We start from the raw sequence: 57,671 nt of genomic DNA on the forward strand, positions 1-57,671 counted from the left end.
GGATCCAACTGGAAATTCCTCTAGGAAGAGCTCTTATAAGTATTATACGAGGGGGCTTTTCTGAAATAAAGAAGAGTTTTTTTATGTTTATAATGAATTGAATATTTGTTAGGAGGCATGTATGAATAAAGTATATTTATCAATAATCGCCCTTTTATGTATGCTCGTCCTGTTCTTCATTTTTGAACCCAATAGCGAGGAAGTGAACATCGATTCTACGAATGAATTATCCTCCCCCAGTGATCAACCAAAGGACGAAAACCGAAATTCGGAAGATGAGCTAGGGAGTGAAAAATCAACGGAAGAATTGTTTCGAGAATACTTTGAAGATGTTACCCCTATAGATGATTTTTTCAAAGATAGGACCGGGGTTCAATTCATGTAGATGAAATACCTAATGAAGAGAGAAAAACAGTTGCAGCTACTCTTTTATTGAAAGCAAGGGAATCAGTGAATGTTAATGAAGAGGTAAACACTCCAACATTGCAGAACTTTGAGGAATTTTTTACCCCTACCGATCAACAAATAACAAAATTGACAAACAGTAATAACACTAAACTAGAAACAAATATTCTTCAGAAGACATTGTTAATTGATCAAGCCAGTCAGCTAATAGAAAATAAGGATTTAAAGAGTTATCTGAAATCCATATCCATGGACCTAAAGCATATAGAAATATATAAGCAGAGTACTTTGTTTGAGTTTAGTACGGGTTACTACAATTACTCTGAAAAATTAAAGTCAATTCTTAAATTAACCCAGCATTTGTAAAAGAAGCCTCTTAAATCTTTTTAAAGGGGCTGTGAAGAAATTTAGTAATCATCGAATATTGTGCAACTAATTGATGTTTATCTCGAAACTGATTCTTAAAGAAACGGGGGCTTTACTTTAACAGACTTCAAGAACAAAAATTTTGCCATTTCATACATGGATCAAATGCCAAATATAATATACATCAGTAGCCCCCTCTTTTAATTAACTGTCACGTTGGGGGATAAGATGGGGGGCTATTTTTGTCACCTTTGTATCTGCATTTATTCTTAATCGTATATGACATTTTTTCCTTCTTCACGTAGCTTTTTTAAAGATGTCAGCATATGATTGATGTCTTCATCAGAATGCCTTTCCCATTTACTTAATTCAGCTACAATTTTCAAAGGGAATTTAGAGCGATAAGAACGTGTTGGGTTTCCTGGGAATCTTTTGTGAGTTAAGTTCGGATCATTTTCAAAATCACCTAATGGTTCTACAAGGTAAATTCTTTCTTTTGAGTTAGCTGTTGCTAGTTCAGCACCCCATTTTGCAGCATCTAATGACGCTGTGAAATAGATATAGTTTGATTTTTTGTCTTGGTAATTGGATAAGTGTTGCGGCTTTAACAGATCGCCAAGTTTAAGGTCGGCTTTAGTACCATGAAAGAAAGGGCCTTTATCTAAGACATCTTTTTTGTCATTCATACTAATACACCTCTTATATTTAGATTTGTATATAACAGTATATGACAGGGACTACACAAAGAGTAGTCTACAAATAATTTATTATTTGGAGTATAATATAAGTAGAGAGAAGGATGACGACCGACAAAAACTTTGTTTCGAGTTACTCCTTTGGCTGTTATAAGGAATAACTGTCGAACTATTTATATTGACATATCGAAAAAAACCGATTAATTTAAGAGTATGAAACATATCGATATTTTTAAAGCTCTATCAAATGAAACACGCCTCGATATATTGAGATGGTTGAAAGAACCAGAACAACACTTTGACAATCCTCCAGACAAAGATCCGAAAAATATTGATGAGAAAGGCGGTGTTTGTGTAGGAGTTATTCAAAAGAAGGCTCAATTGTCACAATCAACGACATCTCAATATCTAGCTATGATGCAAAAGGCTGGTCTGTTAAAATCCGAACGCCATGGAAAATGGACCTACTACCGAAGAAATGAAAAAACGATTCAAGATGTATCCACATTCATTAAAGAAAAACTATAATCGGTTTTTTTTTAATGAATATATCGACATTTCCCGATATATAAATATATATAAGAGTTATTTCTAAAAATATAAGAAAGAAGGGAATTACTAATGAAGGTGCTGACAGTTGTTACTCATCCAAGAGAGGATTCTTTGACTTTTAAAGTTGCCGATCATTTCGTAAAAGGCCTTAGGGACGCAGGTCACGAAACGGAAGTATTAGATCTTTATCAGAGTGGTTTTAATCCGGTACTTTGGGAAGAGGATGAGCCTGAATGGTCTGCAGAACATCAAACCTATTCTGCTGAGGTCGAAATGGAAATGGAACGCATGAAAAGACACGATGCTTTGGCTTTTGTTTTTCCGCTTTGGTGGTGGAGCATGCCTGCAATGTTAAAAGGGTATATAGACCGCGTTTGGAACTGGGGCTTTGCTTATGGGCCAGGAAAGCTTGATCATGAAAAAGTATTGTGGCTCAGCCTGGCCGGCGCCCCAATTGAGCGTTTTGAGAAGAGGCAGTATGATGAGATGATGTCCCGATATTTCAACGTGGGATTAGCAAATTATTGCGGCATCCAACATTCACAATTCGAACTTTTATATGAAACGATAAGTGTACAACCCGGCTATATGGAAGCTTGGTTGACTAGAGCGTATAATTTAGGACTGCACTATGCTAACTAATAAGTTGAGCGTTTTTCTTAATTTTGTCCTATTGAATAGACAACTCCTTAAAGCGTAAATCTATTAATCGACAGAAAAGTTTAACACTGTAACTTTTATTGATAGTCTCCGTAAATAAAGATAGATGAAAATATTGTGGCAAAGGTTTGCGCCTACTAAGGAGGCTGGCTTGATGAGACTCACCATACAAGTGATTGTAATGATATTTTTATGCCTTATTACAACCATTAATGTATTGGCAGATTCTTCAGAAGAAGTTGAATTATCGAATGGAGAAATAGTGAAGGTATACTTTGAAGAGTATTCTAACGGTTACAGATATGAAGTTGAATTCGAAAACGGTCAAACATATTTTTATGAACAAACAGGAAATACTGGGAGTGGCGGAGGCTCTGAGGAATTAACAAATAAAGAGATGGATTTAGCAGAAGAGGCTATTGATAAATATGAGAAGTTGAATGGGGACGCTACTACATCTAAGAACATTTCAACGGGGGATCCATTTGGTATAGTAATGATCTTATTCGGTTTATTAGGTGCGATATTTCCGCATGCAGCCTGGTATCTAGAAATTGGTTGGAAACTACGTGATGCTGAGCCTAGTGAACTTGCATTAATTGTAAATAGGGTAGGTGGGATCTTAGCTTCGATAGTTGGATTATTTGTTTTACTATGATTAGCATAACTGTTTGAGCAAATGCGTTTAACAGCACCTTTCAGCCAGCCTTTTTAACGAACAAAAATGGTTTCTATTTCAATATCGTTCGGATTTCGGATTGACGCATGGATGGAATATTGATAGACTGACCATGAAAATAAACAAAAGACAAATTACCATGGCGGAGGTGCCTTATGTCTTCAGTAGTTGTTGTCGGAACCCAGTGGGGCGACGAAGGTAAAGGTAAAATAACGGATTTTCTTTCCCAGAACGCTGAAGTTGTAGCGCGTTATCAAGGTGGGAATAATGCGGGACACACGATTAAATTTGATAATATGACGTATAAATTGCATTTGATTCCATCGGGGATCTTTTTTGATGATAAGCTTTGTGTGCTTGGGAACGGGATGGTCATCGATCCGAAGGCCTTAATGGAAGAGCTGGAATACTTACATGATAAAGGGGTTTCCACGGATAACCTGCGCATCAGCAACCGTGCGCATGTTATTCTCCCTTATCACCTGAAGCTGGATATTTTGCAGGAAGAACAAAAAGGGCTGAACAAGATCGGCACGACGAAAAAAGGCATCGGACCGGCTTATATGGATAAAGCGGCGCGTGTCGGCATTCGTATTGCTGATTTGTTAGACAAAGAGAGCTTCCGGGAAAAAGTGGAACAGAATCTGAAGGAAAAGAACCGATTGTTTGAAAAAGTGTATGAAATCGGTCCGATGTCGGTCGAGGAGATTGTGGAGGAGTATTACGAATACGGTCAGCAGTTTAAAAAGTACGTGTGCGATACATCGGTCGTGCTCAATGAAAATCTTGATGAAGGACGCCGTATTTTGTTTGAAGGGGCGCAGGGCGTCATGCTTGATATAGATCAAGGGACGTATCCTTTCGTAACGTCCTCCAACCCGATTGCTGGCGGGGTCACGATCGGTTCGGGCGTCGGTCCTTCAAAAATCAAGCACGTGGTCGGCGTCTCTAAAGCCTATACTACACGCGTCGGCGACGGGCCGTTTCCGACAGAATTGGACGATGCCACCGGCGAACAAATCCGTGAAGTGGGCCGCGAATATGGCACGACGACAGGGAGGCCACGCCGCGTCGGCTGGTTTGACAGCGTGGTGGTAAGGCATGCCAGACGAGTCAGCGGCATCACCGATCTTTCCTTGAATTCTATCGATGTGCTGACCGGCATTGAAACGTTGAAAATCTGCACCGCTTATCGGTACCGCGGTGAACTGATGCATGAATTTCCGGCCAGCTTGAACGTGCTGGCAGAATGTGAGCCTGTCTATGAAGAAATGCCGGGATGGACGGAAGATATCACGGGCGTCAAAAGTCTGCACGAACTGCCTGAGAATGCGCGTCATTATGTGGAACGGATTTCGCAGTTGACGAAGATTCCCCTGTCCGTTTTCTCGGTAGGACCTGACCGGACGCAAACGAATATCGTCCGCAGTGTCTATAGTGAATAACGTAAAGAGGTCTGGCTGGTCAACGGCCAGGCTTTTTTGTACGATATACGATAATGGCACAGCATTTTTGAATGGAGGCAGAGCATGAAAAAAATTTGTGTATTTGCAGGTTCCAATTCTGGAACAAACCCGCTTTACCAGGAACAAGCAGCTGAGCTTGGGAAAGCATTTGCCCGAGAAGGCATTGAATTAGTATACGGCGGTGCCACGAGCGGATTGATGGGCGTGATCGCCGACACGATTCTAGAGCACGGCGGACACGTAACAGGCATCATGCCAAGTGTGCTTGCGCATCAAGAGGCGAGCCATCAAGGCCTCACAGAATTGATTGAGGTCGACACCATGCATGAACGAAAAGCCAAGATGAGCGAACTTTCGGACGGATACATCGCCCTTCCCGGCGGGTTCGGCACATTGGAAGAGTTATTTGAAGCCTTAAGCTGGGCACAGATCGGTCTGCACACCAAGCCAATCGGATTGTTCAACGTGGCCGGTTACTACACGCCTTTTATTAATATGGTGGAGCATGCCGTAGAAGCTGGGTTTGTGCAGCAAGCGAATCTATCACTCTTTCTTCCGGTGGAGGACCCTGATCAACTTCTGCGGGAAATGAATGCCTATCATCGTGAATAATAAGGGAGGGGAGGTCGCAACTCGCTATTGCGCAAACAACTGTGGTGTGATAGTATGAATCTCGTTGCAGCATGTTCAAGGAAAGAACTGAGGTGCAATTCTCGTTTGAATAGCCAGCTTCATTTTATGCAAAATTACAGTGGCGCACATGATTATTTTAATGTTCAGGAGCTGGATTTGCATGACGTACATACATTAACGTGAAACGAGACGTCCCTGAAGACACATCGAAACAAGATGATGAGCGAGCGACTCATCCCGAAATATCCTTAAACTACGGCTCGGTAGCTCAGTCGGTAGAGAAGCCGAAGAACCTCCCTGAAAGAGCATCAGCGCGAGGCTTTGCGAGGAGCGTAGGCATCACCGAATTCCCTTGCAACGAGACGAGCACAGAACATCCCTGAATTTGCTTCGAAACAAGATAATGAGCGAGGAACTTATATCGTTTAACTCTATATTAACGGCTCGGTAGCTCAGTCGGTAGAGCAACGGACTGAAAATCCGTGTGTCGGCGGTTCGATTCCGTCCCGAGCCACTAAGAAAGAGAACTGGAAACCTTCCAGTTCTCTTTTTATCGTTATCTAAGAAATAATAAAATTTGTGCCCTGTGGATACCACATATCTAATAAGCCACGTCCGGCTCCAGCGCCCAGCTCCTCGCGACATAAGCAACCCACCTTGCGGAAGGAGAGACCACCTTCCTCCTGGTGTTTTGCTTATGCGTGTCGGAGCTCCCGGGGCGCTTGCGCCTTTGCTCTTATGTAACAGAACTGTAAAGATATACGTTCGACTCAGATAAAACCTTTACATTTTACACTATTTATTACATAAGAAACTCTATTTCAACCATAATTTGGCTGGTATTTTATATCTATTTTACATTCTTCCATACCTGTTTCGTAAGTCTCATAAACTATGATAGATTGTTGAGGTGTAAGAAATATAAGCGATTACAATCGTAATAGAGGAATATATTAGGGTTCAAGGAAATAGGAGGAAAGATGTCGTGTGGAAGTCTAAGCAATCAACCAAGCCGTCCTGGGCAAGCAGCTTCTTGAAAATCGTAGCAGCTATCCTCGTCATTGGTACGAGTTTAACCGTTGGTTCCGCGTATGCGGAGGATACGGTATCCACGGTTTACCACGTGTATGTGGGCGATAAACATATCGGTTCTGTCGATGATAAAGAACAAGTTGAGACATACATCGATGACCAGATGGCTGAAGCAGAGAAAAAATATAGGGATTACGAGCTTAACATAGAAGAAAAGGTTTCCTTTGTTGAAGAAAAAATGTTTGCGCCGTCTTTTGATAATAAGCAGACCCTGAAAAATTTGGATGACACATTAGCTATAGAAGCGAACGCCGCTGAACTTATGGTGGGCGACGAGACGCTCGGCTATTTTAAAGATCGGAAGCAAGCAAAAAAAGCGTTGTTTAAGTACAAGGCGACATTTGCCGATGCTGATAAGCTGCGCGCGTATGAACAAGCTGAGAACGAAGCGCGCACACCGAAAACAGGCAGCACAATTGTGGCGGATGTCAGCTTATCTGAAGAGGTGACCATTTCCGGCACCACGGTGCATCCGGGTAAGATCATCTCCGTTAAAGATGGCGTCAATCGGCTCGATGACGATAAGGAAGTTAAAACGACGCATAAAGTGAAAAAAGACGACACGATGGATAAGGTGCTGGAGCAATATGATTTATCCCAGACAAAGCTTGAGGACTTGAATGAGTCGCTTGATGGCGAGAAGAAGCTGAAAGCGGGTCAGAGTTTGACAGTGACGACCGAGGAGCCGGTGTTAGAGGTAACGGTAAAAGAAGTAACCTCGGAAACCAAGACGGTCGAGCATGATAAGAAGGTCGTTGAATCGGATTCGCTGTATAAAGGGGAACAAGAAGTCAAGCAAGCAGGAAAAGATGGCAAGAAGGAAATCCATTCTTACGTGCGTACCGTTAATGGGAAGCAGGATGGTCAGGGCACCATGAAGAAGATGACAATTGACGAACCGGTCAAAGAGATTATCCGTAAAGGGACGAAGGAAAAGCCCTCGCGCGGATCCGGCGATTTGGGCTGGCCGGCAGAAGGTGGCTCAGTGACTAGTAAGCAAGGTGAACGCTGGGGAGCACTTCACAAAGGAATCGATATCGCCGGTGTGTCGGACCGCACCATTAAAGCAGCCGATAACGGGGTCGTCAAGTCCGTGGAAAGCGGAGGCGGTTATGGCAACAAGATTGTGATCAACCATAATAACGGCTACAAAACCGTTTATGCTCACCTTGCTTCGACGGATGTCAGCACTGGCGAGACCGTCAGCCGGGGCAGCTCAATTGGTACGATGGGGTCGACAGGCGATTCTACCGGGATCCATCTTCATTTTGAAGTGTATAAGAATGGATCGTTAGTCAACCCGATGACATTTTACTGAATACGATCTACGCCGCGCTCACCCTAGTTGCAGCGCGGCTTTTTTTTATGTACATTAGACGATATAAGACATTTAGCTGGAAATGCGTTAAAATAGGGAGTAGCTATGAAGATGCAGAAAAGGATGTGGATGTAATGGCTCAAAAGATTTTAGTAGTCGAAGATGAGAAGCCTATTTCCGATATATTGAAGTTCAATTTAGAAAAGGAAGGCTATGAAGTCGTTTGTGCATTTGATGGAGACGAAGCGGTTGAGAAATCGGACCAGGAAAATCCTGAGCTGATCCTGCTTGACATCATGTTGCCGAACAAGGACGGCAATGAAGTGTGCCGTGAAATTCGCAAAAACCATAACATGCCGATCATCATGCTGACGGCAAAAGATTCCGAAATTGATAAGGTGCTCGGGCTCGAGATGGGGGCCGATGATTACGTGACCAAGCCGTTCAGCAATCGGGAACTGATTGCAAGGGTCAAAGCGAATCTGCGCCGTCATCAGACAGAGCCGGACGATGGGGTTACGCCTGCGAAAGACATCAAAATCGGCCGTTTAGCGATCCATCCGGATGCTTACACGGTAACCCGTGACGGCGATTACATTGAACTGACCCACCGTGAGTTCGAGCTGCTTCATTACTTAGCCCGTCATATCGGACAAGTCATGACGCGTGAACATTTGCTCGAAACCGTCTGGGGTTATGATTACTATGGCGATGTGCGTACCGTTGACGTTACGGTACGACGTTTGCGTGAAAAAATCGAGGAAAACCCAAGTAACCCAACGTGGATCGTGACGCGTCGCGGCGTCGGTTATTATTTACGAAACCCTGAACAGGAGTAGTTTGTATGAAGAAAGTCGGTTTTTTTCAGTCTGTCCGACTGAAAATCATCCTCGTCTATATCATGCTTCTGTTATTGGGCATCCAGGTGATTGGCGCTTATTTTGCGGATAAACTGGAAGAAAACATGCACGAGAATTTCGAGTCGTCCATTAATACGAATCTTGATGTCATCAAATACAGCTTGAGACAAGCGTTTGAAAATGATGATCGCTCAGAAGACGAGCCTTCTTTGCAAGCGGAAGTCTCAAGCATCATCGACGATTTCAATCCGAACGATATCGTGAAACTTCAAGTCGTTGATAGCAATAGCCGCGTGCTTGCTTCCTTGGGGGACCCTTCGAGTGTCGGCAAAAAGGTGACCGCTCCTAAAGTATCCGAGGCGTTGTTATTCGGTCAGAATAATCCTGAGGAATATACCGATCCGCAGCAGAATCGGCTGTGGATCGGAGCCGAGCCGATCCGGGTCGGACCCGAAGAAGAAGTCGTCGGGGCGATTTATTATCAAGCTGATATGAAGGATATCTATTCGCAGCTCCGGCAAATCAACCGGATTTTTGCCAATGGAACCTTGATTTCGTTAACGATCACCGTGTTGCTCGGTATTTTAGTGGCCCGGACCATTACGAAACCATTGACGGAAATGCGTAAGCAGGCTCAAGTCATGGCCACCGGCGACTTTTCGCAAAAAGTCAACATCCATGGTAATGACGAGATTGGCCAGCTGGGTGAAACGTTCAATGACTTGAATGATAAGCTCAAGCTTTCCCAGGCCACGACGGAAGGGGAACGGCGCAAACTGAGCTCTGTTCTCTCGAATATGTCGGATGGTGTTATTGCGACGGATCGTCTCGGTGCGATCATTCTCATGAATGCGCCGGCATCCTATTTAGTCGGTCAATCATTCGAAGAAGTCCAGGGTCAGTTTCTTATTGATGTACTTAACCTGAATGATGAAATTGCAAACATATCCGAAGTGGAAGATGCCGGCTCGATTATTATTGATATGAGCACAGATGAGCAGCCGTTATTGCTGAAAGCCAATTTTTCTGTCGTGCAGGATGAGTATGAAGAGAAAGATGGTTTTATTACGGTGATCAGTGACGTCACCGAACAAGAACGGATCGAGCAAGAGCGCCGCGAATTTGTCTCGAATGTGTCGCACGAGCTTCGGACGCCTTTGACCACGATGCGCAGCTACCTTGAAGCGCTGACAGATGGCGCCTGGCAGGATCAGGAGATCGCGCCGCGGTTTCTTGATGTTACCCAAAATGAAACGGACCGGATGATCCGGCTCGTCAATGATTTGCTTCAGCTATCGCGCATGGACAATAAAGAAGCCAATCTGCAAAAAGAGCGCGTCGAGTATATCGACTTTTTCCATAACGTCATCGATCGGTTTGAAATGAATAAGCAAGAGGTGATTACGTTCAAGCGGAATCTTCCGGATGAAGCGTTTATCGTATGGATCGATAAAGATAAAGTCACCCAGGTGCTCGATAACGTCATTTCCAATGCGATTAAGTACTCCCCTGAAGGCGGCGAGATCGAATTCCAGGTCAAGAAGGCGAAGAACCGTCTCCAAGTCAGCATTTCCGACCAGGGGATGGGCGTTCCGGCCGATACCGTTGATAAAATTTTCGACCGCTTCTATCGTGTGGATAAAGCCCGGTCCCGCCAGGTCGGTGGCACAGGTCTCGGCTTAGCCATCGCGCGGGAGATCATTGAAGCCCACCACGGTGAAATATGGGCTGAGAGTCAAGAAGGTAAAGGCACGACCGTGTTCTTTACGCTTCCGCTCATCAGTAAGAAGCGGAGGGGTAATCGATGAATTTTGAAACATTGAAATCGGTCATCCTCGTCATTTTAATCATGTTCAGTTTGCTTCTGACCGTCGCGCTTTGGAATTATCAGCCGGAATCGGAACGGATCGAAGATGATAACTATGTAGAGGACTCCGAACTAGCAGGAGCGGAGGCTCAACTCTCTGATATCATTGAGCCGAGCCAAATCATTTTTCACGACAGCAGCAGTTATACGGCTTATGAGGAAAATAATGAGGATGCCGGTGTCTATGAACTGATGCGGGATTGGACGATCTATGATCTTCAGACGCCGCAATCACAGCAAAATACCGAGGAAGAGGACGACGATGCCCCGGCATACCCCGAGGCGAATGAAATGGTCGAACTTGCCTTTTCCACCCCTTTGCCCGCCCAGGTGATCTCTGATATTTTCAGCCTGGAAGGGGAAGGCAGCTACACCACCTCCGCCCGGTTCGATCGGTTGTTTTTCATCATAGATGATGCAAACTCAGAAATAGAAGTCCGATTCATCTCCACGAGCGGCGATCGTGTTATGAGCGGGTTTTTACGTAATGAAAGTGATATAGAAAAATTGACGGATGAATTCGATAATCAAGCAAATAAACAACCCATGTACTTATTCCAGCAGGATTGGGAACGTCGCATTTTCCTGCCGTTTGATAATGTGGAGGTTCCAATCGAAGTCGTGTCACTCAATCGTTTTCCGTTTCTTCCGTTAAAAAACGTTCTCTTTCCCGACCCGTTTGTAGTGCGTGAAAGCCAAACCTCAAGCGGTTCTCAGCGTTTGTCCGATTCATTTCGCTCGGTCAACATTTCCAAAGACGGCAAACTGATGGAATTTGTCAATCCGATCGACGGATACAGTACGATGAACACCTACGAGGTCCTGACAGACAGCATTAATTTCGTGAACGATCACAGGGGCTGGACGGACACTTACAATATTATGGACCTGTCTGGGTCCGAGAACACGATCACCTATCAAATGTACTATAATCAGCTGCCGATTTATAACGGAGCTGGACTTGCATCCATCGACATTCGCTACGCAGAGGAACAGGTGGCCGGCTACAATCGCCCGCTTGTGGAATTGGAATCGCAATTCCCTGCGGATGAGCGAGAGATGGACACACTCGCTTCCGGTGAAGATCTGGAATTCTTCATACAGCAATCGCGCCGGTTCAGTACGGATAATATTGAAGATATCAACGTCGGCTACACGCTTACGCCCCGGGAAGAAGGTTTGGACGTGGTATATGAATTGTCCCCTTCCTGGTTCGTCAAAGTGAATGGCAGCTGGCAGCAAGTCGATACAGATGAGAAAAGTTAAAGGAGGAACGGGCCATGCAATGGGGACAGATTAAAACGTTATTTATCATCAGCTTCCTGGTGCTTGACCTGTTCCTTCTGCAACAGTTTATGGACAAGCAAAGTCAGCAGGGCGGCACGCTGGAAGAGGATACCGTGGAAGACCGCTTGAATGAGCAGAATATCGGAATCTCGGAAGTACCAGAGGAATACAGCAGTCCCTCCTTTATCAGTGCCAGCCGCTCGACGTATAGCGAAGAGGACCAAGAGCAATTGGAGGAGCTGGAGAACCAGAATTATACGCTGGTCGATGAGGACTTGCTCGTCTCGGAATTCCAGGAGCCGGTGGATGTGGATACGAGTGATTCGGATACCATCATAGACGCGGTGCAGGAGAATGTCCCGTTCAGCAGCCAGTATTCGTATTGGGGGATGAACGAAGAGCAGGACACCGTTTTGTTCTTTCAAAAAGCGAACAATCAGACCGTCTATTACAATGAAGGAGGCCTGATTGTCCTGTTTGTGGAAGATGGCCAGATTACACGCTATGCGCAGACACGGCTCGGTGACGTCGAGACGTTGGACGAAGATAAGTCGTTGATTGCACCGTTGAACACTGTGGAGTTATTATTGAATGAAGGCAACATAAGTTCGGGGGATGAAATCACGAATATATCCATTGGGTATCATTCCAAAGCCAACCTTGACCCCGATGACAACAATACGCTGCAGGTGCTGGCGCCAACATGGAAGGTGACCGTCAACGACGAAGACGACTATTTCGTCAATGCAGCGGACGGGGTTATTTTAGAAATTACCGAAAGTGACTTCATTACGAGCACGCTTGATAATATGAGCAGTTTGATTAGTGGGGAAAATGATGTCATCATCAATCCCGACGAAGAAAATCCGGATGAAGACACGAGCGGTCAAAGCAATAACGACGGGGAGAACGATGCCTCAGGCGGCGAAGCGGAAAATACGTCTGAGGCCGACGATGAGTCGACTAACTAAATGGAGTGTAGATAGATGACGTTACGCTTTAGTGTACTCGCTTCAGGCAGTACGGGGAACGCTTTTTATATTGAGTCAGGAGAGGAAAAGATTCTAGTGGATGCCGGTCTCAGTGGAAAAAAGATCGAAGGATTGCTCGGCCAGATCGATGTGACGCCGCACGAGCTCACCAAAATTCTGGTGACGCATGAGCATAGTGACCACATTAAAGGACTCGGCATTATGGCAAGACGCTACAACTTACCGATTTACGCCAACGAGAAAACGTGGCACGCGATGGAACGGCACATCGGGAAGATCTCGCTGGACCAGAAATTCCCTTTCAACATGGAGGAAACCCGCACGTTCGGGAATCTGGACATTGAATCCTTCGCCGTCTCACATGACGCGGCAGACCCGATGTTCTACACCTTCCGCAGTCACGGCAAGAAGGTATCACTGGTCACCGATTTAGGCTACGTGTCAGAACGCATTAAAAAAACCGTGGAAGATGCGGATGCCTTAATCTTCGAAGCGAATCATGACGTCGATATGCTCCGGATGGGCCGCTATCCGTGGAATACGAAGCGGCGTATTCTCGGGGATTCGGGCCATGTGTCCAATGAAGATTGCGGACTTGCATTAAATGATATAATTTCTGATCGCACAAAACGGATTTATTTGGCCCATTTGAGCCAAGATAATAACATGAAGGATTTGGCTCGCATGTCAGTTGAAAACATTTTGAAGGAGCGCGGATTTGAAATCGGCTCCCGCATCCAGCTTCATCATACCGACCCAGCGCAGGCAACGCCGCTTTACGAAGTCGTCTAAAGCGCGTTTAAGGCGTGCAGCCACAAGGAAATAAATAGAGGTATGGCTTAAACAGAATCAGAAAGGAAAGGTGAAAGCTTTGGGATACTATGACGACCATTCCCCCGCTACCCAGCGGAAGCATAATCGCCGTCGGTGGGTCATGCCGACCATTGTCGGCATCATCCTGGGTGCTGTGCTCATCTTGCTTGCGCTCCCAGCATTGGTTCAGACCAACTTGATCCCCTATGATATGACCATCCCCGATGATGAAAGCGGATTGGTGGAAGATGATCAAGGATTGACCGGCACAACGGAAAACATAGAAGTGGACATCACGACGCAAGTGACAGACGTGGTTGAGAACGTCTCCCCCGCTGTCGTCGGTGTTGTCAATATCCAGGAGCGGGCCGAGTTCTGGCAGGACGAAGGCGATAACACAGCCGGTGAAGGCTCCGGTGTCATTTATAAAAAAGCCGACGGCACCGCATATGTCGTCACCAATTATCATGTCGTCCAGGGCGCCGATGAACTCGAAGTTGTGCTATCCGATGAAACGCGCGTCAGCGCCAAGATGATCGGAAATGATGAATTCACGGATCTCGCCGTATTGGAAATGTCAGCCGAAGAAGTGGGCGAACCCATCAAACTGGGAAATTCCGATGACATCAACGTCGGCGAGCCGGCGATCGCGATCGGGAACCCCCTCGGCCTCCGGTTCTCCGGATCGGTCACCAAAGGCATTATCAGCGGCAAACAACGCGCCATCCCGCAGGACTTGAACGGAGACGGGCAGCCAGAGTGGCAGGCGGAAGTGATCCAGACCGATGCCGCCATCAACCCCGGTAACAGCGGCGGCGCCCTGATCAACATGAACGGGCAGCTGATCGGCATCAACTCCATGAAAGTAGCCCGGGCCGCTGTCGAAGGCATCGGGTTTGCGATTCCGATCAACACAGCCAAGCCGATCATTGATGAACTCGAACAAACCGGCCAGGTCGATCGTCCTTACATCGGCATCGAAGCGTACTCCTTAAGCGATGTGCCGAGCTCAGAATGGGATGAAACCTTGAATCTTCCTGATGATGTCGAAGGCGGCTTGTACATTCGCAGCTTAGAGCAGATGTCACCCGCAGCGAAAGCAGGTTTAAAACCGTTAGATGTCATCGTACAGCTTGATGATCAAAAGGTGAATAACATTCTCGAGTTGCGCAAATATCTGTACAACGAAAAAAATCCAGGCGACGAACTGGAGATCACGTACTACCGTGATGGTGAACAAAACACGACGACCGTCACATTAGGCACACAAAATTTCTAAACAGGTAAATGAAATGCCGCAGTTAATCGCTGCGGCATTTTTTAATGGGGATAACACTTATGTTTATCCACAGCCTGTGCATAGACATGAGGATAAATCAGCATATTTAGTAGCGAACACCAATTCTAATACTAAATAGCTGAAATCCCATGTGTGAATGTGGATGAAATGTGTGGAAAACCTGTGTAAAGACGTGCATAACCTGTGCATAGCGGGCTGTAAACAGAGCCTGTGCATAACTTTGTGGATAATGTGGGTAACTAAATCCGTTACTTGTAAAACTTACCTGTGGATTGTTTTTTTAGTGACGTTATCCACACCCATGAGGCCTGTGTGGGCATTAATTTTTCATTTTAATTGCATTTCCCTTACAATGGGGATAACCATATAAAAGACGGAGGCGAATGACGTGATTGATCTACGAAGCGATACCGTAACCAAACCGACAGAAGCAATGAGACAAGCAGCCTACGACGCCGAAGTCGGAGATGATGTGTACGAAGAAGACCCTACGATCCACCAGCTCGAACATAAAGCTGCCGAACTGCTCGGCAAAGAAGATGCCCTGTTTGTGACAAGCGGCACCCAAGGCAACCAGATTGCCGTGCTCACCCATTGTAATCGCGGCGATGAAGCCATCATGGAGGCGAACTCCCATATCTTTATGTACGAAGCGGCTTCCGTATCAGCATTAGCCGGTGTGCAGCCCCGCACTTTGAACGGCACACGCGGCGCCATGGATCCATCCGATGTGGCCGCAGCCATCCGACCTCACGACATCCACTTCCCGGAAACCGGTTTGATTTGTCTGGAGAACACCCATAATCGCGCAGGCGGCGCACTCCTCCCAATCGAAAATATGAAAACCATCTATCAAATCGCAAGCGAGCACCATATCCCCATCCATTTAGACGGCGCCCGGCTGTTCAACGCCTCGATCTCATCCGGCTTCCCCGTGCAAAAATACGCGGAGCTGACCGACACCGTCCAGGTCTGTCTGTCCAAAGGATTAGGCGCTCCCGTCGGTTCAGTGATTGCCGGATCGGAAGCCTTCATCGCCCGCGCCCGCAAATGGCGCAAGCGCCTCGGCGGCGGGCTTCGTCAGGCTGGTGTCCTTGCTGCGCCCGGGCTGGTCGCACTAACGGATATGGTTAATCGCCTGGCTGAAGACCAGAAGCACGCGGAAATCCTGGCCCGCGAATTAGGAAAAATCGACGGTGTGGAAATCGAAAACGAAGTCGAAACCAACATCGTCCTCGTCAACGTCAAAAACCTCGGGTATACATCCGAGCAATTCCTCACCATGCTGAAGGAAAACGACATCCTGGCCGCCCCGTTCGGCCCGCACACCGTGCGATTCGTCACCCATTACGGCATCAGCCGCATGAACATCAACAGCGTCATCGAACACGTCGCAGCCGTACCTCAGACCCAATAAAGACCATCCAGCCGGCAATCGCACTGGCTGGATGTTTTTATACCCGCTCATCGTGTAAAATAGAAACAAATTCAACGAACGGAGGGACCGTTTATGAACATCACCATCCTGAGTGTCGGCAAACTGAAGGAAAAATATCTCATCCAGGGCATCGACGAATACGTCAAGCGGCTCAACCCCTACGCCAAAGTCACCATCACCGAAGTCCCCGACGAAAAAGCACCCGAAAACCTGAGCGAAGCCGACAAACTCGAAGTCAAACAAAAAGAAGGCCAACGCCTCCTCAACAAAATCAATAAAGACAGCTACGTCATCACCCTAGAAATCGAAGGCAAACAACTCACCTCCGACAAACTCGCCAAAAAATTCGACGACCTCGCCACCTACGGCAACAGCCACATCACCTTCATCATAGGCGGCTCCCTCGGCCTAAGCGAAGCCGTCCTCAGCCGCAGCGACTTCGCCCTGTCCTTCTCAAAGCTGACGTTCCCGCACCAGCTGATGCGTTTGATGCTTGTGGAGCAGGTTTATCGGTCGTTTAAGATTTTGAGGGGGGAACCGTACCATAAGTAAATGAGGTTTTTATAAAAACTTTGTTTTTTTTTTGAAAGCATAAAATGAATACTCAGAAAAAGTAATATATGGTAAAATTGTGCTACATTTAATAATCTTTTGGGGGATAATTATGGGTATAATGCAAGTCAACCAAATAAGAAATCGCTTATTTGAAGAGTACACAGGACTTATAGATTTAGAAGATGCACATGATAGAAACAAAGAAAACTTTTTTTTAACAAGGGCACTCGCTTCTTATGCCATACAGTGTCTTTGCGAAGGAGAAAAAGAGGAATTTGCAAAATCTATCACTGATGGGTCAAGAGATAACGGAATAGACGCCATTTATTTTGATAAGGATTATGAAGAGTTATTCATTGTACAATCTAAGTGGAATCATAAAGGTGATTCTGAACCAGATTTAGGGGAAATAAAAAAATTTGTAGATGGTGTAGAAGACTTAATAAGCTTAAAGTTCCATAAGTTCAATGAAAAGGTAAATGAAAGAAAAGAAGAAATCAAAGGCTATCTGTTAAATCCTAAAACAAAATTAAAAGTGGTTTTAGCATATACCGCAAACAATTTATCAGATGATTCAAAAAATTGTTTTGATGAATTATTACAAAGACAAAATGATTCAAGTGAAGGAACCTTTCTAGAAATAATGAATCAGTCACGGTTACATGCATCACTTATTGATTCATCTAGTAGTGAACCTATAAATATTCAAGAGCTGTATTTAACTGAATGGGGAAAAAGAACAGAACCGAAGCTTGCATACTATGGACAAGTAGATGCTAAGCAAATTTCTGATTGGTGGAAAATGTATGGGAATAGACTTTTCACAAAGAATATAAGGAAGCTACTCGGAGATTCTACCATCAATGAAGAAATAAGGAACACAATAGATGTGGACCCCGAAAACTTCTGGTACTACAATAACGGAATTACAATTATATGTGATGATATATCCAAACGAAGAGTTAATGGTGACAATAGAGACTTTGGAGTATTTGATTGTGAAGACGCATTTATTGTCAATGGTGCTCAGACGGTGGGGACTATAGGTAAATATTCGGTATTAGAAGATGAAATGGACACCCTGGACAATGTGAAAGTATTTGTAAGAATAATCTCACTAAAAGACACAGGTGAAGACAGTACAGGTGTTGATAAAAAGTTTGCTGAGAATGTAACAAAAAACAATAATAGACAAAATAAAATACAAAATAGAGATTTTGTATCGTTAGATGAACAACAAAAACGCATTGCGAGTGAACTAGCTGTAGAAGGTATATACTATCACGTTATGAGGTCTGATGAAGTCACAACCGATGATATCAATTTTGATTTAGAAGAGAGTACAGTTGCTTTGTCTTGTGCGAGTGATATAGATGCTGCAACATTAGCACATAGAGAAACAGGGAAAATATGGAGCGACTTGAACCACAGTCGTTATAAGAAGTTGTTTAACCCTAGTGTTACGAGTTTCTATGTATGGAATACGGTTAAAATATATAGGGAGATTTCTGCCTCTATTCACAATCTTAAAGAAGAAGTAGAAAATGAACAGGAAGCAATACTCACTTATGGTGAAGAACTAATAGCGTGTTCAATTTTTAATCACATCGGGACAAGTAAAATAGGGAAATACAACATAGATACATCTGAATTCTTTTCCTCTGTAAACTTAGACAAACTTGTTCAGTCTAAATTAGCAGCAATAATTGATATTATAGATGAATATGGGAACAATATTTCCAATATATTCAAGAACTTTGCTCATTCTAAAGATATTTTTGAGAGAGTACAACACAGTTCCTCAGACGTAGATGTTTCACCTGCCGTTGCAGATGTAAGTATAGACAGCGTTATTGAAACAAAATTTCAAGGTAAAAATAGGGTGAAAGCCAGGTTATATAATTTCGATAATAAAGTTAGTGGTGACGAACTGGCTGTTAGGGGATTTAGTTATTGGTTGGAGAATATCTATGACCCTAATTCTCATGAAATAGGAATTGTGTCAAATATACATTTCTATCTTAAAGGTGAATCTGACAGAAATCAGAGATTTTTGTTTAGGATAAAGTACGGAAAAGAATTAACTATTGAGTTTACCCATAATAGCTATGGTATCAACTATACTAGTCTTCTATTTGAAAAGGAAAATTTCCAGGAATGGTTGACTAGAAAAACAGATGATAACCTCTTATCTATTAAATCAGAAGAAGATTTGAAGTTCTTTCAGGAAATAAAGGAATTCATATAAAAAAAAGATAGAATAAAAGTTTCATCACAATGCATAAAACCCCGAACTATCATTCGAATTTCCCTCATGGGTTTCGAGATAGTTCGGGGTTTTTTAAGAAATCAGGATATAGAAAAGATATCGACCTGTGTACTACTATTTTTTTCTTCTTTATCTTTGTCATCCACTTCTTCATCAACAGGTAGCCAGTGTTCGTTTTTTTCTCTTATTTGTCTCATTTCATCAGTGAACAAGGTATTTTTTTTACTTTGTATTTTATAAATTTGTTCCCTATGGAAATCAATATCTTTAAAGCGCTCTTTAATAGAATCAATAGGGCCAATTTCACCCCCAATCCAATTTCTATTTAGGATTTCACTGACAATATAGGAGGTTCCACTACCACCGAATGGGTCAAATACGGTATCTCCTTCTTTAGAAGACATGCTTATTACCCTTTCAAGCAAGTTAACAGGTAACTGGTTACTATCTCTAGTTTTATATTTCTTGTGCCTTACAGGAGAGACATCTTTCCAAACGTCAGGCAATGAGAGTCCCTTTGGATTTAATTTATTTTTGTAGCCTCCGTAGTCTTTAATATCCGCGCCGCATTTTTTGCAAATCTCTAAGGGGATTCGCTCTTGCTTAAATGTATTGGGTTTTTCTCCTTTAACATAATATAACAACGAGTAATGTGCGGGATAAAGTCTATTCGCAATAGGTAAGCTATACTTTATATCTACAGCAATCCAGTGTCTAAAGTTGAGGTATTTACTTAGTACTTCTGCACTATAGGTATTCCAAGATGGGAGGTTCCATAAGAAGAATGCTCCTCCCTCTTTTAATAAATCAATGCAACCAAGTATCCATTCCTCAGTCCATTTTTTATATTCTTCCTTCGACAATTTATCATTCATTTTGGATTCATAATTTTTATCGAGGTTAAATGGTGGGTCTGCAAATATCAAGTCTACAGATTGTTTCGGTAAAGACTTAATAAGTTCTAAACTGTCCTCTTGATACAATTTTCCAAGTTTAGTCTCGAATTTAGGCTGGAAGGCAGAATGACTCTGTTCCTTTTCATTATTAAAGTCTTTCTGTATTATTTCACTTATTTGTTTTGAGTTATTACTAATTAAGTCAAGTATGTTGGAGTCAATAACTCCCATCTTGATTCTGAATTCGATTTCACTCAAGTCAGCTTCCTCTAGAATTTTTTCTAAATCTTCACTGTGTGGAAATATGGAATTTTCATTGTAATATCGTAATTTTGGTACTCTGATATTTGTTCTCTTTGCAAATTCTTTGAGGGTCTTATTATCAGTAATATTAAGTACAGAAAAAAGCTTTTGATTATTCATAGGTGCACCTCCAAGTGCTTTAACAATAGTAATTTTATCATTTAATCACAGTTAAGTTAAGGTAAACAAATATTCGAATTTTTTCCATCCAATATGAGGTTGGGGATTAAGTTTGACAACTTCTGCCCACTCAGGTACACTTTTTGTAATCCTGATGGAAATTAAATCCAAAGGGATTACAAAAGAGGGAGTGGGAAAAATGAAAATTAAAGATATCGAAATCTTAATGGATAAGGGAAATCACAAACAATTTAGTGAGAGTATCATTCAAGAAATAAAGGATTCAATTTTATTAATGGAAAACCCAAGTGGAACTGGAGTATTCAAGCTTTATAATGGTAAAAAGGCGAACGGTGTAAAACCAATAAAAGATTCATTCATGACTAGACTAAAGGACAATGGTTGGATTCTGGAACATAGATTAGATGTTGGCGTAACAACAAAGAGACCTGGTCCAATTGATGCCGTGTTCCCCGTTGAAAATCAATACTTTGCAGTCGAATGGGAGACGGGGAATATTAGCTCATCTCACAGGGCACTGAATAAAATTTTCACTGGTATATTGAATAGAAAATTAATTGGTGGAGTACTAATACTTCCTTCCAGGGAGATGTACAATTATTTAACAGACAGAGTTGGGAATTTTAGAGAGCTTAGTCCTTATTTTGATGTTTGGTCTAAGGCAGATTATCCGGTAGATAAGGGTTTTGTTGCTGTAATCGAGATAGAACATGGAGAGCTTACTAATGACGAGAATTTGCAAATTAAGAAAGGTACTGACGGTAGAGCTTTAATTTAGTGTGCAACGTTTGGTGGTTTACAAGGTTTTGATGCCCCTCCTTTATAATCAATTCTAGTTAATAATATATATTTGTCTTTCTAGGTAACTACTATTGGACCAAATAAATATTAAATATATATTATTTAAGAGAATGTATTACTGACCCTCTTAATGTGTGAGGGATAAGGAGGAGAACAATGAGTTATTTTGGTTCGGAAAACTTTTCTATTTTTATGTGGAAGCAATATGAAATCGATATTGATGAAGAGCAAGTTGGAGAAGAAAGTATTTTGTTGTATAAAGAAGAGTTAGATGAAGGCCTTGTTTCTAAGGAGATGTTGGAATTCACCCCAGACCTAGTATTGGTACAAACGTGTTCCTATGAAACAAAAGTAAATGAGTGGATAGTTAGTGTGGCTGCAGATGCCGATACTAACTATCCACTCTTTTTAATTTGCTTGAAAGACGGTAAAAAGATTTATGAAGAACTGCTGTCTAGGGGTGAGGAGGAATAGAGAAATGACTAACCATGAAGTTATTATGGATGCAAAATGGTACAGGACAATTAGTGAATTAGAAGAACGTTCTTATCAAGAGGTTATGTTTGATATGGAGGACATTTCATTTGCGTACTTTTTAGCCAGAGACGGAATTAATGAAATAGAAATAAAAGTATGTCTTGAAAGTAGTAGCTTCTACCAAAGAGATATTGGTTGCGAGGATTGGTGGTATGTTGATTTTATAGAACCAACCATTTATCAGTGAGGGGTAATAATGAAGGGGAATAACCATCTATTTCCCTTCTTTTCTTATTAAATCTCCCATCGACTAGCTTAATATAGTAGGTTGAGACATCAATTAATATTATTAGAATGGAAGATGTAGTAAAATAATTGACTAGACTAGGATTGTATTTTTTTTGCTTCTCCCTACTAACCTAAGACAGGAGATAAGATATGAATTTAAAAGAGACGGTTACAATGTACCAAATTTCGAAAGAACTTGCATTTGAAAGTAATAAAGACTTTGTGATGAAAGAAGAGGGACTTGTGAAAATAATAGAAGAAAGGAGAAATTCGTTTGACAACTTCAAAAATGACCAGGTGAGAAAATTAACAGTACTTCTCCAGGTTAAAGGGATAGATAAAAACGCAATAAAGAGTGGCAGAGAGTTTGCCATACCACTTGATTCAAAGAAATACATAAAATATTTACTTTTAAACTTTACTTCGCCAGCAGTAAAAGCAATTAGAGATTACGGATTAGAAAGTTTACCTCATTCCCAATGGAGGGAGTTAATAAATGGGCTGGTTGAATATAGCACGAAAGATATTACGGATAAAAATCAAAAAGAGAAAATCAGAAACAGGATTTTTGCAGAGCATCAATATTTTTCAGCTGAAAATCATAACCGTTTAATTGATAAATTTAGTTGGTTGTTAAAGAAGGCAGAATTGAGGTATGGAGCCTTTGAAAATTTAGGTCATAGTACAGGGCCCGATGGTTTAACTGATGAAAGCGCAGTTTCAAGATTACTTAATGAAAATGATGTAATGGAACTGTATGACTACTTGGAGAAAAAGATATATCAGTGCTTTATTGAATTCGATGAAGTGGTAGATACCTTTAGTGAAATTCGACATGAGGAAGTTGAAGATAAAGTAATCCAAGCTATTGATGAGGATGAAAATCCCAATAGTATAACCTATGAAGATAGTAAAATTGTGTTGGAAAACGCTCTAAGAGAGCTTCATAAATAATGTATAAAATTAGCCGCCATATTCTATGGCGGTTTTTTGTTTGTTTTTAATTAGTAGGGGGGGAGAAAAAATTTTTCCTCCCCTACTAATTGTTTTTTTATTCCCTTGATATGATTTATTACAGGAAGTGATTAACAAAGAAAAAATTAATTAATGGAGGTAAAGCAAATGCATGTCACAAGAGAAAGAAATAACCACCAAGTCGCAGTATCATCTTTAACCAAGTCAAGGAACGACCATTATGACGGTGTCAACGCAATCTATCGTCTAGCAGCTCAGGTTCCGATTCCTAAGGGGACTTCTTCTGATGGAATGCAGAGACTAATTAAACGATTAGTAAGGGACCTTTCAGTTCAGAGAGTGCTTGCGAATCGAATCAACATTCATGAAGGAGTATTAGAGATTGACTTCTATCCTAAAGGTTTTCAAATGGTAATGACTAGAGGTCAATACGCTGGTTTGCAACTAGAGTTCGCAGAGTTCCTTAATCAGTCAAATATCTCTGGAATAAGTATACAAGATGGGTGTTACATGGATGACCCTGAATGCTCGGTAAGAACAGTAAGTAATGAAAGTATTAATTTTTTCCCGGAGTTTAATTACAAGTGCTTTGGAGCACCTGAAAACGAACCTATCGAGATAATTAATTGCTGTTTATTTAAGGCATATGGGGAGGTGGCGTAGTGGCCCTAAGAAAAGTAAAGAGACCTGAACTAAAAGGTGAAAAAGCATTCAATGAGCGGAGAAGAAAAGAAAGAAGCTTGGAAAATAAGCAAGAGAAGTCTATGGATGTTGTAACTAAAGACGACTCCAAGGGACCAAATGAACCTAATTCCAAGAAAGATTTTTTAAGTAAATACTCATTGAGCAACATCAGATTGCTTAAATCATCAGATTACCTTAAAAACTTGCTACAGGAATTAGAAGATAAAAATAAGCTCAGCTTGTTAATAACGGCTGTAAATATGGTTGCGAGGGAGGGAGAAAGAAAAGCTCTCTTTTCAGCTTTAATGGAATATGCCCGTGAACTGCCTAGAAGTACGTCAATTGAGATTTTTGACTCAACTGAACCTATATGCGAGTCGTTAGTCCCAGGAGATTTACTACTAGAACTGGAACAAACCTTAAACGTTGGGAAGGCAGAAGAAAGAGGTTTTCTCTATGACGAGAAAAAGAACCGCTATTTCTTCAATGCCAATGTTTTTGCAAGACATTTTTTAAAGAGAAGTCATGTTCGTTCAACAAAAGGTGGAAGGCTTTTTCTATACAACCAAAAGGGAGTATATGAAGAGCTTTCTGAAGTGAATCTTGGGAACATAATACGGCAAGTAATGCATGAAGGTATAAGTAACAGTTGGAAGAGCACGTATGAAACAGAAATATTTAAAGTTCTGCAACGTGAAGCACAGATGGTTGATGAAATGGACTCGAAACGTAATTTCATCAATGTCAAAAATGGCATGGTTGACCTTTCTACTTACAAATTAGTGGAACATTCTCCTGACTTCAATTCTACAGTTCAAATCCCAATCTACTACGATATAGAAGCAATAGCACCTAAGTTTGAGAGATTCATGAGTGATATTACGCTCAATGACGAAGAACTAGTTGCTGTTCATCAAGAATTGATTGGATACTGGCTTACTGGAGAAACGAAAGCGGAAAAAGCGGTCTATTATTACGGAAGTGGAGCCAATGGAAAAAGCGTGTTGGCTTCCGTTGTAACCCAATTAGTTGGTTCACAGAATGTTAGCAATGTGCCACTATCCGACTTTAATGTACCCTTTGGTTTGGAGAACATAATTGGAAAGTCTCTTAACATTTCCGCTGAGAACGAGATGGGTGGTAAAGCACTCAAAACAGAGAATTTCAAAGCAATAGTAAGCGGAGATAAAATGAATATAAATATCAAATATCGTTCTCCTATCAGTTATCGTCCATACTGTCGTCTAGTCTTTTTAGTCAATAATCTACCTGACTCCTCAGATGTAACAGCAGGCTACTTTCGAAAGGTTATGATTGTTCCATTCTCTAGGACCTTTAAAAATAAAGAACAAAACGTTTACTTAAAAGAAGAACTGCTGAAAGAACTTCCCGGAATATTTACATGGGCACTTATTGGCCTAAAGCGGTTGAGAAACAACAACTATAGATTTAGCCCATGTAAAGCGATTGAAGAAACCGAACGTACTTACATGGACGAGCAAAATCCGGTGAGAGATTTTTTTCACTCACATGTATCTTTGGAGGAAGGAGCACGCACTAAACAGTCGGATTTTTACAACATTTACACTAAATGGTTACAAGTGCAAGGGATTGACGATAAGGGAACCAAATCACGTCAGGTATTTTGGCGTTATTTCAAAGTAATTTTAGACAATGAAGATATTCCCATTGTAAAGAAGAAAGTTAAAGGAACCATTTACTTTGATGGTATGAAGGTAAGGGATATAGAGGTTTATAAGCCCAATTCTCTAAATGGAATCTTCACTTAGTTATAAGGGGGAGTAGGGGGCGTGGGAAAATAAAAAAACATGGTAAGATAACCGAACATAAAAAACACCTAAAGAAGTTTTGTTTAAGCTAACCACCCTTCCCCCCTGTATCTTACACGGAAATAAAATATATATTATTACATTGAATAGGAGAGCTCTATCATGGAAAAAAAAGAAGCAGTATGTGAATACGAAAGCCTAGTAGATATGCTGGCAGAAATGGTTACAACCTACCTAACTAAGCAACCAAAAGGAGAGGGTATGAATGAATAATCCAAATGAAATTGCACAGCAGAATCTGCCAAACATCGTGATTTACTCTAGAGATTCTTCCAAGTCACACCCATTAAAACAGAAACGTCAAAAACAAAGTGTCCAAGAATTGAAAGCAATGTATGAACAAGCAGGATATAGTATCAGTAATATCTACTTAGAACCTTTTTTAACATCATATGAGAAAGAGCGGCCAGTTCTACAGCAAATGATTAAGGATGCAGCTAGTGGCTTGTTCCATGTTGTCCTTGTTTGGGATGTTTTCACACTTGCTTCTAATGGAGAACAGCTCCAACAAATAGAAAGAGAACTTACTAGTTATGGAGTTGAGATTTGTTCATCAACCGAAGAGTTCGATACATCTACTCATAAAGGAAAAAAAGTGTTTGAGTGCATGTGTAAACTACTAAATACTGACCATCTATATTTTTCAGCGTTGCAAAGTATCCCTTTGTCACAAGTAGCACGTTGGTTTTTAGAAGATGATAGCAAGAAAAATGTGGGGGGGAGAAGAACATGAAGAATGTATTGAGCAATACGTTGAATAATTCATCACATGTAACAACAAAGGTAGCCGCTATATATGTCAGAGTTTCTACAAAGGAACAGGCAGAGGAAGGTTATAGTATTGATGAACAGGTTCGGACGTTGAAAGAGCTTTGTGAACGTGAGGGATACAAGGTTTTCAAAGTCTATAGTGACAGAGGGATAAGTGGCAAGGCTATGAAAAACAGACCTGGTTTACAAGAATTACTCAGGGATGCTAGTCAAAAAGCATTTAATACAGTTTTGGTTTGGAAGCTAAATCGTCTATCCAGAAAGAGTTTGGACCTTTTAAGCGTTATTGATTTATTGAAAAAGAATAACATAGCATTCCGCTCCGCTACCGAAAACTATGAAACTGAAACTCCAGGAGGAGTCTTGCAGTTTCAAATGATGGCAGCTGTTGCAGAATTTGAAAGAGCTAATATAGCTGAAAATGTAAAGATGGGGATGAAGGCGAGAGCCAGAGAAGGGTCTTGGAATGGGGGCCAAGTGTTGGGCTACGATGTAGTAAGCACTCCTAGTGAAAATAATTATAAGAGGAAGTTTTCTAAACTTGTTCTTAACGAATTAGAAGCTCAAACAATCCGTAGGATTTTCAGTCTCTATACAAGTGGAATTGGATATAAATCAATCGCTAATAAGCTAAACAAAGAAGGGCATCGGACTAAAAAAGATAAAGATTTTTCTATAAACGCAGTTAGAACCATCTTAACCAATCCCCTTTATGCAGGCTATATTAGGTACAACGTTCGTAGGGATTGGAATGAAATGAGAAGAAATAATATTAACCCTAACCCCATCATTGAGAGAGGACGGCATGAGCCAATTATCTCTGAAGAAACATGGGAGAAAACAAAAAGTATAATGAAAAGTCGAGGCGGCCGCCCAAACCGTATTCATAGTGGTGAGTTCCCCTTGACGGGTATTTTAAAGTGTCCTGTCTGTGGAGCAGGGATGGTCATAGGAAGGACAACAAATACGAATAAAGATGGAACGAAGAGGATACTTGAGTATTACGTGTGTGGAGCTTGGAAAAATAAAGGTACAGCTGTATGTCGTTCCAATAGTATTAGAACAGATTATGCGGATAAGTATGTACTTGAAAAGCTATCGAACATTGCTAAGAAAGACAAGCTGATAAAAGACATTGTTGATAAAATGAATAATGGAAATCTAGAAAGGCTGGCTCCTCAAAAACATGAATATGAAACACTCAAGAAAAAATTAGAAGCTATAGAAGCTCGTAAGGATAAAGTATTGGGGTTATATGAGGAGGATATAATTACGAGACCAGAACTTTCAAGTCGATTAACTAAGATTAACGAAGAAAAGGAATCCCTAGAGGTAAGGTTATCACCACTCGCACAGCAATTGAGTCAGGATAGTCAACCGGAAATTTCATTTGATATGGTAAGGGAAGTGATGAAGAACTTTGTGCAGGCATATAAAGAATCTATGTCCCGAGAACAAAGGAAGCACTTACTGCACCTACTCATTGATACGATAACGGTTGATGAAGATAGAAAGATTGAAACAATAAGGATTCAACTTAATAAGCAAGTAGCAAGTCACTTCACCATTAAAGGGGGAGCAGATTCATCCATTAGCGATGAGTTTGCTCCCCCTTTTTCTGTGTTTTTAGATATTTAATACCTAAATGGAGGGGTTTTAATGAGCGTTATAGATGTATTTTGGGAATTTATTTATGAGCATCATCCTCAATTAGCTTTTAATGATTGGTTGGTGGATAGTCAACTTATGAACGTCGAGGAAATAGTAAACGCAGAAGTCAGAGAACTAATTCCACACCGTCTAAAAGAGGTGAATTGTATAGTCTATTTCTATGAAGGGGGGACAAAGAACGTAGTTTACTTATTGCAGGACAAGCAAGGCAAGCAGAATATTGCTATCGGATTACTAAAGAATGATGAATTGGTGGATGCAGTCAATTTGTCATAATGCCATAATCAAAACCTTATAAGATGTTCCGTTGAGAATTCACCCTAGGCGTATTCTCTTTTTTAATGGAAAAAACCAATTTTAGGAGGTGATTTTATGAAAGCTGTGGAGTTATTTAAAGCAGGAGTAATGTTTGGTATTTCAATCTATGTGTATGTAAAAGAGCAATTATAAATTGAAGAGAAGGGATGGAAACCTATGCAATATTTCGTGATAGGAACTGCTGTTGGTATTGCTGTATGTGTGATAGTTATTCATAGCAGAGGGTAGGGGGAGAAGTGTGATAAAAATTCATAGTTATAGCGAACTGTTAAAGGTAACTTCAGTACTTCCGGGTGAGTTTGCTAAGTATATTGAAAAAGAGTTTATTCATTTATATGAGTATTTAGGTTATGAAGAGAAATTGGGGGAGTTTATACTCCCTACCTATCAAGCTATGATAATATTGGATTATAAAGCAGAAATAAACCAATTATTAACAGAAAAAAAGGATATAGAATTTGAAGAAGAAGTTATATTCTCAAATTTTACTGTATTAAGGTTCGGTGTCTTTCAAGTTGAAGATGTGCAACTTTGCTACTGCATAGTAAATTAATTTCAAATAAGGAAGGGTGTTAGCAATAGATAATGTAGACTCATCTATTCTAAATCGTTTACGTGAAGAACCTCCAGAAGGCTGTTCTGTTGTACCGGGAAGCACACCAGTAATAGCTTTCGGAAGATTTAAGCATGCAGAAGTAGCAACTATAAGCTTGAATCCTAGTCATCGTGAATTTGAACTTGTCAGAGGTCAAAGAAGGTTTCATACATTAGAAAGCTTAGGGGTTAGAGAGCATAACGAAATTACAGAATCACATGCTTTACAAATACAAGACTATTGCGAAAGATATTTCGAACGACCAGGAATTGTCTACAAAGATTGGTTTGACAGAGTATCTGACTTCTTAAAAGCGTCAAGTGGTTATGATTATTATGATGGAACAGCATGTCACCTTGATTTAAGTCAGTGGGCCACCAGTGAAGTGTGGGGGAGATTAACCTCGAAACAGAAAAAATCCTTAGTTAGTACAAAGGATTTGTTGGCAAGTATATTAAGTAATGGGAACATACACACGTTATATTTAAATGGAAAAACTACGTCTAAAGAAATATTTAAATACTTGAAAGTAAGTCCGAAAAAAGTAATCCTCCGTAACACTATTCAAGGGGGAAAATCTATGCTTAAATTGGAGGGTTATACTGCTGATATTGAAAAGATATCAGGTACACTGCTAAACTCTCCAATTAGATTAATAGGTTGGAATTTATACTTGAAATATACTGATACAGAAGGTATTGAAATGCTCTCAAATTGGGTGAAAAACCAAACCCAACAATGAAAATTTTACTGAGGAGATTTTTATGAAAACAAGATTTGAAAAATGGATAGATGAGAACAATGTTAAAGGAGACGCTAAAGACCTTTTCAACGAATCGGTTCTATGCTATAAAATATCTGCATATAGGGCATCTTTCATTATGGGGTATTTAGGGCTTCAGACCATCCTAAGGGAAAGGTTACTTAACGCTCAAAACAAACCCGATAATATCCCTCAAAAGATGTGGACTGATAGATTAAATGATTTAAAGGATGAAAAAATTTGGGACAGTACAGTTTTTGATTTTGTAAATAGGCAAAGCCCGGATAATCCGTTCTTAATTAATGATGATATTAGAACTCAATATTCCTACTGGAAAACAATTAGAAATGATTGTGCTCATGCTAAGAATAATATTATTAGTTATCCACATGTTGAATCATTTTGGTTGTTTATTGAATCTAATTTAAGCAAATTCGTAGTAAATGGAGGAAAGAGTGGACTTTTAGAAAAGATTAAAAAACACTACGATTCAAAATATACACCTCCAAATACAGATGTTTCACCACTAGTAAGGGAAATTCCTCATGCAATGACAAATGGGGATATATCTTTGTTTCTGAAAGAAGTGGATGATTATTTTGAAGAAGAAACCATTAGTTTCGAGGTATTTGATGGTGATAGTATTACTTATCAATTTTGGAATTATATTGCATACTCACCTTCTCAAGTATTGAGAGAAGGTTTCCTGGAATTCATTAAGAGTGATTGGGATATCTTTAGAAAATACATTGTGGTTTTTGAAGATAAATTAAATGAAATCTCAAGCGATGATAGTTTTATTAGAGAGTTCTGGAAAGATGAAATATGGAAACTATTCATTTGGCAAGACACTGACGGATGGAAGATGGTAAAACGGTTGGTAGATAATCAAATTATCCCAACTAATGAAGTAGATGATTTTATTAAAACATTGTTCAAGAAAACAAAAACAAAAAGTATTCCTGAAGATTTCATCATAGAATTCCTTAAAGATACGGAGTATTTTAACCTATTAAGAAAATTCTTGTTTGGTGAAAGAAAAATGTCAACACCACCTAATGGAATAGACTTTGCTAATAGAAGGTGGAAGTTAATTAGATTTTATTTGTTCCATATGCCCCTTGATGCTCTTATTGTTTCTGAGCTAAATAGCGCCTTTCTTGCTTCATCCTATGGAACATTTAATAGACAAATGACCGAACTATTTAAACAAGATGAGGATTTTAGTAGGCAGTATAAAGAGATACTTGAGGAGAAACAACTTACTGTTCCTTCCATATTGGAAGAGTCCGAAATAATGGAAGAGGATACTGATTAGATAAAGGGACCTTTTTAGGTCCTTTGTTATTTAAACCTCATTTAGATATATTACGGAGAACCGTATCATAAATAAGCGCAGTAAGAGATTATTGATACGTGATGTTTTCTCGCTAAAAAAATATAGTGTATTAATTGTATTACAACGGAATCAAGAGTAATAATAGCCGACCACCCATATGACCAATTTCATTTTAGTGAAATATACCTTTCACTATGGCTGTAAAAGTTAAATAAGGAAGTTTAATTGTATTGGCAGTAAATTGTTCAAACGTATAATTATTAAAAAAGTAGGTGGGGTTGTTGAAAATCTTGAAGATTTTTCTAATTATCGTATCGAGTAGCATTGTAATATATTTAGGAGTGGCATATGGATTAACACTATTTAACTCTGTATAAGAACCATCCGGTGATTTGCAAAACCTTAAGTTTAAGGATTTGGAAACGAATGGACAACAATCTAAAGAATTGGAGGAATATCAAACAAGAGATGGTTCCAGCTTGACTTACCGCTACTATGATTCAACTGCTGAGAACATTTTGATTCTTATTCATGGTTCGGGTTATCATAGTGAATATTTAGAACCGCTGGCAACGAATCTATCTCAAGAGGGCGTAGCTTCAGTTTATACTCCAAACTTGCGAGGACACGGACCAAATCCTGAAAAACGTGGCGATGTTGATTATTTAGGTCAAATTGAACAGGATTTGAATGACTTAATTGATTACATAAGGAAACGTCATCCAGAACAACCTATTATATTAGGAGGTCATTCAAGTGGAGGAGGCACTGTCATCCGTTTTGCAGGTGGCGAGTTTAGTCATAATGCAGTTAATCGGTATTTGCTGATTGCTCCATATATACATCATAATGCCCCAACAAATAAGAGTAATAATGAATGGGCTAATGTAAACACTCCACGTATAATTGGGTTAAGCATGCTCAATCAAATTGGAATCACCCACTTAAATGATAGGAATGTTATTTCTTTTAACATGCCGAATAACTATCGAGACAATACTGAAACATTAAGGTATAGTTATCGATTACAAACCTCTATGCATCCACGCCCAGACTACGAAAAAGATATTTCATCAATGGATGGAGAAGTGCTTGTTCTGGCAGGCAGTGGAGATAAATCTTTTAAAGCAGATCAATACGAAAAAGTATTTAATACGCATCCAAATACAGAAGTCATGATTATGGAAGGTTTATCGCATTTTGCTCCAATTAATGACAATGATGCACAAAATGAAATAGCCACATGGTTAGAGAACTAATAGTTAGTAATAATAAAGTAAGATATAAAGGGCAGCGGAGTTGGGGGAGCACGTCCCACATGCTCGAAGCTGTCAAGAAGCAGAAATCATAAAAGTGTAAGAGGTTTATGAGCGTTACTGCCGCCTCAAGTCATTCAAAAATTGAGTGACTGTGGCGGCTTTTTTTCATGGCATCAGGCTTATCGTCTAGTAAGCAGCGATGGCTTTTGATAAACTTTGATTAACACTGTAAACGCTATCAATCAATCGGATGGTCAGGAGTGTGAGCCGATGCTTACGTTATTAGAAGACTATCGTAACAATGTATTGGAAACATTGTTCGGAAATGTTGAGCACTGTATCGTCGTCGTCGATGCAGAGGGAAAGGTCTCGTATATGAATGAAAGCTACTGCCGCTTTCTGGCTGTAGATCAAGACGTCATTACGGGGCAGCATGTAACGGATGTGATTGAAAACACGCGGATGCATATCGTCGTCGAGACGGGAAAAGAAGAAATGGCCGACTTGCAGCAGATCCGGGGCGATTATATGGTCGCTCACCGCATCCCCTTATGGGAAGAGGGCGAAGTGATCGGCGCCCTTGGCATGGTGCTGTTCCGCGATACTGATGAATGGAAAATCATGAATTCCCATATTAAAGACCTTCTGCTGGAGCTGGAAACGTACCGCAGTCAAATGCAGCAGCAAAACGGGGCCAAGTATGCGCTGCACGACATCATTACCAGCTCTCCTGAGGTGCTGCAATTGAAGGAAACGATCCGTAAAACCGCCCATAGTGATGTGTCCGTCTTATTGCGCGGGGAAAGTGGGACGGGTAAGGAGCTGTTCGCTCATAGCATCCACCATTTGAGTGAACGCAGCACGAAGCCCTTCGTAAAAGTGAACTGTGCTGCCATCCCGGAGCACTTGATCGAAGCGGAGCTGTTCGGGTATCAAGAAGGTGCATTTACGGGGGCGAAAAAGGGTGGGAAGCCAGGGAAGTTCCAGCTCGCTCATGGCGGGACGCTTTTCCTTGATGAGATCGGGGATATGCCGCTGCATGCGCAAGTGAAAATATTGCGTGCCCTGCAGGAAGGCGAGGTGGAAGCGGTCGGAGCCGTCCATCCGCAAGACGTGGATGTCCGGATCGTTGCTGCGTCCAATCAGTCCCTTGAAACGATGATCAAAGAGCAGCGCTTTCGTGAGGATCTCTTTTACCGCATCAATGTCGTTCAAATTGACATCCCGCCGCTCAGAGAACGGACAGGGGACATCAAGATTCTCTCCAAATACTTGCTGCAAAAAGTGGGGGAGCGCACAGGCAAACGCGTCCAGGGTTTTTCTCAGACCGTGGAGGAGCTTTTTCAACAGCACCGTTGGCCGGGGAACGTGAGGGAGCTTGAGAATGTCATCGAATCCGCTGTCCACATGACCGATCATGAAACGATCGATTATGAGGACCTCCCGCACCACCTTCATCCGGACGGGCCGGTGACGGTAGAGGGCGAGTCATTGAAAGAAATCGTAGAGCACACGGAAAAACGGGCCATCCTGAAAGCATTAGAAGAAGCCGATGGCGACAAAAGCGTTGCTGCCAAGCAGCTCGGTATCGGCAAATCGAGCCTTTATGAAAAAGTGAAAAAATACAATCTGTGACCATTCCAGAATTCAAGAAACCATTCCGACATTCCGGAATGGTTTTTTAATGCGCTTATGTAAGGGTTTTCATTTTATTCAATCACACGATTCCGACATTACGGAAAATATGTTCATAAAATGTTCACAAACCTTGTGATAGCAATACCGCAAACTTGGCATGAAAATTGCATGTATAAGGGGGAAGGGAGTGTGACGCCTCATGAAACACATGTATACATCATGTCATGAAGCTGTGAAAGAGATTCATGACCATTCCACGATTATGGTGGGAGGGTTCGGCCTTGTCGGGATTCCCGAGAACCTGATTCTCGCGCTCGTCGAATCGAACGTCAAGCATTTGACGGTCATCTCCAACAACTGTGGAGTCGACGACTGGGGCCTCGGCCTGTTGTTGAAACATAAACAAATCGATAAAATGATCGGCTCCTATGTAGGGGAAAACAAAGAATTCGAACGCCAGGTGCTTGCAGGGGAGCTCGAGGTCGAACTGACACCGCAAGGGACACTCGCTGAGAAAATCCGGGCAGGCGGGGCGGGCATTCCAGCCTTCTATACACCTGCAGGCGTTGGAACACCGATTGCGGATGGGAAAGAAGTGCGCAACTTTGACGGAACAGACTACCTTTTACAAGAAGGATTGACGGCAGATGTCAGCCTCGTCCGTGCCCTAAAAGGCGACCGTCACGGCAACCTCATCTATAACAAAACCGCACGAAACTTCAATCCGATGATGGCAGCAGCTGGAGCAGTGACCATTGCGGAAGTTGAAGAACTTGCCGAGCCGGGTGAGTTACCTGCAGACGGCATCCATACGCCGGGCATTTACGTGCAGGGATTGATCGAAGGCAAGCAAGAAAAACGCATCGAGCGCTATACGGTAAGTACACACGCATAACGAGGAGGTAGATGAACAATGGCGGTAAAGATGGACAAAGCGGCCACCCGCGAACTGATTACGAGACGAGCCGAGCAGGAAATTGAAAGCGGTTTCTACGTCAACCTGGGCATTGGCATGCCGACAATGGTCGCAAATTACATCCAGCCGGAGAAAGACGTCGTCCTGCAATCGGAAAACGGTCTCTTAGGCATCGGGCGTTCGCCTTATGAGGACGAAGTCGATCCGGACTTAATCAATGCAGGGAAAGAAACCGTGACCGCAGCCCCCGGGGCAGCTTACTGTGACAGTGCCGAGTCCTTCGCGATGATTCGCGGCGAGCATCTCGACCTTGCGATTTTGGGCGGCATGGAAGTGGCGGAAAACGGAGACCTTGCCAACTGGATGATTCCAGGAAAAATGATCAAAGGCATGGGCGGGGCGATGGATATCGTTCACGGATCGAAAAAGGTGGTCATCATCATGGATCACGTCAACAAACATGGCGACCCGAAGATTTTGAAGGCGTGTAAACTGCCGCTGACCGGAAAGGGTGTCGTCGATCGCATCATCACCGATCGAGCAGTCATGGATGTGACTGAAGCGGGTCTGGTGCTGGTCGAAATCGTTGAAGGCTGGTCCGTTGAGGAAATCAAAGCATCGACAGAAGCAGAATTGATCATCAGTGATGAGCTTTTGGAAATTAGTCAATGAGGGGGAAGACAAATGGTAGACAATAAGGTCGTATTCATTACAGGGGCAGCGAGTGGCATCGGCTATGAAATCGGGATAGCGTTCGCTCGCCAAGGCGCCAAGGTTGTGCTCAGTGATATTCAAGAAGATAACGTGAAACAAGCAGCAGCGCGCCTGAATGACGAAGGACTGAAAGCAGTCGGACTCGTGTGTGATGTGACAAAGGAAGAGCAGATCCAACGCGCGATCGACGAAACGGTGGAGACGTTCGGGCGTCTCGACGTCCTCGTCAACAATGCCGGTTTGCAGCACGTTGCGTCGATTGAGGAATTTCCGACTGAAAAGTTCGAACTGATCACGAAAGTCATGCTTGTCGCACCATTCATGGCGACGAAGCATGTGTTTCCGATTATGAAAAAGCAGGGATTCGGCCGCATCATCAACATGGCATCCATCAACGGGCTGATCGGTTTTTCCGGTAAAGCGGCCTACAACAGTGCCAAACACGGTTTGATCGGCCTCACGAAGGTGACCGCACTGGAGGGCGCGGAAGCGGGCATTACCGTCAACGCCATGTGCCCGGGCTATGTCGATACACCACTCGTCCGCAACCAGCTGGAAGACCTCGCTGAAAACCGCGGCGTTTCTTTAGAAAAAGTATTGGAAGAAGTCATTTATCCGTTAGTGCCGCAGAAACGGCTCCTGGCCGTCCAGGAAGTCGCGGACTATACGATGTTCCTCGCAAGCAACCAGGCAAAAGGTGTCACAGGCCAGGCGGTCGTCATCGACGGTGGCTACACGACGCAATAAACGAAAGGAGATGTTTCACGTGAAACACGTTTATATCTTAGCAGGAGCACGCACCCCGTTCGGAACGTTCGGCGGTGCCTTGAAAGACGTAGACCCGACCGATTTAGGGGTGACAGCAAGTCAAGCCGCATTGGAACGAAGCGGTATTTCCGCCGACCACATTGATCTGACGGTGATGGGGAATGTCATCCATGCTTCGCAAAATGCACCCTACCTCGCGCGCCATATTTCGCTGAAAGCAGGCGTGCCGAACTCAAGCCCGGCCCTTGCCGTCAATCGCCTGTGCGGGTCTGGCATGCAATCGGTCATATCGGCCGCTCAGTCGATCCAGCTCGGTGAAGGGGAAACCGCGCTCGCGGGTGGTGTCGACAACATGAGCCTCGCCCCGTATGCGTTACGCGGCAGCCGTTTCGGTACCAAGCTTGGCGCGCCAAAAGTGGATGACATGCTCTGGGCAGCACTCACGGATGAGTATATCGGTGCCGGCATGGGAGTCACAGGAGAAAACCTTGCCGATAAGTACGAGATTACGAGAGAACAACAAGATGCGTACGCAACACGCAGTCATAAGCTCGCGGCCGAAGCGCGTAACTCTGGTAGATTCGCAGACGAAATCGCTCCAGTCGAAATTAAAACAAGCAAAGGAACCAACGTCGTCGATCAGGATGAGCACATTCGTGAAGACACCAATCTTGAGGGGCTGGCCAAGCTGAAACCAGCCTTCAAGAAAGGTGGCACAGTGACCGGCGGAAATGCGAGTGGCATCAATGATGGCGCAGGTGCCGTCGTGTTAGCCAGTGAACATGTTGTAAGCGAGCACAATGTAAAGCCGGCAGCGAAAATCATCGCCTGGTCTGTCACAGGTGTCGATCCGGCGTACATGGGCATCGGCCCTGCACCAGCGATCCGCCAGGCGTTGGAAAAAGCCGGACTCACCCTTGATGACATGGATCTCGTCGAAGTGAACGAAGCGTTTGCCTCGCAGTATTTAGCAGTCGAAAAAGAACTCGGCCTCGACCGTGACAAAGTGAACGTCAACGGCGGCGCGATTGCGCTTGGTCATCCCGTCGGCGCCAGCGGTACGCGGGTACTGTACACGATGATCAAAGAATTGCAACGTCGCGAAGGCCAATATGGTGTCGCATCACTCTGTATCGGCGGCGGTCAAGGCATCGCCATGGTCGTCGAAGCGCAATAAAAAACAAGGAGGATAAATTATGTTCGGAATTTTTCTCGGACTTGCCGTATTGATGTTTCTCGCCTACCTGGGCTGGTCCATTATCTGGGTGGCGCCCATCGCAGCTGGAGTCGTCGCCGTAACCGGCGGTCTCGACCTGCTCGAAGCCTATAAAGATACATACATGGGCGGTTTCGTCGCATTCGCGAAGGACTGGTTCCCCGTCTTCATGCTCGGGGCCATCTTCGGAAAACTGATGGAAAACACAGGCATGGCCCGCTCGGTCGCTGTTGCCCTGACGAAATTGATCGGGACGCAGCGCGCGATTTTGGGCGTACTCGCCTCAGCGGCCGTATTAACGTATGGCGGCGTCAGCCTATTTGTCGTTGTTTTCGCTGTCTATCCCCTGGCCTTGTCGTTGTTCCGTGAAGCGAACATCAGCCGTAAACTGATTCCGGCTACCGTCGCTTTAGGGGCCTTCACCTTCACCATGACAGCTCTGCCAGGCTCTCCGCAAATTCAGAACTTGATCCCGATGGAATACTTCCAGACCACTGCGACCGCAGCGCCTGTGATGGGCATCATCGCGGCCATCATTATGGCCGGCGGCGGTTACTTTTACCTGAGGTGGCGCGAGAAGAAGCTCGTCTCCCAGGGAGAAGTCTTTACAGAACCGCAAGAGAAAAAAGGGGTGGAGCAACCAGATGAAACGCCGAACTTTTTCCTGTCGCTTCTGCCCTTATTGACTGTTCTCCTAACTTTGAATCTCTTAAACTGGGATATCGTCACAGCCCTGATCTCAGGCATTGCGCTGATCATGCTGCTTAACGTCACGATGTTCAAGAAATTCATCCCATCCATGAACAGCGGCGCAAGCGGGTCCGTCATTGCCATCATCAACACGAGTGCCGCGGTCGGATTCGGTACCGTTGTCCGCGAAGTCCCGGGTTTCGCCAATTTGACCCAACTGTTGATGGGCGTCAAGGGGAATCCGCTCATCTCAGAAGCGATCGCCGTCAACGCGCTCGCAGGTGCCACCGGCTCTGCATCGGGCGGGATGGGCATCGCACTCGAAGCGCTCGGATCCAAATACTATGAAATCGCCCAAAGCTCAGGCATCAGCCCGGAAGCCTTCCACAGAATCGCCTCGCTCTCCTCCGGCGGCCTTGATGCTCTGCCGCACAACGGAGCGGTTCTGACCCTATTTGCGATTACAGGTATGACGCACAAAGACAGCTACAAAGACATTTTCGTCGTAGCCGTCCTGATCCCCGTCATCTCTGTCGCTTTTGTCATTTTGTTGAACACGATTGGCATTCTGTAAGAGGGGTAACATTCATCATTCAAGTCATCCGAATTATGGGTGGCTTGTTTTTTATGGAGACAGGACGCTTAACAAACAGACTCGGGCTTCCGTACAGGGAGGCCTTGGTCTGTTTGTTTTTAGCTCTATTCTTTATGTTACTTATCTTGTATGGTCAACGGGAAATCTTGGCGAGGAAGCCAGGGGGAATCACTGTCATCTTAGAATCAAACAAATGCCTTCTAAATCTGAAGAATGTTCTTATGCGGCATGTGTACCTGATTATTTAGGATAGCACAACTATTTTTTGTAAAATATTCCAACATGCCATATATTAAACATAAGAATTTATTTTAGGAGGGACTGCATGAACGATCTGGATGGAGCGCTTACTATACTTCTTTTCATTTTTTTAATCCTGGTCAACGTTTACACCATTAAGTGGTATAGAAATGGACGTTTACATTTATGGGTCTCCGGTCTTCTACTGGCAATTACGGGTGTTATACTTGGTTTTTTAACAGGTGCCATTCTGGTACCGTCGAGTGGCGCAGGAGGAGCGATGTATGGAGCATTCGTAGGTCTTGTTATCGTAGGCAATGGATTACTTCTTTTCCTCGCAGGGCTTATCGTAACCATCGGAAAACGATTGACTAAAAACAATACTCAAGCATAAGAAAACCCCAAAACTGACCGTCTCTTAATGAAATCGTCGGTTTTTTGGCTACCCATAAAAATGCCTTCCAGTTTTTGAGGCTTTGAATGCCTATATTTTTTGCATTATACTCTAATTAATTTTTCAGCGGTAACTAATTATTTTGTCGTTTGTTAACTTCAATCGTAATGAATTCCGGCAAATAGCTGGGTGTACATCCTTTTGCTACTTTTTCTTCTTTGTAAAGACCCGTTTTCTCACCAAGTTTTATACAACGTGCACGATTCTTTTCATCATAAACGCCTATCCAGCCTGCTGTGAAATTCATGGCCCATTGAACTTCCGGTTCTTCCTGCTTAATATTAGCTTCTAATGCAGATAGCAAATCTGCGGTGTTATCAGGCGGTGTTTGTCCAGTCCATCTCAATCGCCCTTGATAATACCAGAAAGCTCGCCTTTGAAGAGCAAAAGGACTGTTTTGCCATGACTCCATCAATGCAATTTTCTTCTTGTCTTTGGTGAGCTGATTAGCCATTAACCAATCCATTAAGTTAGTTCGCTCATCAAAAGTGTGAGTCTGCATATCCTCATCAAGCTTATTTAGCACATCTTGTGTAAGAAGTGTTTTGTCCATAATTAAAATTGCTAATAGTCTGGGTAAAAACTCTTCGGTTGACCAAAGTTCCATAGCTAGTTCGTGATCTTTTTTTATGTTCTTCGCGATTTTCCGTAAGTCGCCTAGCTTAGTTTTGCTATTGATCTGAGATAGAATGTTTTCTGCTGTTGAAGAGCGTTTTATTTCTGTATCTCTTTTTTTATCCATTTTATACAACTCCTTAACTATGCGAGAAAGTCGAGAACCCGTTTGATCACAAGTTTCGTCGCGTCTGCATCGTAAGACGGTAAACTACTGTCGGTGAAGAGATGTTCCTTGCCTTCGTACAGAAAAAGTTCAGCGTGATTGGTCGACACCACAAGCTCTCGGGCTGCGTTGATGTCGCCGTCTTCAACGAAAAAAGGATCTGCATTCATAGCGTGAATTTGCACGGGCAAGTCGACCGGCCACTGAGATTCAAAGGCCGAGGTGGGGAGGCAGGCATGAAAAAATAGCGCACCTCTGGCGCCTTCACGGGTTTGAGCGAGCTGCTGTGCTACTGGGACACCGAGTGAAAAACCCGCATAGACGACATCGCGCGAAAGCTCGTTGGCTGCTCGAACGCCGCGCGCCGTCACTTCTTCAAATCCGATTTCCTTAACTAATGCCAAGCCTTCCTCCAGCGAGAAAAACATGCGTCCGTCAAATAAATCTGGCACATGCACAGTATGACCTGCATCTCTCAGTTGATCGGCGATTGCTTCAATCCCCTTCGTTCGGCCTAAAACGTGGTGTAACAACAAAACTTCTGCCATCGTTCATCCTCCTATTTAATAAATTTTATATGTCTAAATTTCGACAAGAAAGCCTGTTTGACCTGCCAAAACTACACGATTAAGAAATAACCGCCTAATAAAAGCCACCCATTACTTATTCAATAGAACGCAGACTCAGTTTCGATATAGCTGCCACATATAGAATCAAATACATATGAACGCATTAAATCATCGTAATTAAAAACGGGGAGCATCCCTAATCTGGAATGCTCCCCTTTCTGGTCATCTTATTTAAGAAACAGAAAAACCTTCTTCTTCTTTCACGCCATCTTTCTCTGTAAACGCATCAAGCAGAGCACGCACTTCATCGGTGGATTCTGTACTCATCAGCCGATTTCGCAAGTCACTCGCTCCCCGGAATCCGCGGACGTAAATCTTGAAAAAGCGGCGGAGCGGTCTGAAGAGACGGGGCTCCAGTTCTTCTGAGTACTTATCATGAAGATCGAGCTGCAGGCGCAGGAGATCGAGGAGCTCTTCGCTGGTGTGTTCCTTCTTCTCTGTTTCGAAAGCGAACGGGTTATGGAAGATCCCTCGTCCGATCATCACGCCGTCCACGCCATATTTTTCTACGAGTTCAAGTCCCGTCTGACGGTCGGGAATATCACCGTTGATCGTCAGAAGCGTATCAGGGGCGACCTCGTCACGGAGTTTTTTGATCTCCGGAATCAGTTCCCAGTGCGCATCGACATTGCTCATTTCCTTTTTCGTACGGAGATGGATGGACAGATTGACGATATCCTGTTCCAGAAGGTGCTTCAGCCAGTCGTGCCATTCCTCGACTTCCGTATAACCGAGCCGGGTCTTCACGCTGACGGGCAGTCCTCCCGCTTTGGCTTCCTGGATGATCTTTGCTGCAACATCGGGGTGACGAATCAGGCCGCAGCCTTTCCCTTTAGTGGCAACATTTTGCGCAGGACAGCCCATGTTGATGTCCACACCGCGATAGCCCATTTCGGCCATGCCGATACTCATCTCCCGGAAGAGTTCGGGTTTGTCTCCCCAGATGTGGGCGACAATCGGCTGTTCATCTTCCGTGAACGTCAGACGCCCCCGTACGCTATCTATACCTTGCGGATGGCAGTAGCTTTCCGTATTCGTAAACTCTGTAAAAAACACGTCTGGCCGCGCTGCTTCACTCACGACATGACGGAAAACGACATCCGTCACGGCTTCCATCGGCGCCAGCACAAAAAACGGCCGCGGCAGCTCATGCCAAAAATTATCTTTCATATCTATCTGAACCCTTTCCTTAAGGGAAACGTGTTCCCAAAATTAAAAAGTGAAAATGCTTCTCTTTTATCCCTTACCAATTCGGATGGATTTCAACCATTATATACTGTAATACCATTAAGCGGAAAGTGCAAGGGAATGACTTGCTTTGTTTTGACAGTGGTCACACTCTCGCTTAAAAATATTAGATAATATTCGATATATATAATATTAAATCTTTTTAAGGGGGGGCAGCGTTGACGAATACTATAAAACCATTTATGATAAATCATTTAATTTAACCAACCCTTCAAAGTTTCTTTCCAATGAGAACAGGATTAAAAATGCAGACTCAATTAAATTGGATCAATTAACACTCTCGGATGCATTTGAACATCTTCAAAAGACACAATCTTCGCCAGAAATAACCGTGTCCATTGTTCAAGAAAAGGAAGATGTCAACACTGATTATGAAGACTACTACAAGTCCTTAATTGAAAATAGCGGTGATCTTTCTAAACAAGAAAAGTATGAACTGTCAGAAATGGTTAAGAATGTTGTTTCTATAAATCAAGAGTACAAGAGCGGCAACTGGACGAGCGACAAAGAAAGTATGTATCATTTGCAAACGCAAATGAAACTTGATGTAATAGCTGAAAAGCTCATGCCGTCCTCACTGAAAGAAAAGTTTAATAAGGCAACAGGGGAATACACGGAACGTAAATTACAAGAAACGGTGAATGTATCCCTTGAAACGTATCAAATCATCTATAACAGAGATAAAAATAAAAGTGGCCCCTTCGATAGGATAGCAGACCGCATGAAAGATGCGATACAGGAGATTAAAGAGGGCAGTCATATTACTCAAAGAGAACAAGAACAATATAAAGCTCTTTATTCACAAATAGACGTTAAGAACGGTCCTTCCTTTCAACAGGGCTACGAAAAAGTAATGGAAGGTTATGAGAACATCCAGAAACAGCAGCTTTCTGGCCATTGGAACAGCTCAAGCCAATCCCGTACAGATGAAATTGTTGAACTTTTAAGGGAGGATTGGAATGCGTTTGTAAATTCAACATCTTCATTTCATGAGTACCCAGTCTTCTCTAAGAAAAGCTTTATATTAGACAGCCGGATATAAGATGTTATCAAAAAAAGTGCCTGTTCTTCATAAATAGAACAGGCACTTTTCTTTATTGATAATTCACAATTGCCGGACTTGGATCAAGCTTCACAACTTGCTCCGGAGTCATGACAGGCTTATCTTTGTTATAGAAAACTTTAAATCCGCCATACTGGGACGGCTTATCACGCACGTATTTTTTATACAGCGCCATTTTGTCTGCAGAGTTGCCCCAGCCATCAAAGTTAAGGGCCACTTCAACGTTGTCGGTCGGCTGGATGGCTTTTTTATTGGTCAGTACATGCTCTGTAAACTGGTGGACGAGCACGAACTTGTCGGGCAGATTATTTTCTTCGGTCAGCTGGGATACATATTCGACCGCTTTTTGAACTTCTTTTCCATTGACCTTGCCGAGGTCTTCACCTGGTACTTGGCCTTCTTCAATTCGGAATTCGGTGTCGATGGCCAGGTGGACGTTCGGGTGCTTCAGCCATTTCTTGATGCTCTTCACTTGATTCATGACGGTATCGGCGCCGAGCTGGAGATCGAGAAGAACGAGCGCATCATGTTTTTCTGCGAGTTCGACATACTTCTTGGTCTTTTCATCTGAAAGTTTGCTGACGTATGTGTTATCAGGGCCAGGCGCGCGTTGGGCCATCGTTGTAATCAACTCGATTGTGGGAATGGCTGGGCGCTCAGGATCAGCATTCGAGTAGGCTTGAGCCTGCTCCTTGAGCTCTTTCATAAACTTCTCCGGCTTCATCGTGCCGAGAATGCCCATATTTTCCGATAGCGGGGTGCCGTAATATGCTACAAGCCTATGATTCTTCAGCGGGCCGTCTGTGTTATCTTCCATATCCTTGGCGAGTGTTTCACCAGCGGGGACGGCACGGGAAGGATCACTGCTGAAGGCACCCTCTTGCTCTGGCATATTTTTCAGCTCTTCCTCCGACAGCTTTTCTTTCAGGGGGACAGCATCTTCAGAAGGCTCTATTGCTTGATAAGGAGGCGCCGGCTCCTTTTGTTCCGGTTCACTTGCGTTTGTAGGAGCGTCTTCTGCTTCTTTGGATGCCTGTTCGGAACAAGCCCCAAGCACACCTACAAGTAAGACGGCTATCAGCAACGTTGAGAGTTTATTAATCATGTCTAACACTTCCTTTATGTAGAGAGGTTGGGTTAAAAGGTATAATTTAGAAAAAATGCTAACATATTTTTCTAGGGTTGAGGCTTTTTGTCACGAGATTGAAAAATAATTATTATATGTGAGTTGCTAGTTTACTCATTACATTGCGTACATAGCCCTCTATTAAAACCCACACCGTTTCCTAACACAAGAATACGATAGTAGGAAAACTACACGTATTGATAGAGGTGAAGGAAATGGAGGCCGACTCGTATTTTTTTGAAGGACAGGTGAAATCGTGACTCCGATAGATCCGTTTTATGACGAAGCACGGGAGGAGTGGAATCGTGCTATACACAAATTTCCGTTGGTGATCGTGTATCGTGAACGAAAGCAGGATGTGGTGAATGCGATTAGTTGGGCACGAAAGCATCGCGTTGGTATCCGCATCAGGTCTGGGGGTCACCATTATGAAGGATATTCGATTGGAAATAGTGTATTGGTCATTGATATCAGTCGCTTGAACGCGGTGGAACTGGACAAGAAACGTAACATATTACAAATGGAGGCAGGCGCTAAGAATTCGGAAGTGTATGATTTCGTTGGTTCCAGGGGCTACGCTTTCCCAGGGGGGACCTGCCCGACTGTTGGGGTCTCCGGTTTTACACTTGGGGGTGGCTGGGGATTCTCCAGCAGACTGTACGGGTTAGGCTGTGACAGCTTGATTGAACTGGAAATGGTGAATGACAAGGGAAGGCTGATCACGGCGAATAAATATCGCAACCCCGATCTTTTCTGGGCATGCCGTGGTGCGGGTGGCGGGAACTTCGGTGTCGTTGTCAGCATGTCCTTTCAGCTGCCAAACCCTACAAACCCAGATGTCACGCTCGTCAGACTTTATTATGTAGATACAACGAAGGCGAAGCAGGCACACGTGATGAACATATGGCAAAACTGGCTGCCCTGCTTGGATAAGCGTATGACGCTGGTCGCCAGTTTTTACAATGCAGCAGGGGAAGGGTTGGGCATCTTTGCAACGGGATTCTTTTATGGTTCACCAGAAGAAGCACGGGAGATTTTACAACCTTTTGCGGAGGTGGAAGGGTTTCGTCTGGAGCTTGAGGAATCCTCCTTCCTTGCAGCGGTGAAAAAGGTGGAAGCTACCTATCCGCCGCATGAAAAATTCAAATCGACGGGAAGGTTTGTTGACAGGAGCTATTCCCTTGGCGAGCTGGATGATATAGCTGGATTGGTACAGAACCCAGCCGACGGTTCTGTTTATGCGGCCGTCTCCTTTTATGCCATGGGAGGAGAAATCCGCAATGTCGGCAAAAGGGAAACTTCTTTCTTCTATAGGGATGCCACGTACATTATGGGCATCCAGTCTGTATGGACCGACGATACGTATGCAAATGAAAACGAGGATTGGGTCCGCGAGCGTTTTGAGTTTATCAAAAGCATGACGGAAGGTTCGTATGTGAATTTTCCCATTGATAAACTTAAAAACTATGAGTGTGAGTATTTCGGGGGCAATGTGAAGAGGTTGGAGCGGGTGAATGAGAAGTATGATCCGAATCAAGTATTTAAGTTTCCTCAGGCGTTAAGGTGAATGGGCATGGAGTGAGAGCTCTATGTCCTTTTTTCATTTAACGCTTATTCCCTTTTCGTCGACGAACTTTTTTTCAATTACGAGAATGCCAGTTATGATTGCGGAAACGCCGATGATATCGATCACAGTCATGTGGTAGTCTCCTTTTTTGGGTTCATTTGATTTAAGTTTCTTTTCCTTTTTATGCTGGCGTAATTTTAACATTTAGAGCGAAGGTGCCGCTACGGGGCTAGAGATTACTCCGGGCAAAGCATGCAAAACGAAGTGAATATGGGTGAGTATACTACCTAAGTGTTACCTCATTTTCGTCCAACATGCAGGAAAGACTCATGGCCTATGAATATCTGCTCAACTTAGTTTGTCCACTATACAAACTAAGTTACAGTTGGTAAAATTTATGTATGAAAGCGATTACGAAAATGAGAGGAGGAAGGAGTAGTTTTAGCTGCTGCTCTGCCAGAAATGAACAAGCATAAGGGCGTGTACATTGTTCTCATCACATTGGTGGCGACGCTTGGGGGATTGCTCTTCGGGTATGATACGGCTGTGATTTCAGGCGCGGAAGGTTCGCTGCAAACGTACTTCGCTGATGGGCAATTAAGTTCGCTCGTTCACGGGTTAACGGTTTCAAGTGCATTGATCGGTTGTATTATAGGTGGTTTGTTGTCCGGGTTCTTTGCTTCCAAGGTGGGCCGTAAACGCACCCTGATTTTGTCCGCCGTTCTATTCTTGGCCTCTGCTTTAGGTTCTGCTTATCCTGAAGTGTTGTTTTTTACTGCAGGGGAACCTACATATGGGCTTCTCTTCACATTTAATCTCTACCGCATCATAGGGGGAATTGGCGTAGGGCTTGCGTCCGCTGTTGCTCCTATGTATATCGGCGAAGTGGCGCCGTCCGAAATTCGCGGCAGAATGGTATCACTGAACCAATTCGCTATCATCTTTGGCATGCTGGTCGTTTATTTTGTGAACTGGGGCATTGCCAGGGGCCAGACGGAAGCATGGGTGAACGAAACAGGCTGGCGGTTGATGTTTGCCTCAGAGGCGATTCCGGCTTTATTATTCCTGCTGCTTTTGTTCACCGTTCCAGAAACACCGCGTTTTTTAGCTTCCCAGCAGAAGCAGAATGAAGCGCTGAAGGTTTTGAAGCGGATCTATGATGAGACGATGGCCAAGGCGACGTTATATGAAATCAACCAATCCTTCGATACGAAACGAGGTAAACTCCTCTCCTTCGGTGTATCAATCGTTGTGGTCGGCATTTTGCTGTCTGTTTTCCAACAATTTGTAGGCATTAACGTGGCCTTATATTACGCCCCGCGTATCTTTGAAAGCATGGGAGCGGCCCGGGACGCGTCGATGTTCCAAACGATCATCATGGGGCTTGTGAACGTCATTTTCACGGTTATTGCTATTCTCACGGTCGACAAGTTTGGAAGGAAACCTTTGCTGATCATCGGCTCAATCGGCATGACCATTGGAATGTTCGGGGTCGCAAGCCTTGCCTTTGCCGGCAGCATCGGGATAGCGACGCTGGTCTTCATCATCATCTACACGGCTTCATTCATGATGTCCTGGGGGCCGATTGTATGGGTGCTGATTTCTGAGATTTTTCCCAACAAAATCCGAGGAAAAGCGGTGGCGATCGCTGTAGCCGCTCAGTGGGCTGCAAACTATTTCATTTCTTCCACGTATCCAATGATGATGGAATTCAGCGGTGGTTTGACGTACAGCTTTTACGGTGTGATGAGCATTTTATCCGGTTTGTTTGTCTGGAAATTTGTTCCGGAAACGAAAGGGAAATCGCTGGAGCAGCTTGAAATGAGATTGAGGAAGAAACAGTCATCCGAGGACACTAACACCTCATATACGCAATCGAATTAATTAAAAACTCCCCTTCCTGTCCACGTGGCAGGAAGGGGCTTTATGAGCTCTTAACTACGAGGCAGCTTGTCCGGATTCAACGTAATATACAATTCCTCGATTTGGCCTTTCGTAATATAAAAACTGAGCGTGCCGTACAGCGCGCCATTCATATAGTACAGAATAGCGGGCTGGCCATTGATAGTGGTCATGTCACTAAAAGTGGCTTCCGGGACTTTTTTTGCAATACCGTATAGAAAAGCCAGTACGTTGGATGCGGATTCAATCGGCCGAACAGCTGATTTAACTTTGCCTCCGCCATCCGAATAGAGGGTGACCTGATCCGAGATCAGATCTAACAGGATTTCGGTATTTTGTGTTTCGAATGCCTGGATAAAGTGGTTGATTAGGGATTGATTGTGCTCATAGTGTAAGCTTTCGTTCTCGACACCCGAGATTTTGTGCTTGGCCCGGCTGAAAACTTTTCTGCAGTTATCTTGGCTTTTTTCAATGATGTCGGCAATTTCTGTATAAGAAAAATCGAACACGTCTCTCAGGAGCAGTACGGCGCGTTCATCGGGGTTCAAATGCTCCATCATCCGTAAATAGGCGATGCTTAAGCCTTCTTTCTGCAGGAGAGCCTGGGAGGGATCGCCCTCAAATTCGTTCTCGAGTAGAAGCGGTTCGGGGTTCCATGGCCCCATGTAATGTTCTCGGCGGTACCGGGCTGATTTTAAGACATCGAGGCACCGGTTCGTCATCATTTTACAGAGGTAGGCTTTTTTATTTTCCAGCTTTTCTTCCGGAATTTGATAGGCTTTTAAAAATGTTTCGTGCATTGCATCTTCGGTTTCAGTTATCGAACCTAGCATCCGGTAACCTAATGAAAACAGTAACGGTTTAAAGTGCAGGTACTCATCGTTACTAATTTGCAAGGGATCGCCTCGTTTCTTTTTGAATGATAGCTTCAGCGGCTTGTTTTCCGCTGCTGACGGCTCCTTCTGATAGTATAGAACGGGGATGAGCCCAGTCTCCCGCTATATATAAGTTAGAAAGGCCTGTTTCCGAACGCTGAAACATGTTTTCCTCTCCTGGTTGCGGTAAGCGTTGATTGACGGTCAATTGGGGGAGGCAGCGGCTTGTTATCCTGTACGCTTGCCAGCCGGGCTGGATCATCTCTAAGTAGTCTTCCAGTTCTTTTTTGACTTGCTTGCCATCTATCTTATCGTCCGGATGGTGATATTTAAACACGTGAAGCACGACATTGTCTCCATTATCTGAAAGTCGGGCAGATTGGGAATGGACGGCGAAATAGAAAGGTGCTCTCAGACTTAGGGCAAACAATCGTTCAGGACGGGGAAGCTGGGTCAAAGCGACGTCTAAAGTTGCCCCTTTTATGGGCGTGGTCTCGGCAAAACCATCCCGATTAGGAAACGTAATCGCCTCACTTAACAGGTCGTTCAGTTCATGAGGGCCTGCGGTGCTGAGTACATAGTTCGCGAGAATGCTTTCACCCCTGAGGACATCCACCTTGAATGTTTCACCCTCATCCAGGTCAATGCGTTTGACGGCTGAACGTGTTTGCACGTGAACACCTGAGATGACAGCCTGGTTATGAAGTTGATCCATCAGCGATTGCCACCCACCGTCGACATAGAGGACACCAGCCATCCCCGTCTTCATATGGTACAGCATGACCTTTGCGCTCACCTTTTCAGGCGTATGGCAATACATTACCAGCCTCCCGAGCGTATAGAGTAAGGCCTGAACGTTGTGTGATGAGGCTATCCGCCTTACCCATTCCTCGTAAGTCTGCTCGGCTAAATGATGGGGATCAACCTGATTGATTTTCATCAACACCTTGCCCCATTCTATACGTTCTTTCCAACTCAATAGCTTAGATGACAGTATACCTGAAGGGTTGAACGGTGCGGCATATTCTTTGTTGTTCTCAATTAATACGCCGTCTACTTTGGGCACGTTTTCATTAAGTTTAACACCTAACTCGTCGAAGATAGGTGCAGCATAACCTTTTTTATAAAGGGCGTGGGGACCCAAATTGAAATAGTTGTGATCGATCTGATCGGTTCGGGCCCTGCCGCCTATGGTGGTGCCGCTTTCTAATAGTAAGACAGATAGATGCGTTTTAGCGAGATAATTGGCTGCGACATAACCTGCTAAACCGCCGCCTATGATGACAACATCCCATGTTTGTGTCATACGTGAACCTCCTTTTTTGTGCTGTTCATCCCTCATAACGAGGAGTGGTGAGGATGTGTGACACTTTTATAAAAAAATTGTTTTGGAAATCGCTTACTTTCGATCAGCTACGTTTTGTTTTGCCTCAAAGTGGAATCAGACAACTGTGAGTTTTTTTAATACAAGGAGGCGAATCTGATGAAATCTTTAGAACAAGCCTTAAGACATAAAGTCGGTCTTGGGACAGCGCCATTAGGCAATATGTTCCGGGACGTACCAGAAGAAGAAGCACAGGAAACGATTCAAAGCGCCTGGGATCAAGGTATCCGTTATTTTGATACTGCCCCGTTTTATGGAGCAGGCTTAGCGGAGCAGCGCCTGGGTAACGTATTATCGAAGTATGATCGTGATGATTATTTTATCGGCACGAAAGTCGGTCGTTATGTCACGAATGAAAAAGAAGAGAAGGAAGGCTTATTTGCGGACGCCCGTGGCAATAAAGTGATCACGGACTATTCGGAGGATGCGACGCTGAAGTCGATTGAACAGAGCCTGGAGCGGTTGAAGACCGACCATTTGGATATGGTGTTTGTTCATGACGTGTCGCGTGACTTCCACGGCGATGAGTGGATAACAAAATTTGATGAAGCCCGAAACGGCGCTTTCCGGGTGTTGTCACGTCTGCTTGAAGAAGGTGTGATCAATTCCTGGGGGCTTGGCGTCAATACGACCGAACCGATTGAACTCGTCATGGAGCTCGAGGAAGCGCAGCCTGACGTGTGCTTGTCCGCAACACAATACACGCTGTTACAACATGAGCGTGCGTTGCAGCGGATGATGCCGACTGCTGCGGAGAAGGATGTGGGCATCATTGTCGGCAGTCCTTATAATTCCGGTGTGCTATTGGGCGGCGATCATTTCAACTATGCAAAAGCTGGTTCGGACATTTTGACGCACGTCAATCAGCTCGAAGACATTGCGGATCGTCATAATGTTCATTTAAAAGCGGCGGCCTTGCAATTTTCCACGTCTCACCCAGCTTCCAAAGCCGTGATTCCTGGTTCGACACGCCCGGATCGGATTGTGGAAGACGTAGAGATGATCAACGCAGATATCCCTGATGCGTTCTGGCGTGAATTAGTGGACAAAGGGTTTGTATCACCGCAAGCGCCATTACCAACGAAGGCATACTAGCAGGTCTTTGCAAAAGGGACGGCTCACGGGTTCAAACACGTGGGCTGTCCCTTTATTTAAGTGGCCAAAACAAGGAATCATATTTTAATCTCAGGGCAATAGTGATACACTATGATTGGATATAAAATATAGGAAAAAGCAGGTCGAATCGTGTCTTGTTGGTGCAGCGCATCGGCAGGCGTGCCTGCATCTTTTCTGCAAAATTTAGGGAGTTTGAACGATAATTATGAGTACACAATATACCAAATCAGACGTTATCTTAATTGGTTCTGGCATTATGAGTGCAACACTGGGGTCCCTGCTGAAAGAACTAGCCCCAGATTGGAATGTGCGCGTGTTTGAAAAGCTCGATCGTCCCGGAGAGGAGAGCTCGAACGCATGGAACAACGCGGGAACGGGCCATGCAGCTCTGTGCGAATTGAATTATACGCACGAACAGTCCGATGGCTCCATCGACATCTCCAAAGCCATCAAAGTGAATGAGCAATTCCAGGTGTCGAAACAATACTGGTCTTACCTCGTGAACAGCAACTTGATCCGCAACCCGCAGGAATTTATCATGTCATTGCCTCATATGAGTTTCGTCCAGGGGGCGCAAAACGTAGAATTTTTACGGAAGCGCTGTGAAACGATGGCCGCGAATCCCTTGTTCCAAACGATGGAATTTTCCGATGATATGGAACAGTTGAAGGATTGGATTCCGCTGGTCGTCAACGGCCGGACCTCGGATGAACCGATCGCGGCAACCAAAATCGACGGCGGCACAGACGTCAATTTTGGCGATTTGACGCGCAAACTGTTCGGCTATTTAGAAGATACCAACCTCGAGGTCAACTACGAGCACGAGGTTGAGGATATCAAACGGGCTAGCGACGGATCGTGGGAAGTGAAGGTGCACGATAATCAAAACGGCAAAATCGAATACCACACCGCCAATTTTGTGTTCATCGGTGGTGGAGGTGGCAGTCTCCACTTGCTTCAAAAAACCGGTATCCCCGAATCCAAGCACTTCGGCGGCTTCCCGGTAAGCGGGCAGTTCATGGTCTGCAATAACCCGGAAGTCGTGGACCAGCATCACGCCAAAGTGTACGGCAAAGCGAAGGTCGGCGCTCCGCCGATGTCCGTGCCTCATCTGGATACCCGGTTCATCGACAACAAAAAGACGCTGTTGTTCGGGCCATTTGCCGGCTTTTCCCCCAAGTTTTTGAAAACCGGATCCCTGCTTGATTTGATCACATCTGTGAAACGCGATAATCTCGTCACGATGGCAGCAGCCGGTGTCAAAAACATGTCCTTGACGAAATACCTGATTGAACAGGTTATCCAATCGAAGGAAAAACGTATGGAAGAGCTGCGGGCGTTCATCCCGAATGCTAAAAACGAAGAATGGGATTTAGTCGTAGCCGGCCAACGCGTCCAGGTCATCAAAGACACGGACGCGGGCGGCAAAGGCACCCTTCAATTCGGCACCGAAGTCGTCAGTTCAGAAGATGGGTCAATCGCGGCCTTGCTCGGTGCTTCGCCGGGTGCATCAACCGCTGTGTCTATCATGCTCGAAATCATTGAAAAATGCTTCCCGCAACATGTGAAAGAATGGGAGCCGAAAATAAAAGAAATGATTCCATCTTACGGCAAATCACTTGCAGAAAGACCAGAGCTGCTGCAAGAGCTGACCGATTCAACCGATCGGACACTCGGTCTCACACCAGACCAGAAAATGTCCCACTCGGGCTAATTCAATAACAGCGAGAGTAAAGGAAGTATAATGATTACTTCCTTTATTTTTTTATTCAATTCTGTGTACGCGCATTGAATTGTGATTGTAAGGCATGTCAGAGGCAGAATAAATTATGAAACGTGCAAAATCATGGATAAGTGTTTCACAGGAATGCATACACTGGGAGAGGGGATGATACGCTTGAATTTTGATAAAAAAATTGAGAAGAGAGTCAAACTCTTTGTGGACCGGGTGGCAGGCCGAGAACCAATCCCGATGTCCAAACCATTGAAAGGGCGCAGGCTCGACACCAATGAAGAATTTGAAACGCCGATCACCAAAGCGCAAAAAGCCTATGTGAAAGAAAAGCAATCAAAAAAAGATGAAACATAATAATATGACGCCGTTAAAGTGATCGTGATAGGAAAAGCAGGGCTTCCAATGTCATGGAAGTCCTCTGTTGTATTAGTCTTCATATACCTTCACAAATACCGAACCGTGTAGCTGCTCATCAACGAAAGCATCCAATTTCCACATACCACTTTTAGGCAGTGACATCATTGAAGGAACATGGGCATCTGCACCATTATTGGCACTTGCTAATGGCAGACTTTCAATCACGGTAACCTCGTTGTTAGATTTATGATGAGTAGCCGTAACCTTCAAATCCCCGTTTAACTCCTCTGGATCGCCCCATAGATGCCACATATACTTTTGTCTTTCATCAGGATAGAAGCGGGTCAGTTCAGAATCATCATAAATGAATCCGAGTTTGTCTTCGACTCCAATCATTTTGTAGTTTCCTGATTCAAAGATATTGCTTACCTCCCATTTCTCTCCAGCACAACCAGCCAGGAAAATAAAAGCCGGAACCAAAAGCAACAATCGAACAAAAAACGTATTCATCTTTATCCCCCTTTTAATCTCGCGATGACCATTTGGAATTAGACAAAGCCCATGTTAAGTAAGCTTCTATTTTTTATCTGTAATAATTTGTTTCGATACGTGGAATTAAATTCCTTTAACACAAGACCAGATAACTCAATATCAACGAAAGTCACGGAAGTATAATGATTACTTCCTTTATTTTTTTGGTGCAATTCGGTATATTAGAAGTGGCAGATTTTTTGCAATATTTTTAAATTCTATAAAATTATAGGAGGACTTTATGAAACTAGGTGCATTTTCTATCAGTTTAAGTGTAAAAGATCTTGAGCGTTCTAAAGCATTTTACGAAGACCTGGGGTTCGAAGTGTTGGGCGGGGACATGGCCCACAATTACCTGATCATGAAGAACGAAAACAGTATTATCGGGTTGTTCCAGGGGATGTTTGACAAGAACATTTTAACGTTTAATCCAGGGTGGAACGAAAATGCCGAAAACCTTGAGTCCTACACAGACATCCGTGACCTGCAGCGTGAGCTTAAGGCAAAAGGCGTCACCATGGTGACGGAAGCTGATGAATCAAGCGAAGGTCCTGCCAGCTTTACAATGGAAGATCCGGATGGCAACCCCATTCTTGTCGATCAGCACAGATGATAGAAATCACCAGTTATGATAGACCGCCGAATGGATGTCGTTCGGTGGTTTTGTCTTTTCTATGAAAGGAACAGGGAGATGAAAAACAATTTAACAGATAGCTTCATTCATTGGGTATGATGGTTGGGTGTGTGTTGGGTTCTATTTTTGGCATGTTGATCAATCCAGGTTCCCTCCCCATTGCAGTGTCTTTAGGAACTGGGGTAGGCTATTTAATTGGCGTTATTGCTTATAGCAGTAGTATTAAAGGAGAGAAAACGATGCAATCCTATCTGAAACGAGTGGGCACAACTTATATCCCCGTATCAAATGTGGAAGCTGCTTCAGAGTGGTATCAGGAAAAGTTGGGGGCCGTTGAAAATTTTCGCAATGAAGATAAGGCGATTTTAGACTTCGCAGACCAGAGCTTCTTTCTTGTGAAATCTCAAGAAGGACAGCAGGCGCAATTTATTGATCATCGTGGAGATGAACATTTTTCCTTAACCTTTGAAGTCGATGGATGGGAAAACCTCAAGCGTTTTCATGAAGATCTTAATGATAACGGTGTCACGGTAGGCGAGATTGAAGACCGCGGGCACCCTGGGAACAACTTTGTATTCTATGATTTGGACCGGAATGCCTTCGATGTGTGGAGTGAATGGAGTGGAAAATAAAAAATTCATGATAGGGATGGGGTGTGAAGCGTGGAGATCAGAAAGGCAACTATAGCAGATGCAGAAGGTGTGGCAAGAGTTCAAGTTGACAGCTGGCATTCGACTTACAAGCACATCGTGCCTGATGACTATTTAAGACGAATGACGTACGAAAGCCGTCAGCAAAAGTGGACAGATATTATTGCTGAGCAGCCCGTGTATATCGCTGTAACCAACGAGGGGAAGATCATAGGCTTCTCTAACGGCGGCCCAGAACGGTCAGGAAAATATCCTGGTTTTACGGGTGAACTTTATGCGATTTACATATTAGAAGAACATCAAAAAAACGGGTTAGGGAAACGTCTGTTAGAGCCGATCATCCATGAGTTGAAGCAGCAGCACCTCTATTCGATGCTTGTCCTAGTGTTAGGGGATAATGCGTCCCGGTTTTTTTATGAGAACATGGGAGCGGAGAAGTTAGATACGGTGGAGACTGAAGTTGCTGGAAAGAAGCTGAATGAAGTGGTTTACGGATGGAAAGACATTAGAAAGATACGTTAAAACATCTTCAGGTGAGAAAGTGTACACCCAAAGGTGAAAAGTGTTCTTATTTAAATAAGGTGGTGTTATCGTGAATAATGATCATTTAGAGCGAGAGATTTTTATTGATGCATCGGTAAAAACGGTATGGGAATTGGTTAGCGAACCAGCGTGGTGGGTTGGCGATGCGCCTGGTCCTGACAAAGTAGAGGGAGAGGGATCACGCATCGTGGCAGATACGAAGTATGGGAAATTTCCTGTCTTAATTGAACAAGAAGATTCGCCTCATTATCTGGCGTGTCGGTGGGCAAGTTCATTCCCGGGAGAAGAACCAAGAGAAGGGAACTCCACGTTAGTCGAATTTTTGTTGCATGAAACCGATGAAGGCACTCGACTCCGTTTAGTTGAAAGCGGTTTTTCCAGTCTTGCTGTTTCTGAGGACAAGCAGCGTAAATTCTTCAAAGAGAACACCAAGGGATGGGAGCATCAATTGGAAGTGTTAAGAAAGCGTGCCAATCAGTAAGCTCGTATCTCCATTAATGTTAAAGTAGCGTTAATCAACCTTAAAGTTTGACGACAACCATCACTCCAATCACCATCGTTTTTCATATAATAGTACTAAATTCCTGATTTCTAATGAGGAGACATCGATGGTTTTACGTTCATGATATGAATAATGTGCTAAGGTGTATGGTAAAAGGGGGCTCTTTTATGAGAGTAATATGGTTGCCGTTATTAGCATCTGTTGGAACAATGGCGCTATTATATTGGATTGGCAATATATTTAATTTATCGCTTCTTAGGTTTTCATTTGTTTTAAATGAACCGTTAAAAAATGGATTGATTTTTGATGCAAATATTGCAATACTTCCTTTTGTTTTCGGCTTGTTAGTTGGATTTATTGTGGAACGTATAGTTAAAGTCAGAAGCAAATGATCACCGAGGTGTAATGAAAAGAGGTATAGGCCAAATGCCAGCAGGGTTATTCTTCAAGAAGAATAGCTCTTTTTTTTTGCAGAAAAGAAGCCGTAATGCAGAATCTGCGTAATAGCCTCTCGATGCAGCAGGGCATGTCAGTTGTACGAGCAATTTGGGACATGCTTTTTAATGCATCACACCAAAAAAATAGCTTTTGGAATAAAAAATTATTGTAATACGATAAATATTTATTTAATATTAATACAAGGAGCGATAGTTGTGATGCTTTTTGGGAACAACTAAAGGGATAGAACAGCAGAAGCTAGCAAATGCAAAACAGTGATTGCGATCGCTGAATCTAATCATGATTGAGGAGGTATGACGATGGATAGTGACAATTTGATTTTGAAAAATATGGCTGATCCACATGAGCTGGAAAGAATTTATCGTAAAGACCCGGCAGCTTTTAAACAGTCATTATTATACGCATGGGAACAATATCCTGATTCTCAGGTTCTTAATGTCTGGTATGAAAGGTTGCATTTCAAGGAGGCAGCACAGACACATATACCTTTCTTGTTTCAAAAAAGTTTCTTATTTATGGGCTTTTTAGCTATTCTGGCCGGGATAAGCACGAGGATCATTTACCATTTTGTCGAGCAGGAAGCAATCGCTCCGATTAACCTGGCTTTTGGTATCATTCCCTTTATCGCTGCCTACTTTGTTTACAGTAATAGGCCGAAAAGAAGTATTATGTATTGCCTTTCAGCGTTGTTCATCATATCCGTGGTCTATCTTAATGTACTGCCGTTAAATAATAGTGACAGTATTATCCTTGTTTATTTACACTTTCCCATTTTCTTATGGGTATTGTTGGGGCTCGCCTATACAGGAAACGGTTTTTCACAAGGGAGTCGAAGAATAGCTTATATTAAATTCAATTTGGAATATGGAATTCTCTACGCCAGCATGGCAGTCAGTGGAATGGTGCTAGCAGCCGTAACCATGCAGTTATTCCGCTTTGTTGGCCTGGATATAGAAAATT

57 protein-coding genes and 1 tRNA gene (1 of these 58 running past the window's edge) are annotated in these 57,671 nt (G+C 43.4%); 49 read left to right on the top strand and 9 right to left on the bottom strand.

All coding sequences use genetic code 11. The features are described 5' to 3' along the window. The first annotated feature begins 121 nt into the window (after positions 1-121). Positions 122-385, top strand: a complete 264-nt coding sequence (locus HOP45_RS02630) for a hypothetical protein (protein ID WP_181347361.1) — start codon at positions 122-124, stop codon at positions 383-385. Between the two features lie 655 nt (positions 386-1,040). Here the strand turns inward: HOP45_RS02630 and arr are convergent. Continuing rightward, positions 1,041-1,457: an NAD(+)--rifampin ADP-ribosyltransferase gene (arr, locus tag HOP45_RS02635; RefSeq protein ID WP_181347362.1), complete on the bottom strand. Its 417-nt coding sequence runs from the start codon at positions 1,455-1,457 to the stop codon at positions 1,041-1,043. Positions 1,458-1,679: 222 nt separating this feature from the next. On the opposite strand from arr, the gene HOP45_RS02640 reads away from it, so the two are divergent. The 16 genes from HOP45_RS02640 (at position 1,680) to HOP45_RS02715 (ending at position 19,226) form a co-directional block, all read left to right on the top strand. Beyond that, positions 1,680-1,994: an ArsR/SmtB family transcription factor gene (locus HOP45_RS02640; protein ID WP_181347363.1), complete on the top strand. Its 315-nt coding sequence runs from the start codon at positions 1,680-1,682 to the stop codon at positions 1,992-1,994. Positions 1,995-2,087: 93 nt separating this feature from the next. Next, positions 2,088-2,660: an NAD(P)H oxidoreductase gene (locus HOP45_RS02645; RefSeq protein ID WP_181347364.1), complete on the top strand. Its 573-nt coding sequence runs from the start codon at positions 2,088-2,090 to the stop codon at positions 2,658-2,660. A gap of 172 nt (positions 2,661-2,832) precedes the next feature. Beyond that, entirely contained in the window at positions 2,833-3,336 is a 504-nt protein-coding gene (locus HOP45_RS02650; protein WP_181347365.1) for a DUF6199 family natural product biosynthesis protein, read from the top strand. Positions 3,337-3,512: 176 nt separating this feature from the next. Beyond that, positions 3,513-4,802, top strand: a complete 1,290-nt coding sequence (locus tag HOP45_RS02655; protein ID WP_181347366.1) for an adenylosuccinate synthase — start codon at positions 3,513-3,515, stop codon at positions 4,800-4,802. Positions 4,803-4,886: 84 nt separating this feature from the next. Further along, positions 4,887-5,435, top strand: coding sequence for an LOG family protein (locus HOP45_RS02660; protein ID WP_181347367.1), 549 nt, complete (start codon positions 4,887-4,889; stop codon positions 5,433-5,435). Positions 5,436-5,897: 462 nt separating this feature from the next. After that, positions 5,898-5,970: transfer RNA gene (locus HOP45_RS02665), tRNA-Phe, on the top strand. 471 nt (positions 5,971-6,441) lie between these two features. Next, on the top strand, positions 6,442-7,866 hold the full coding sequence (locus HOP45_RS02670) for a peptidoglycan DD-metalloendopeptidase family protein (RefSeq protein ID WP_181347368.1): 1,425 nt from the start codon (positions 6,442-6,444) through the stop codon (positions 7,864-7,866). Positions 7,867-8,000: 134 nt separating this feature from the next. Next, positions 8,001-8,705 (top strand): response regulator YycF, encoded by a 705-nt coding sequence (gene yycF / locus HOP45_RS02675; RefSeq protein ID WP_181347369.1) that lies wholly within the window; start codon positions 8,001-8,003, stop codon positions 8,703-8,705. Positions 8,706-8,710: 5 nt separating this feature from the next. After that, on the top strand, positions 8,711-10,534 hold the full coding sequence (gene walK, locus HOP45_RS02680; protein WP_181347370.1) for a cell wall metabolism sensor histidine kinase WalK: 1,824 nt from the start codon (positions 8,711-8,713) through the stop codon (positions 10,532-10,534). Next, positions 10,531-11,859 carry a YycH family regulatory protein gene (locus HOP45_RS02685; protein WP_181347371.1) on the top strand — a complete coding sequence of 443 codons (1,329 nt, stop codon included), beginning with the start codon at positions 10,531-10,533 and terminating at the stop codon, positions 11,857-11,859. The genes walK and HOP45_RS02685 overlap by 4 nt, the downstream gene beginning before the upstream one ends. A gap of 14 nt (positions 11,860-11,873) precedes the next feature. Then, positions 11,874-12,851, top strand: a complete 978-nt coding sequence (locus HOP45_RS02690; RefSeq protein ID WP_181347372.1) for a two-component system regulatory protein YycI — start codon at positions 11,874-11,876, stop codon at positions 12,849-12,851. A gap of 15 nt (positions 12,852-12,866) precedes the next feature. Then, positions 12,867-13,664, top strand: a complete 798-nt coding sequence (locus HOP45_RS02695; RefSeq protein ID WP_181347373.1) for an MBL fold metallo-hydrolase — start codon at positions 12,867-12,869, stop codon at positions 13,662-13,664. Positions 13,665-13,743: 79 nt separating this feature from the next. Next, complete coding sequence (locus HOP45_RS02700; protein WP_181347374.1) at positions 13,744-14,964, top strand: S1C family serine protease; 1,221 nt, start codon at positions 13,744-13,746, stop codon at positions 14,962-14,964. Between the two features lie 409 nt (positions 14,965-15,373). Further along, positions 15,374-16,402, top strand: coding sequence for a low-specificity L-threonine aldolase (ltaE, locus tag HOP45_RS02705; RefSeq protein WP_181347375.1), 1,029 nt, complete (start codon positions 15,374-15,376; stop codon positions 16,400-16,402). Between the two features lie 93 nt (positions 16,403-16,495). Further along, positions 16,496-16,975 carry a 23S rRNA (pseudouridine(1915)-N(3))-methyltransferase RlmH gene (gene rlmH / locus HOP45_RS02710; RefSeq protein WP_181347376.1) on the top strand — a complete coding sequence of 160 codons (480 nt, stop codon included), beginning with the start codon at positions 16,496-16,498 and terminating at the stop codon, positions 16,973-16,975. A 112-nt stretch (positions 16,976-17,087) separates the two neighbouring features. Then, a complete protein-coding gene (locus tag HOP45_RS02715; RefSeq protein ID WP_181347377.1) occupies positions 17,088-19,226 on the top strand; it encodes an AIPR family protein in 2,139 nt (712 codons plus the stop codon). 101 nt (positions 19,227-19,327) lie between these two features. Here the strand turns inward: HOP45_RS02715 and HOP45_RS02720 are convergent, their stop codons facing one another. Next, on the bottom strand, positions 19,328-20,566 hold the full coding sequence (locus HOP45_RS02720) for a DNA-methyltransferase (protein ID WP_181347378.1): 1,239 nt from the start codon (positions 20,564-20,566) through the stop codon (positions 19,328-19,330). 112 nt (positions 20,567-20,678) lie between these two features. Between HOP45_RS02720 and HOP45_RS02725 the strand changes: the two genes are divergently transcribed. The 20 genes from HOP45_RS02725 to HOP45_RS02820 all read left to right on the top strand — a co-directional run bounded on the left by HOP45_RS02725 (position 20,679) and on the right by HOP45_RS02820 (position 39,549). Next, the gene (locus HOP45_RS02725) at positions 20,679-21,365 is read left to right on the top strand and encodes a BglII/BstYI family type II restriction endonuclease (protein WP_219914460.1); all 687 of its coding nucleotides are present in this window, start codon (positions 20,679-20,681) and stop codon (positions 21,363-21,365) included. A 179-nt stretch (positions 21,366-21,544) separates the two neighbouring features. Continuing rightward, a complete protein-coding gene (locus HOP45_RS02730) occupies positions 21,545-21,862 on the top strand; it encodes a hypothetical protein (RefSeq protein ID WP_181347379.1) in 318 nt (105 codons plus the stop codon). Between the two features lie 4 nt (positions 21,863-21,866). Then, positions 21,867-22,112: a hypothetical protein gene (locus HOP45_RS02735; protein WP_181347380.1), complete on the top strand. Its 246-nt coding sequence runs from the start codon at positions 21,867-21,869 to the stop codon at positions 22,110-22,112. A 191-nt stretch (positions 22,113-22,303) separates the two neighbouring features. After that, positions 22,304-23,107: a hypothetical protein gene (locus HOP45_RS02740; protein WP_181347381.1), complete on the top strand. Its 804-nt coding sequence runs from the start codon at positions 22,304-22,306 to the stop codon at positions 23,105-23,107. A 168-nt stretch (positions 23,108-23,275) separates the two neighbouring features. Further along, the gene (locus tag HOP45_RS02745; protein WP_181347382.1) at positions 23,276-23,791 is read left to right on the top strand and encodes a hypothetical protein; all 516 of its coding nucleotides are present in this window, start codon (positions 23,276-23,278) and stop codon (positions 23,789-23,791) included. Then, a complete protein-coding gene (locus HOP45_RS02750; protein ID WP_181347383.1) occupies positions 23,791-25,602 on the top strand; it encodes a DNA primase family protein in 1,812 nt (603 codons plus the stop codon). Before HOP45_RS02745 ends, HOP45_RS02750 begins: the two co-directional genes overlap by 1 nt. A gap of 265 nt (positions 25,603-25,867) precedes the next feature. Continuing rightward, entirely contained in the window at positions 25,868-26,395 is a 528-nt protein-coding gene (locus tag HOP45_RS02755) for a recombinase family protein (RefSeq protein WP_181347384.1), read from the top strand. Then, complete coding sequence (locus HOP45_RS02760; RefSeq protein WP_181347385.1) at positions 26,392-28,071, top strand: recombinase family protein; 1,680 nt, start codon at positions 26,392-26,394, stop codon at positions 28,069-28,071. The genes HOP45_RS02755 and HOP45_RS02760 overlap by 4 nt, the downstream gene beginning before the upstream one ends. Before the next feature lie 21 nt (positions 28,072-28,092). Beyond that, positions 28,093-28,380, top strand: a complete 288-nt coding sequence (locus HOP45_RS02765; RefSeq protein ID WP_181347386.1) for a hypothetical protein — start codon at positions 28,093-28,095, stop codon at positions 28,378-28,380. Positions 28,381-28,660: 280 nt separating this feature from the next. Then, positions 28,661-28,975, top strand: coding sequence for a hypothetical protein (locus HOP45_RS02770; RefSeq protein ID WP_181347387.1), 315 nt, complete (start codon positions 28,661-28,663; stop codon positions 28,973-28,975). 16 nt (positions 28,976-28,991) lie between these two features. After that, positions 28,992-29,759, top strand: a complete 768-nt coding sequence (locus HOP45_RS02775) for a hypothetical protein (protein ID WP_181347388.1) — start codon at positions 28,992-28,994, stop codon at positions 29,757-29,759. A 22-nt stretch (positions 29,760-29,781) separates the two neighbouring features. Then, positions 29,782-31,098 (top strand): hypothetical protein, encoded by a 1,317-nt coding sequence (locus tag HOP45_RS02780; protein WP_181347389.1) that lies wholly within the window; start codon positions 29,782-29,784, stop codon positions 31,096-31,098. Positions 31,099-31,535: 437 nt separating this feature from the next. Beyond that, a complete protein-coding gene (locus tag HOP45_RS02785) occupies positions 31,536-32,378 on the top strand; it encodes an alpha/beta hydrolase (protein WP_219914461.1) in 843 nt (280 codons plus the stop codon). Positions 32,379-32,648: 270 nt separating this feature from the next. After that, entirely contained in the window at positions 32,649-34,013 is a 1,365-nt protein-coding gene (locus HOP45_RS02790) for a sigma-54 interaction domain-containing protein (RefSeq protein ID WP_181347390.1), read from the top strand. 202 nt (positions 34,014-34,215) lie between these two features. Beyond that, on the top strand, positions 34,216-34,911 hold the full coding sequence (locus HOP45_RS02795) for a CoA transferase subunit A (RefSeq protein ID WP_181347391.1): 696 nt from the start codon (positions 34,216-34,218) through the stop codon (positions 34,909-34,911). 18 nt (positions 34,912-34,929) lie between these two features. Further along, entirely contained in the window at positions 34,930-35,604 is a 675-nt protein-coding gene (locus HOP45_RS02800) for a 3-oxoacid CoA-transferase subunit B (protein WP_181347392.1), read from the top strand. Between the two features lie 12 nt (positions 35,605-35,616). Further along, positions 35,617-36,393 carry a 3-hydroxybutyrate dehydrogenase gene (locus tag HOP45_RS02805; RefSeq protein WP_181347393.1) on the top strand — a complete coding sequence of 259 codons (777 nt, stop codon included), beginning with the start codon at positions 35,617-35,619 and terminating at the stop codon, positions 36,391-36,393. A gap of 19 nt (positions 36,394-36,412) precedes the next feature. Further along, positions 36,413-37,591, top strand: coding sequence for a thiolase family protein (locus HOP45_RS02810; RefSeq protein WP_181347394.1), 1,179 nt, complete (start codon positions 36,413-36,415; stop codon positions 37,589-37,591). Positions 37,592-37,610: 19 nt separating this feature from the next. Next, positions 37,611-38,894, top strand: a complete 1,284-nt coding sequence (locus HOP45_RS02815) for a GntP family permease (RefSeq protein WP_181347395.1) — start codon at positions 37,611-37,613, stop codon at positions 38,892-38,894. A 346-nt stretch (positions 38,895-39,240) separates the two neighbouring features. Then, positions 39,241-39,549, top strand: coding sequence for an inner-membrane translocator (locus tag HOP45_RS02820; RefSeq protein ID WP_181347396.1), 309 nt, complete (start codon positions 39,241-39,243; stop codon positions 39,547-39,549). A 133-nt stretch (positions 39,550-39,682) separates the two neighbouring features. Here HOP45_RS02820 and HOP45_RS02825 read toward each other — a convergent pair whose 3' ends face one another. The 3 genes from HOP45_RS02825 to HOP45_RS02835 all read right to left on the bottom strand — a co-directional run bounded on the left by HOP45_RS02825 (position 39,683) and on the right by HOP45_RS02835 (position 42,189). After that, on the bottom strand, positions 39,683-40,351 hold the full coding sequence (locus HOP45_RS02825) for a DNA alkylation repair protein (protein ID WP_181347397.1): 669 nt from the start codon (positions 40,349-40,351) through the stop codon (positions 39,683-39,685). A gap of 17 nt (positions 40,352-40,368) precedes the next feature. Further along, complete coding sequence (locus HOP45_RS02830; protein ID WP_181347398.1) at positions 40,369-40,938, bottom strand: dienelactone hydrolase family protein; 570 nt, start codon at positions 40,936-40,938, stop codon at positions 40,369-40,371. Positions 40,939-41,190: 252 nt separating this feature from the next. Continuing rightward, positions 41,191-42,189 (bottom strand): tRNA dihydrouridine synthase, encoded by a 999-nt coding sequence (locus HOP45_RS02835; protein WP_181347399.1) that lies wholly within the window; start codon positions 42,187-42,189, stop codon positions 41,191-41,193. Positions 42,190-42,529: 340 nt separating this feature from the next. Here HOP45_RS02835 and HOP45_RS02840 point away from each other — a divergent pair, with 340 nt between their 5' ends. After that, positions 42,530-43,309: a hypothetical protein gene (locus HOP45_RS02840; protein WP_181347400.1), complete on the top strand. Its 780-nt coding sequence runs from the start codon at positions 42,530-42,532 to the stop codon at positions 43,307-43,309. Positions 43,310-43,361: 52 nt separating this feature from the next. Here the strand turns inward: HOP45_RS02840 and HOP45_RS02845 are convergent, their stop codons facing one another. Further along, complete coding sequence (locus HOP45_RS02845) at positions 43,362-44,435, bottom strand: hypothetical protein (RefSeq protein ID WP_219914462.1); 1,074 nt, start codon at positions 44,433-44,435, stop codon at positions 43,362-43,364. Positions 44,436-44,712: 277 nt separating this feature from the next. Between HOP45_RS02845 and HOP45_RS02850 the strand changes: the two genes are divergently transcribed. Both HOP45_RS02850 and xylE read left to right on the top strand, forming a co-directional pair. Continuing rightward, entirely contained in the window at positions 44,713-46,023 is a 1,311-nt protein-coding gene (locus tag HOP45_RS02850; RefSeq protein ID WP_370457937.1) for an FAD-binding oxidoreductase, read from the top strand. A gap of 462 nt (positions 46,024-46,485) precedes the next feature. Continuing rightward, complete coding sequence (xylE, locus tag HOP45_RS02855; protein WP_181347401.1) at positions 46,486-47,907, top strand: D-xylose transporter XylE; 1,422 nt, start codon at positions 46,486-46,488, stop codon at positions 47,905-47,907. 50 nt (positions 47,908-47,957) lie between these two features. Here the strand turns inward: xylE and HOP45_RS02860 are convergent, their stop codons facing one another. Together HOP45_RS02860 and HOP45_RS02865 are read right to left on the bottom strand one after the other, a co-directional pair. Further along, positions 47,958-48,821 (bottom strand): RNA polymerase sigma-70 factor, encoded by an 864-nt coding sequence (locus HOP45_RS02860; RefSeq protein WP_181347402.1) that lies wholly within the window; start codon positions 48,819-48,821, stop codon positions 47,958-47,960. After that, on the bottom strand, positions 48,811-50,106 hold the full coding sequence (locus tag HOP45_RS02865) for a phytoene desaturase family protein (protein ID WP_181347403.1): 1,296 nt from the start codon (positions 50,104-50,106) through the stop codon (positions 48,811-48,813). The genes HOP45_RS02860 and HOP45_RS02865 overlap by 11 nt, the downstream gene beginning before the upstream one ends. Before the next feature lie 177 nt (positions 50,107-50,283). On the opposite strand from HOP45_RS02865, the gene HOP45_RS02870 reads away from it, so the two are divergent. The 3 genes from HOP45_RS02870 (at position 50,284) to HOP45_RS02880 (ending at position 53,389) form a co-directional block, all read left to right on the top strand. Then, positions 50,284-51,279: an aldo/keto reductase gene (locus HOP45_RS02870; protein ID WP_181347404.1), complete on the top strand. Its 996-nt coding sequence runs from the start codon at positions 50,284-50,286 to the stop codon at positions 51,277-51,279. Between the two features lie 226 nt (positions 51,280-51,505). Then, positions 51,506-53,014: a malate:quinone oxidoreductase gene (locus HOP45_RS02875; RefSeq protein ID WP_181347405.1), complete on the top strand. Its 1,509-nt coding sequence runs from the start codon at positions 51,506-51,508 to the stop codon at positions 53,012-53,014. A gap of 183 nt (positions 53,015-53,197) precedes the next feature. Continuing rightward, a complete protein-coding gene (locus HOP45_RS02880; RefSeq protein WP_181347406.1) occupies positions 53,198-53,389 on the top strand; it encodes a hypothetical protein in 192 nt (63 codons plus the stop codon). Between the two features lie 72 nt (positions 53,390-53,461). On the opposite strand, the gene HOP45_RS02885 is transcribed toward HOP45_RS02880, so the two are convergent. Then, positions 53,462-53,902: a DUF4871 domain-containing protein gene (locus HOP45_RS02885; RefSeq protein WP_181347407.1), complete on the bottom strand. Its 441-nt coding sequence runs from the start codon at positions 53,900-53,902 to the stop codon at positions 53,462-53,464. 262 nt (positions 53,903-54,164) lie between these two features. Between HOP45_RS02885 and HOP45_RS02890 the strand changes: the two genes are divergently transcribed. The 6 genes from HOP45_RS02890 to HOP45_RS02915 form a co-directional block, all read left to right on the top strand. Next, positions 54,165-54,536, top strand: coding sequence for a VOC family protein (locus tag HOP45_RS02890; protein ID WP_181347408.1), 372 nt, complete (start codon positions 54,165-54,167; stop codon positions 54,534-54,536). 260 nt (positions 54,537-54,796) lie between these two features. Then, positions 54,797-55,189, top strand: coding sequence for a VOC family protein (locus tag HOP45_RS02895; RefSeq protein WP_181347779.1), 393 nt, complete (start codon positions 54,797-54,799; stop codon positions 55,187-55,189). A 30-nt stretch (positions 55,190-55,219) separates the two neighbouring features. Next, positions 55,220-55,729 (top strand): GNAT family N-acetyltransferase, encoded by a 510-nt coding sequence (locus HOP45_RS02900; RefSeq protein WP_181347409.1) that lies wholly within the window; start codon positions 55,220-55,222, stop codon positions 55,727-55,729. Between the two features lie 70 nt (positions 55,730-55,799). Then, positions 55,800-56,231 carry an SRPBCC domain-containing protein gene (locus HOP45_RS02905; RefSeq protein ID WP_181347410.1) on the top strand — a complete coding sequence of 144 codons (432 nt, stop codon included), beginning with the start codon at positions 55,800-55,802 and terminating at the stop codon, positions 56,229-56,231. A 188-nt stretch (positions 56,232-56,419) separates the two neighbouring features. Further along, positions 56,420-56,644 carry an ATPase gene (locus tag HOP45_RS02910; RefSeq protein ID WP_181347411.1) on the top strand — a complete coding sequence of 75 codons (225 nt, stop codon included), beginning with the start codon at positions 56,420-56,422 and terminating at the stop codon, positions 56,642-56,644. Between the two features lie 366 nt (positions 56,645-57,010). Next, on the top strand, positions 57,011-57,671 hold the 5' portion of the coding sequence (locus HOP45_RS02915) for a DUF4153 domain-containing protein (RefSeq protein ID WP_181347412.1). The gene runs 587 nt beyond the window's last position; only the first 661 of its 1,248 coding nucleotides appear in the window; it begins with the start codon at positions 57,011-57,013; its stop codon lies beyond the right edge, outside the window.

The sequence above is a fragment of the Thalassobacillus sp. CUG 92003 genome, from assembly GCF_013618635.1.
In the GTDB taxonomy this organism is placed as follows: Bacteria; Bacillota; Bacilli; order Bacillales; family Halobacillaceae; genus CUG-92003.

Excerpts from the sequence above, each read along its gene's own strand:
- HOP45_RS02630 (WP_181347361.1), top strand. The coding sequence starts at position 122 with ATGAATAAAGTATATTTATCAATAATCGCCCTTTTATGTATGCTCGTC.
- arr (WP_181347362.1), bottom strand. The coding sequence starts at position 1,457 with ATGAATGACAAAAAAGATGTCTTAGATAAAGGCCCTTTCTTTCATGGT.
- HOP45_RS02640 (WP_181347363.1), top strand. The coding sequence starts at position 1,680 with ATGAAACATATCGATATTTTTAAAGCTCTATCAAATGAAACACGCCTC.
- HOP45_RS02645 (WP_181347364.1), top strand. The coding sequence starts at position 2,088 with ATGAAGGTGCTGACAGTTGTTACTCATCCAAGAGAGGATTCTTTGACT.
- HOP45_RS02650 (WP_181347365.1), top strand. The coding sequence starts at position 2,833 with ATGAGACTCACCATACAAGTGATTGTAATGATATTTTTATGCCTTATT.
- HOP45_RS02655 (WP_181347366.1), top strand. The coding sequence starts at position 3,513 with ATGTCTTCAGTAGTTGTTGTCGGAACCCAGTGGGGCGACGAAGGTAAA.
- HOP45_RS02660 (WP_181347367.1), top strand. The coding sequence starts at position 4,887 with ATGAAAAAAATTTGTGTATTTGCAGGTTCCAATTCTGGAACAAACCCG.
- yycF (WP_181347369.1), top strand. The coding sequence starts at position 8,001 with ATGGCTCAAAAGATTTTAGTAGTCGAAGATGAGAAGCCTATTTCCGAT.
- walK (WP_181347370.1), top strand. The coding sequence starts at position 8,711 with ATGAAGAAAGTCGGTTTTTTTCAGTCTGTCCGACTGAAAATCATCCTC.
- HOP45_RS02685 (WP_181347371.1), top strand. The coding sequence starts at position 10,531 with ATGAATTTTGAAACATTGAAATCGGTCATCCTCGTCATTTTAATCATG.
- HOP45_RS02690 (WP_181347372.1), top strand. The coding sequence starts at position 11,874 with ATGCAATGGGGACAGATTAAAACGTTATTTATCATCAGCTTCCTGGTG.
- HOP45_RS02695 (WP_181347373.1), top strand. The coding sequence starts at position 12,867 with ATGACGTTACGCTTTAGTGTACTCGCTTCAGGCAGTACGGGGAACGCT.
- rlmH (WP_181347376.1), top strand. The coding sequence starts at position 16,496 with ATGAACATCACCATCCTGAGTGTCGGCAAACTGAAGGAAAAATATCTC.
- HOP45_RS02715 (WP_181347377.1), top strand. The coding sequence starts at position 17,088 with ATGGGTATAATGCAAGTCAACCAAATAAGAAATCGCTTATTTGAAGAG.
- HOP45_RS02720 (WP_181347378.1), bottom strand. The coding sequence starts at position 20,566 with ATGAATAATCAAAAGCTTTTTTCTGTACTTAATATTACTGATAATAAG.
- HOP45_RS02730 (WP_181347379.1), top strand. The coding sequence starts at position 21,545 with ATGAGTTATTTTGGTTCGGAAAACTTTTCTATTTTTATGTGGAAGCAA.
- HOP45_RS02735 (WP_181347380.1), top strand. The coding sequence starts at position 21,867 with ATGACTAACCATGAAGTTATTATGGATGCAAAATGGTACAGGACAATT.
- HOP45_RS02740 (WP_181347381.1), top strand. The coding sequence starts at position 22,304 with ATGAATTTAAAAGAGACGGTTACAATGTACCAAATTTCGAAAGAACTT.
- HOP45_RS02745 (WP_181347382.1), top strand. The coding sequence starts at position 23,276 with ATGCATGTCACAAGAGAAAGAAATAACCACCAAGTCGCAGTATCATCT.
- HOP45_RS02755 (WP_181347384.1), top strand. The coding sequence starts at position 25,868 with ATGAATAATCCAAATGAAATTGCACAGCAGAATCTGCCAAACATCGTG.
- HOP45_RS02760 (WP_181347385.1), top strand. The coding sequence starts at position 26,392 with ATGAAGAATGTATTGAGCAATACGTTGAATAATTCATCACATGTAACA.
- HOP45_RS02765 (WP_181347386.1), top strand. The coding sequence starts at position 28,093 with ATGAGCGTTATAGATGTATTTTGGGAATTTATTTATGAGCATCATCCT.
- HOP45_RS02780 (WP_181347389.1), top strand. The coding sequence starts at position 29,782 with ATGAAAACAAGATTTGAAAAATGGATAGATGAGAACAATGTTAAAGGA.
- HOP45_RS02790 (WP_181347390.1), top strand. The coding sequence starts at position 32,649 with ATGCTTACGTTATTAGAAGACTATCGTAACAATGTATTGGAAACATTG.
- HOP45_RS02795 (WP_181347391.1), top strand. The coding sequence starts at position 34,216 with ATGAAACACATGTATACATCATGTCATGAAGCTGTGAAAGAGATTCAT.
- HOP45_RS02800 (WP_181347392.1), top strand. The coding sequence starts at position 34,930 with ATGGCGGTAAAGATGGACAAAGCGGCCACCCGCGAACTGATTACGAGA.
- HOP45_RS02805 (WP_181347393.1), top strand. The coding sequence starts at position 35,617 with ATGGTAGACAATAAGGTCGTATTCATTACAGGGGCAGCGAGTGGCATC.
- HOP45_RS02815 (WP_181347395.1), top strand. The coding sequence starts at position 37,611 with ATGTTCGGAATTTTTCTCGGACTTGCCGTATTGATGTTTCTCGCCTAC.
- HOP45_RS02820 (WP_181347396.1), top strand. The coding sequence starts at position 39,241 with ATGAACGATCTGGATGGAGCGCTTACTATACTTCTTTTCATTTTTTTA.
- HOP45_RS02825 (WP_181347397.1), bottom strand. The coding sequence starts at position 40,351 with ATGGATAAAAAAAGAGATACAGAAATAAAACGCTCTTCAACAGCAGAA.
- HOP45_RS02830 (WP_181347398.1), bottom strand. The coding sequence starts at position 40,938 with ATGGCAGAAGTTTTGTTGTTACACCACGTTTTAGGCCGAACGAAGGGG.
- HOP45_RS02835 (WP_181347399.1), bottom strand. The coding sequence starts at position 42,189 with ATGAAAGATAATTTTTGGCATGAGCTGCCGCGGCCGTTTTTTGTGCTG.
- HOP45_RS02845 (WP_219914462.1), bottom strand. The coding sequence starts at position 44,435 with ATGATTAATAAACTCTCAACGTTGCTGATAGCCGTCTTACTTGTAGGT.
- xylE (WP_181347401.1), top strand. The coding sequence starts at position 46,486 with ATGAACAAGCATAAGGGCGTGTACATTGTTCTCATCACATTGGTGGCG.
- HOP45_RS02865 (WP_181347403.1), bottom strand. The coding sequence starts at position 50,106 with ATGACACAAACATGGGATGTTGTCATCATAGGCGGCGGTTTAGCAGGT.
- HOP45_RS02870 (WP_181347404.1), top strand. The coding sequence starts at position 50,284 with ATGAAATCTTTAGAACAAGCCTTAAGACATAAAGTCGGTCTTGGGACA.
- HOP45_RS02875 (WP_181347405.1), top strand. The coding sequence starts at position 51,506 with ATGAGTACACAATATACCAAATCAGACGTTATCTTAATTGGTTCTGGC.
- HOP45_RS02885 (WP_181347407.1), bottom strand. The coding sequence starts at position 53,902 with ATGAATACGTTTTTTGTTCGATTGTTGCTTTTGGTTCCGGCTTTTATT.
- HOP45_RS02890 (WP_181347408.1), top strand. The coding sequence starts at position 54,165 with ATGAAACTAGGTGCATTTTCTATCAGTTTAAGTGTAAAAGATCTTGAG.
- HOP45_RS02895 (WP_181347779.1), top strand. The coding sequence starts at position 54,797 with ATGCAATCCTATCTGAAACGAGTGGGCACAACTTATATCCCCGTATCA.
- HOP45_RS02910 (WP_181347411.1), top strand. The coding sequence starts at position 56,420 with ATGAGAGTAATATGGTTGCCGTTATTAGCATCTGTTGGAACAATGGCG.